Raw genomic sequence first — 49,099 nt, forward strand, 5'->3', positions numbered from 1 at the left:
CAAGCGACGCCAAACTGGCGCGCGGGGAGGCTGGACTACTGGAAGGCATTCCGCTCGGCGTAAAGGATCTTTTTGCGACCAAGGGCGTCCACACCCAGGCCGCCAGCCACATTCTCGATGGGTTCAAGCCCGAATACGAATCGAGCGTAACGGCCAATCTCTGGCGCGATGGCGCGGTGATGCTGGGCAAACTCAACATGGACGAATTCGCCATGGGGTCGTCCAACGAGACGAGCTACTACGGCCCGGTAGTCAATCCATTCCGCGCCGAAGGCAGCAATGCCAATCTTGTGCCGGGCGGCTCTTCGGGTGGTTCGGCGGCCGCTGTGGCGGCATGGCTCTGCGCCGGCGCGACGGCGACCGACACTGGCGGTTCGATCCGCCAGCCGGCAGCTTTTACAGGCACCGTCGGCATCAAGCCCACCTATGGCCGCTGCTCGCGGTGGGGTACCGTAGCTTTCGCGTCTTCGCTGGACCAAGCTGGTCCGATCGCCCGCACCGTGGAAGATGCGGCGCTGATGCTGCAGTCCATGTCCGGGTTCGATCCGAAGGATTCGACGAGCGTCGATCTCGCCGTGCCGGATTTCGCTGCCGCCGTCGAACGGGGCGTCAAGGGGCTGACCATCGGCGTGCCGCGCGAATATCGCATGGACGGGATGCCGGCAGAGATCGAGGCGCTCTGGAATCAGGGTCTCGAATGGCTCAAGGCAGAAGGCGCGACGGTGAAGGACATCTCGCTCCCGCACACGAAATATGCCCTCCCGGCCTATTATATCGTCGCACCGGCCGAGGCGTCGTCCAATCTCGCACGCTATGATGGCGTCAAATATGGGCTGCGCGTTTCGGGCAAGGACATTACGGACCTTTATGAGTTGACCCGCGCCGCTGGTTTCGGCCGCGAGGTGAAGCGCCGCATCATGATCGGCACCTATGTGCTCTCGGCCGGCTATTTCGATGCCTATTACGTCAAGGCGCAGAAGGTCCGGACGCTGATCAAGAAGGACTTCGAGGACGCCTTCAACGGTGGTGTCGATGCCGTGCTGACGCCCGCAACGCCTTCTGCGGCCTTCGGAATTGGCGATGAAGCGCTGGCGGCCGATCCAGTCGCAATGTATCTCAACGACGTCTTCACCGTAACCGTCAACATGGCGGGGCTGCCGGGCATTGCCGTGCCAGCGGGCAAGGATGGCAAGGGGCTGCCGTTGGGGCTGCAGCTGATCGGCAAGCCGTTCGACGAAGAGACATTGTTTGCAGCGGCGCGCGTGATCGAAAAGAGCACCGGCACCGATTTTGCCCCCAAGCAGTGGTGGTAAGCCACAAGGCTTCGGAGTCTGGCGGCGCTTGATTGCGCCGCCGTTCCGCACTATTTGCGCCCCATGCACAAGTTTAAACTGGTTGTGACGCGCCCGTCGGCTGCGTCCAGGCCAACAGGAATTTCGCCGATGGCCGATGATATTTTCACGACGCTCGACTGGTCCGAGCCACCCAAGGATATGAGCAAGCCGCTGCAGGCACTCTGGTGGCTGAAAAAAGGCGAGTTCCGCGTTGGGCCCGAATGGGAAAAAGCACATAACATCGTCCAGGCGATGGAAGGCGTGCAGCAGTTTGATTGGGTCCATGCGCTGATGCACTGGATCGAGGCCGACATGGGCAACGCCGATTATTGGTATCGCCGCGCCGGCAAACGCCGGGCGACCGCGAGCGTCAGCGCCGAATGGGAACACATCGCGGCGGCACTAAGCGAAGTGACCAAGCACTGAGCTTTGGATTTTTGGATTTTGGGCCGCAGGAGTGATCCTGCGGCCTTTTTTGTTTTGAGGCCATTTGGGGGACTGAAGATGGATTGCCCGGACAAGCCGGGCAATGACGCGGGAGGGAGAACTTGCTGTTCACCCCTAACCCCTCAACATCTCCAGTCCCTCTCTCGTGATGCGATAGGGACCGCTGCGTTTGGAGGCGATGACCTTCTTGGCACGAAGGCGTTTGAAGAGATCGAAGCTGCAGTCGCTCATCATCCAGCCTTCGCGGGTGTAGCATTCGACGTCGACGGTTCGACCCTCGTCATCGCGGACAGGGTCAATGCGGCCGCCAAGGGCCAGAACGCCGAGCACACGGCGTTCGATTCGGGAAATGTTCATTGAGGTCTGAGTGTCTAGGGCGGTGCGCTAAAGCGCTAGCCGCGAACAAACATGCCCCGCCGCTGGCATCACGCACAGAAGCCGGGTGGTTCATTCTGCCCCGTCGCGAGTCGACGGGGTCTCAGACAATCTCAAACTGACTAGACATAAGAAATTCTCTATCGCGGGTGGGCGCGCCAGTCCACATTCGGCCCGAAGCGCGGTTGAAAAAAACGCCATGCCGGTGCAAACCAGCAACAAGACCAGTCTAGGGGATCGACATTGACCGCTGCCGCAAAACTGCCTGCCGAATGTGAAAGCAAGGACGACGTCCGGTTTGAGATCGACCGGATCGACCAGGCTTTGCTGGCCCTGTTTGCCGAGCGTCACCGCTATGTTACGCGTATGGCGGAGATCAAGACCGATCCGCACGAGGCCTATGACCCGGCGCGCATCGAGGCAGTGGTCACCAAAGTGCGATCGCGCAGCCTCGATCTCGATCTCGATGAAGATCAGGCCGAACTGATCTGGCGGACGCTGATCGACTGGAACGTGAATTACGAAAAAGGCATCATCGCAGCCCGGCGCCGGGCGCGTTAGGGAGAGCCGGCTGGGCCGGCAACCATCAAGGAGCGGCCATGGCAGTTATCGATATTCGAAAAGCGGAAATCGGCGACGCTCCACGCATGGCTACCATCGCTTTCTCCGCCTGGGACACCGGCATCCGCCCGCTGCTCGACGAGAAGCCGGGACACCGGGAAAACGAGCGGCAACGGTTGTCGCAGGCGGCGGGGATGAATTGGCAGAACGCTATCGTCGCAACGCTCAACGGCGTCGTTGTCGGCTGGTGCTGCCGCTCCAGGCGGCGCAACTACATTCCCTTCCTCTTTGTGATGCCGGACATGCAAGGGCATGGCATCGGCGCGCGGCTACTCAACAGGATGGAAATGATCCTCGAGCTCGAGGGGGCTGATCGGGTCTTGCTGGAAACGCCGGCCGACAATGTCCGCGCTGTGCGATTCTACGAACGCCAAGGCTATCAAATCCTGGCGCTGCGGACAGAGGCGCGTTCCGCGCACGAACCATTCATGAGCGTGCATCTCGAAAAGGAGCTGCATCCGTTCGATGGCGATATCGGCGAGGATTGAGCGCCGGTAGCGGGCGGATTTCCGGCCATTGCGGTTGCATCGCCGTGCCAACCTCAGTAATCACATACTTACATTCTGCCTCGCCTTTCAGGACATTGAATTGACCCTCGTCGACACCCGCACCCCTGACAAGAAGCGCCTGATTTCCGGTTCGACCGGCGATTGGGAAGTGATCATCGGCATGGAAGTGCACGCGCAAGTCACGAGCGAGTCCAAGCTGTTTTCGGGGTCGTCGACGGCGTTCGGCAATCCGCCGAATGCCAATGTCAGCTTCGTTGATGCGGCCATGCCCGGCATGCTGCCTGTCATCAATGAGGAATGCGTGCGCCAGGCCGTGCGCACCGGGCTGGGCCTCAAGGCAAAGATCAACAAGCGCTCCGTGTTCGACCGGAAGAACTATTTCTATCCGGACTTGCCGCAGGGCTATCAGATTTCCCAGTTCAAGGACCCCATCGTCGGTGAGGGCAAGGTGTTGCTCGACGTCGATGGCGAAAAGATCGAAATCGGGATAGAGCGCCTGCACCTCGAGCAGGATGCCGGCAAGTCGATCCACGATCAGCATCCCAACATGAGCTTCGTCGATCTCAACCGGTCTGGCGTGGCGCTGATGGAAATCGTCTCCAAGCCCGACCTGCGCTCGGCCGAAGAAGCCAAGGCCTATCTATCCAAGCTGCGTACGATACTGCGCTATCTCGGCACCTGTGACGGCAATATGGAGCAGGGCTCCATGCGTGCCGACGTCAACGTGTCGGTGCGCCGTCCGGGCGGCGAGTTCGGTACGCGCTGCGAAATCAAGAACGTCAACTCGATCCGCTTCGCGGGTCAGGCGATCGAATACGAAGCACGGCGTCAGATCGACATTCTGGAAGACGGCGGCTCGATCGACCAGGAGACACGCCTCTTCGACCCCAAGAACGGGGAAACACGGTCCATGCGCTCCAAGGAAGAAGCGCATGACTATCGCTATTTTCCCGATCCAGACCTGCTGCCGCTCGAATTCGACGATGCCTTCGTCGCCAAGATGGCCGAGGGACTGCCGGAGCTGCCAGACGAGAAGCAGGCGCGGTTCATCCGCGACCATGGCGTAACGGCATATGACGCGATGGTGCTGACGCTCGATCGCGAAACCGCGGACTACTATGAGGCTTGCGTCGCCCATGGCGGCACCAAGCGGGATGGCAAGGCAGTCGCCAATATTCTCAATGGCGACGTAGCCGCCTTCGCCAATAGCCAGGGTCTGGCTGTATGGGAAACGCATTTGCAGCCGGCGCAGATTGCCGGGCTCGTCGACCTGATCGCCGGCGGCACGATTTCGTCCAAAGGTGGCAAGGACGTGTTGCAGATCCTGATCGGCGAGGAGCCGGAAGGCGATCCGGCCGAAATCGTCGAACGGCGTGGTCTCAAGCAGGTGACCGATCTCGGCGCGATCGAGAAGATCGTCGACGAGATCATCGCGGCTAACCCTGATCAGGTTGAAAAGGTCAAGGCCAAGCCAACGATGATCGGCTGGTTCGTCGGCCAGGCGATGAAGGCTTCGGGTGGCAAGGCCAATCCGCAGGCGTTGAACGAGCTGATGAAGCAGAAGCTCGGGATCGAATAAGGCTTCCAGCACCCTTATTGAAAAGCCCGGCGCCGTGCATCGCGGGGCCGGGCTTTCTAGTTCGGGCGATCAGATTTCCTGCGGACGCGGCGGATCACCGGGAACAGGCGGAATCTCCGGCTCGATGGATGGGCCGGGGTCCTCGACCGGCTGGTCGGGCATTGGAATTTCCTGCGGGCTCGAGGGAATGGGATCAGCCGGGACCGGTTGCGGCGGCTCGGGCTGGGGAACGACAGGTTCGTCGGGCTGCGGATCGATTTCGGGCGTGTTGGGCATGAGAACCTCCTGCCGGCCAACGACAGGCCGGGCGGGAGGTTCCAGGCTTACATCGTCGCGGCGCGGCGACTCCAGATATGGCGAATGCGGCCATCGATAAACAAGAGGCCGAAGAAAATGACGAACATGCCGAGAACCTGAATCGGCAAGATGGTTTCGCCGAGAACCGTAACGCCGATGATCAGCGCCGAGATCGGAGCGATGAAGGTCGTTGTGGCAAAGTTGGTCGCGCCGACGCGCGGCAGGATGCGGTACATGATCTGGAACGTGAAAGCGGTCGACAAGAGGCCGATGGCGAGGGCGGCGCCGAAGGTTTCCGGCCGCGTCATGACCGGAAGACCTTCGCCGATCAGAGCCACCGGTAGCGAGACCACCGCGGCGCCGGTCAGGGCGATCGCGGCGAAGGCGGTCGGCTCGATATGCTTGTAGCTGCGGGTGATGTTTAGCGAGATCGCGTAGCAGAGCGTGGCGCCGAGGCAGGCCGCAATGGCCCAAAGTTGAGACGAGCCACCGCCGGCGAGCGCCGGGGACACCAGGATGGCCGCGCCGACAAAGCCGATCCCAACGCCAGTGAGCTTGGTGGGCGTGGCCTTTTCGCCCCCGATCCAAAAATGGGAAATGAGCGCGGTGACCATGGGTGTCAGCGCATTGATGATGGCAGCGATGCCGCTCGCAAGGTGCGCCTGGGCGAGGGGAAAGAGCGCGAAGGGGATGGCATAGGCAATGATGCCCAGACCCCCCAGCTGCAGCCAGAGCTTTGGATCCCGCGGCACGGATTTCTTAAGCGCCAGCATGACCACCCAGCAGCCGAGCGCGCCGATGCCGACGCGGAGCGATGTCACCCAAAGCGGGCCGATCTCGCGGATGAGAATGGCGTTGAAGACGAAGGAACAGCCCCAGATGGCGCCAAGAAGGATAATCCAGAACCAATCGCGCAGACTCATCTTTAGGGGCCTTTCATCAAAGAGCGTGGACGCTACGCCTGCACGGAACGAAGGTCGAACCGATTTTGACGATGGGACCTATCAATGACGCTGATGAGTAGCGGCTGCTGACAGAGAGTGTCAGGAGGGCAGGGTTGTGCTTCAGAGACGGGGGATGCAATCGTGGACAAGCATTTGCGCTATGCGGGCTTGGGCCTGGCCCAGCAGCAACGCGTTCTAATCGAGATGATCGCTGACGATGCGGTGTTGATGGATCTGCTCAAGACTATGGAGGCTTCAGCGCTGCCCGATGCACTGCTGACCTCCGGGGCGATCTACAACATGGTCTGGAATGTGCTGACCGGCCGACCAAAACATTTCGGGGTCAGGGATGCTGATGTAGCCTATTTCGACGGCAGCGACCTGAGCTTTGCGGCCGAGGATCGAGTAATCCGGCATGTCGAGGCGCGGTTCGCCGGCAGCCCGATATCCGTGCAGCTCCGGAACCAGGCGCGGGTGCATCTCTGGTTTCCCCAGAAATTCGGCATCGATTATCCGCAGCTCCGGAGCAGCGCCGAAATGCTCCGCTATTTTACGACCAACGCCTATGCCGTCGGAGCGAGACTGAAGACGGGCAAGATCCAAATCCTGGCGCCGTTCGGGCTTGACGACCTTTTTTCATTTCGCCTGCGACCGAACACTGTCTTGCCGAACCGGCAAACTCACGACGAAAAGGGAAAGCGGGCGATGGCGTGCTGGCCGGAACTGCAATTCGAGCAATGGCCACTCTAGACGGCGCGCCTCGGCTGTCGACCTGAGCTAAAACGGACTGGCGGTGGCCCTCGCGTGCCGACGGTCAGCGGATCACTCGAGGCTGACGGAGCCGCTGGCGAGAAGGCGCAGGGCCTCGGGATAGATGCGGTGCTCTTCGACAAGCACGCGGGCCGAAAGGGTTTCGGGCGTGTCGCCCGGCAGTACGGGCACTTCCGCCTGGAGAATTGCTGGGCCTTCATCAAGGCCGGGCGTTACGAAATGCACGGTGCAGCCATGAACCGTGACGCCATCGGCGATGACGCGGGCGTGGGTGTCGAGGCCTTTATAGGCGGGGAGCAGGGAGGGATGAATGTTGATCATCCGGCCACGCCAGCGCTCGACGAAGTCTTCGCCCAGGATGCGCATGAAGCCGGCGAGGCAGACGATGTCGACTTCCCAACTTTCAAGGATCTGGGTCATCGTATCCTCGAACATGTCGCGGCTCGGGAACTTGCTCTGGGCCAGAGAGGCCGTGGCAATCCCATGCTGCTGCGCGATTTCAAGGCCCGGCGCGGCGGCGCGGTTGGAGAGGACCCCGACAATTTCGGCTGGAAAGTCAGGCGCTTTGGCCGCCTCGATCAGGACGGACATATTCGAGCCGCGGCCCGAGATCAGGACGCCGACCTTCTTGCGGCTCACAGGGCGAGCTTTCCGCGGAAGGTTACGGGTTCGCCCGCTCGCGCCGTCAACTGACCGACAATGGCAGCGATCTCGCCGGAAGCGGTGAGGCTCTCCACCAGCTTGTCGGCATCCTCCGTTGCAACGGCCACGAGCATGCCGACGCCGCAGTTGAAGGTGCGTAGCATTTCACGCTCGCTCATGCCGCCGACGCTGGAAAGCCAGCCGAAAACGGGCGGGACGGTCACGGCAGCAAGGTCGATGTCGGCTGCCAGATCATCGGGCAGCACGCGGGGAATATTGTCTACGAAGCCGCCACCGGTGATGTGGGCGAGGGCCTTGATGCCGATGCCATCCTTGAGCGCGGCGAGGATCGGCTTGACGTAGATGCGGGTCGGCTCGAGGAGTGCCTCGGCCAGCGTCTTGCCGGTTTCAAATGGGGCAGTCGCATTCCAGGCGAGGCCGGAAACCTCGACGATCTTGCGGACCAACGAATAGCCGTTGGAATGAACGCCCGAGGAGGCGATGGCAACCAGCGTATCGCCGGCAGCAATATCCTTGCGCGGCAGAAGATTTTCGCGCTCGGCAGCGCCCACGGCAAAGCCGGCAAGGTCATAGTCGTTACCATGATACATGCCCGGCATTTCGGCGGTTTCACCGCCGATCAGGGCGCAACCGGCGAGGCGGCAGCCATGGGCAATGCCTTCGACAATGGCTGTGCCCTGGGCAACATCGAGTTTGCCGGTTGCGAAATAATCAAGGAAAAACAGGGGCTCGGCGCCCTGCACGATGAGATCATTGACGCACATGGCGACAAGATCCTGCCCGATCGTGTCGTGCTTGCCCGTGTCGATGGCAATCTTGAGCTTGGTGCCGACGCCATCATTGGCCGCGACGAGGACGGGATCCTTAAAGCCAGCCGCCTTGAGATCGAAAAGGCCGCCAAAGCCGCCAATCTCGCCGTCGGCGCCGGGGCGGCGCGTCGAGCGCACCGCGGGCTTGATCGCTTCGACAAGAGCGTTGCCGGCATCGATGTCGACGCCCGCCTGCTTGTATGAAAGACCATTTGATGGCAGGTTTTCCACGTCGGACATGAGCCTATCGCCAATGCTGGGGATATCGGTAACGCTGAGGCGTCCGAGACCCCGTCTGGTTGAACTTCTCGGTGCTGGCCGCTAGAGCTTTCGTGCTTTCCCGCGGGAATCGCGCAATGCTCTAGGTCTTTGGTTTTTGTCGCGTTTTCGTTGTGCAAAGGTGATAGGCGCCGATGCCGGAACCGCTAGAAGGCCTGATAGCTTCTCGGATAGTCAGACGCAAGGGCCGCCCGGCACCATGAACCTTAGAAATCAAGTGCTGATCTGGATCGGCTTCTTTGTCTTCCTGATCCTCGCCTTATGGATTTTCCGCGGCATTTTACTGCCTTTCGTCGTCGGCGCCGCACTGGCCTATCTCCTCAACCCGCTGGTGGCGCAATTGCAAAGATGGCGGTTCAGCCGCGGCTGGGCCACGGCTGTCGTCTTGCTCAGCGTCGTGGCCATCATCATCAGCCTTTTCGTGATGCTGCTGCCGATGGTGGCGTCGCAGGTGTTGGGGCTCGTGCAGCGACTACCGGGCTATGCTGCCGATCTCGAGGCACTGGCGCGGCGCTGGGCGCCGGAATTGAACCAGTGGCTGGGGCCGGAGCGCGCGGCGCAGGTGGAACGCACCGTATCGGACATGATGGGCCAGCTCGTTGGCCTTGTCGGTATCCTAACCTCGGAAATCGTCAATTCGGGGATGACCCTGATCAGCGTGATCGGCTTCACGATCTTTACCCCCGTCGTCGCCTTCTACCTGTTGCTGGACTGGGACGGGATGGTGCGGGGCGTGCACGACCTGCTTCCGCGAAAGCATCGGGCGGAAATTCTCGGCATCCTGCGCGATATCGATAGCTCCATGGCCGGCGTGATCCGCGGGCAGGGCGGCGTGCTGCTGATCGACGCCGTTTTTTACGCTGCCGCGCTTTCGCTTGTCGGTCTCAATTTCGGCCTCGCCGTCGGCCTCATTGCAGGGCTCCTAAGCTTTATCCCCTATGTGGGCTTCGGGGTTGGCCTGGCTCTGTCGGTGGGGATCGCTATCGTACAATTCTGGCCGAACTGGTGGATGGTTGTCGTGGTCTTCGGCATCTTCATGGGCTGGCAGTTCATCGAAGGGAACGTGCTTTATCCCAAGCTTGTCAGCAGCTCGATCAACATCAATCCGGTCTGGCTGATGTTCGCACTGCTCGCTTTCGGCGCGCTCTTCGGATTCCTTGGCCTTTTGCTTGCAGTGCCGCTCGCGGCGATCGGGGGCGTGCTCGTGCGCTATGCCGTGCGGAAATATAAGGGCAGCACCCTCTATCTCGGCTCGAGCCACGGCGGACAGGGTGGCAATACCTCTGCGTGACGATAGGCTGCGGCAACTACCGCTGGAACTGGGGCACACGCCATCGCATGCCGAGGATGATTTCCTTGTCGGCGAGGGTAATGCCCTTGCCCATAGCCGTATCCTTGCCTGGCCGCATTGGCCCGATGCAGTGACGCTGCTGATCGGCCCGGCTGCGTCGGGAAAATCGCATCTCGCGCGGATTTTCGCTGATCGCAGCCATGCTGGCTTCGTCACGCCCGAAGCCATTGCCGATATTGCCGGCAGGAATGAGCGCGGCCCGTTGGTGGTCGAGGATGTCGATCGTCTCGGTTATGACGAGCCGAGCCTTTTTCACCTGCTCAACCAGGCCATGCGCGGCGAGCGCACGCTTTTGCTGACGGCGCGGAGCGAAGTGAGCGACTGGACTTTGGCCACCGACGACGTGCGTTCGCGCATTCGCCGGGCGCCGGCCTTCCGGCTCGAAGTCAGCGACGACATAGAACTGTCACAGATGTTCGCCAAACTTTTCGGCGATCGTCAGATCAAGGTCGACCCGAAAATCATCCTCTATCTCGTGGCCCGCATGGAGCGCAGCCCCGAGGAAGTGGCTGTGCTCGCAGACCACATGGATCGGCTTGCCCTAGCGAGGGGCACGGCCATCACGCGCACGATCGCTGCAGAGGCACTCTCGTTTCGTGAGGCCGAGCGCGGAGACGACGGGCAACAGGATGGGGACCTTACAACCGATGAATGAAATGAGCGAGTTCACTGAAGCCGAAGGCGTTGCCCCTGATATCGAGGCGCTGCGCCAGAGCCCGGCGCGGTTCGTCAACCGTGAGGTGAGCTGGCTGCAGTTCAACATGCGGGTGCTCGAAGAAGCCGGCAACCAGAGCCACCCGCTGCTTGAACGCCTGCGGTTCGTTTCCATTTCAGCCAACAATCTCGACGAATTTTACATGGTCCGCGTCGCCGGCCTCAAAGGCCAAATTCGCGCCGGGCTCGCCAAGCAAAGCGCCGACGGGTTGAGCCCGGCCGAGCAGCTAGAGGAAATCGCGACGCTGGCCCAGCATCTGCAGCGCGACCAGCAGGATCATTGGGAGGACCTGCGTGAAGAGCTTTTCGCGCAGAACGTTGTCATCCACGAATCGAACGATCTGACCGAGGAGCAGGTGTCGTACCTGCAAAAGCTTTTCCGCGAGGAAATCTTCCCGGTGCTGACCCCGATCGCAGTCGATCCAGCCCATCCGTTCCCGTTCATCCCTAACCTCGGCCTCGCTCTCGCCTTCGAATTGCGCCGGCCCGATAGCGACCAGCCATTAACCGCACTGGTGCGAATTCCGGGCAATCTCGACCGGTTCATCAACCTGCCAAACGAACTCGTTTCGGAGGGACGCACGGAAGTCGTGACCATCGACACGCTGGTCAAGCTCTTCTTCCACAAGATGTTCCCGGGGCACGAGGTCGTCGGCTCGGGCGCTTTCCGCATCATCCGCGACAGCGAAATCGAAATCGACGACGAAGCGGCCGACCTCGTGGTCGAGTTCGAATCGGCCCTGCGCCAGCGCCGGCGCGGTCAGGTGATCCGGCTTGAGATCGAGCGTTCTATGCCCCGGGCGCTGCAGCGCCAGATCGGCGAGCAGATGGGCATCAAGGATGCCGATGTATTCGAAGTGCAGGGCTTCCTCGGCCTCGCCGATGCGCGCAAGATTTGCGACGTCGACCGGCCGGACCTGAAATTCACCCCCTATATCGCGCGCTTTCCCGAGCGCATCCGCGACTATAACGGGGACAGCTTCGCCGCTATTCGCGCCAAGGACATTCTCGTTCATCATCCGTTCGAGAGTTTCGACGTCGTTGCCCAGTTCCTGATGCAAGCAGCGCGCGACCCCGATGTCGTCGCGATCAAGCAGACGCTCTATCGCACCTCCTCGGATAGCCCGATCGTCAAGGCGCTGGTAATGGCAGCGGAAGCGGGTAAGTCGGTGACGTGCCTTGTCGAACTCAAGGCGCGCTTTGACGAAGAAGCCAATATTCGCTGGGCGCGCGACCTCGAACGCGCCGGCGCGCAGGTGGTTTTCGGGTTCGTCGAACTCAAGACGCACGCCAAACTGAGCCAGGTGGTGCGGCGCGAAAAGGGCAAGCTGGTGAGCTACTGCCATATCGGCACGGGCAATTATCACCCCATCACCGCCAAGATTTATACCGACCTGAGCTACTTCACCATCGATCCGGCAATCACCCGCGACGTGGCGCGGGTCTTCAACTTCATTACCGGCTATGCGCGGCCCACTGAACTCGAAACTATCGCAGTATCGCCGGTCAACCTGCGCCAGACGCTGATCAACAATATTGCCCGCGAGATCGAACTGGCGCGCAGCGGCCAGCCTGCCTCGATCCTGCTCAAGATGAATGCGCTGGTCGATCCGCAGGTGATCGACGCGCTTTATGACGCGAGCCAGGCAGGCGTGAAGGTTGACCTGATCGTGCGCGGCATCTGTTGCCTGCGTCCAGGCATTCCCGGATTTTCTGACAACATCCGCGTCAAATCCGTGGTCGGACGGTTCCTCGAGCACAGCCGCATCTATTGCTTCGGCAACGGCGAAGCGATGCCATCCCAGCGGGCGCTCGTTTATATTTCCTCTGCGGACCTGATGGGGCGCAACCTCGATGGGCGCGTCGAGGTTATGGTACCGATCCTGAATAGAACCGTGCACAAGCAAATTCTTGACAGGACAATGGTTGCCTATTTGAAGGACAACCAGCAGAGTTGGGAAGTGCTGCCGGACGGCAGCTCGCACCGGCTGCGCGTGGCGGAAGGCGCCGATCCGTTCAACGCGCACAACTACTTTATGACCAATCCCTCGCTGTCCGGACGCGGCAGCGCCGGTATTGGAGACGGCGACGAGGGTTGAGTTTGACACAATTCTGGGGCGTCGACGCTGATCCAACGGCCCAAGGCCGCATCAAGGGGGCCCAGCCAGTTGCTGTCCTCGATATCGGTTCGAACTCGGTGCGTCTGGTTGTCTATGAGCGCCATGCGCGCTCGCTGACGCCACTCTACAACGAAAAATCCGCTTGTGCGCTCGGCCGGGGCATCGCCCAGACCGGGCGACTGGCCGATGCCAATGTTGCCAAGGCGCTCGACGCCATCAAGCGCTTTGCCCTTGTGGCGCGCATGATGCGGGTGGGCGCGGTGCATGTGCTCGCGACCTCAGCAGTACGCGACGCCGCCAATCGCCAGGAATTCGTGGCGGCAGTTGAAGCGATCATGGAATCGCCCGTGCGCGTCTTGTCTGGCGAGGAAGAAGCTCATTTTGCAGCGCTGGGCGTTGTTGCGGGCATCCCAGATTTCATTGGCGTCGTGGGCGATCTCGGCGGCGGGAGCCTCGAATTTTCGACTATTTCCGACACTGCCGACGGCAACGGGGAATCGTTCGAACTCGGCGTCATCCGCCTCCAGGACGATTCCGACGGCTCGCCCAAGAAAGCCGCGTCTATCGTGCGCGACCGGCTCAAGCGCTCATTGCTGCCGCAAATCGAGCCAGGTGGCCGCTTTGCCGCGATCGGCGGGACTTGGCGGTCGCTGGCAAAGCTGCATCTCGAATTGCGCGACTACCCGCTTCACATGGTCCAGGACTATGTCGTGAAGGCCGAGGAGATGATTGCGGTCTGCGACGAGATCGTCGCTGCCGAGTCGTTGAAAAACTATCCGGGTGCCGGCAGCGTCAGCAGTTCGCGCCGCGAACTGGTGCCGTTCGGGGCGGCAGTGATGGCCGAGGTGCTTCGCGCTGGCAAGTTCGACAGCGTGGTGTTTTCCGCGCTGGGTGTACGAGAAGGTTATCTCTTCGGTCTGCTGCCCGAGGAGGAGCAACTCGTCGATCCGCTGTTCCAAGGGGCGGAGGAGCTGTCGGTCCTGCGATCGCGTTCGCCAGCCCACGCGGCGGATCTCATCGAATTTACCGGACAGTATTTTGATGCGATCGGCACCAGCGAAACGCCCAACCAGTCGCGCCTGCGGCAGGTAGCTTGCCTTTTGGCCGATATCGGTTGGCGTGCGCATCCCGACTATCGCGGCCGGCAAAGCGTAGACCTCGTGGCTTACGGCTCGATGACCGGCGTCGACCATTGCGACCGTGCCGTACTCGCAACCACCATCGCGGTGCGCTATGACGGGCTCAAAAGCAAGGCCGCCAATCCGCTGGCGCCGCTTTCGACGCCTGATATGATCCGCTGGGCCAAGCTGATCGGCACTCTCTTGCGGGTCGCTTACCCCATGAGCGCGGCCATGCCAGGCGTCTTGCCGCGGATCAAGTTCAGGCTCGACGGGCAGACGCTAGTGCTGCAGCTTCCTGCCGACTACGCCTTCCTCAATGGCGAACATCTGCGCAACCGCCTCAGCCAAATGGCCAACTTCGCCGAGCACGCCGATTCGCGGGTCGAAGTCGGCTGAGCTATTCCGCGGCTTCGGCTGGGGTCACGGGGAATTCGATGACGCCCTTGCGGGTGGCAGCGAGCCCGATGCGGCCGTGCTTGATAGCGAGTGCCTTGTCGCCGAACAGTTTGCGGCGCCAGCCTTTGAGAGCAGGGACGTCCGCATCGTCGTCAAGCACCAGGGCGTCGATTTCGTCCGAGGTCGCGATGATGCGTGCTGCCACGCCGTGCTGTTCGGCAACTGATTTGAGCAGCACGCGAATGAGGTCGCCCACAGCGCCTTTGGGGGAGGGGCCGCGGTAGCGTTCCGGCAGAACGGGCAGCTCGGATTTTGGAATGGCTTCCACAGCCTTCAAGAGCTCGATGATCTCGGCAGCAGCGGCACTGCGGCCGAAGCCGCGCGGCACGGCGCGCAGCTTGTCGAAGGCGTCGGCGGATAGCGGACGCTGCATCGCGAGATCGTAAAGCGCATCATCCTTGAAGATGCGGCTGCGAGGTTGGTCGGTGAGCTGCGCCTTGCGCTCGCGCCACTCGGCCAGCACCTTGAGGGCAGCTAGGTCGCGGGGGCGGTTGATCTTCATCTTGAGCCGTTCCCAGGCCTCTTCGGGCTGGACGACATAGGTGTCGATGCTGCGTAGGGTCGCAAGTTCGTCCTCTACCCAATCCCAGCGGCGCGTCTGTTCGACCTGATGGCGCAGTTCGCGATAGATGTCGCGGAGATAGGTCACGTCGGCCAGAGCATAAAGCCGCTGCTTTTCCGACAGCGGACGGGCCGACCAATCGGTAAAGCGCGAGGACTTGTCGAGTTCGACCTTGCAGATGGCGCGGACGAGACTGTCATAGGACGCACTATCGCCGAACCCGCAGACGCTGGCGGCGATCTGCGTATCGAAGATGTTATGCGGCACCGAGCCCGTCAGCTTGACGAAAATTTCGATATCCTGCCGCGCTGCATGGAAAACCTTCGTGACCGAGGGATTGGCAAGAAGGGCGAAAAACGGCTTGAGATCGAAATCGGCAGTCAGCGGATCGATCAGAACCGCCTCGTCGTCAGTAGCGACTTGGATAAGGCAGAGGCGCGGCCAATAAGTGGTTTCGCGCAGGAATTCGGTATCCACGGTCACAAAGTCGAACCGGGCTGCGCGCTCGCAAAAAGCCGAGAGCGCGTCGGTGGAAACAATTAGGTCCATACGGGCTTACCGTCTCAAAATCGTCAATATCGTTCCTAGCAGGTGCAGACGGAATGCTCCACCTCGGATTTCCGTTCTGGTGCGTGGGTTAGGCGCATCCGGCCAAACGCTTGACAAGCGGGGTGCGCCATGCGCTTTTCCCGCCCGAGAATCCGGCCCTTTTTTGCTACATTCGGAACAGAAAATGACGACACATCGCTATCGCACGCACACCTGTGGCGCCCTCACGGCGGGTGATGCCGGCAATAATGTGCGTCTTTCCGGCTGGGTGCACCGCATCCGCGACCACGGCGGCCTGCTGTTTATCGATCTGCGCGACAACTACGGCATTACCCAATGCGTCATCGACCCTGATTCTGCCGCCTTCGCGCAGGCAGAAAAGGTGCGCTCGGAATGGGTGCTGCGCATCGATGGCGAAGTGAAGATGCGCGACGCATCGGCCGTGAACAACAACATCCCGACCGGCGCGATCGAAGTCTTCATCCGCGAGATCGAGGTCTTGTCGGTTGCCAAGGAACTGCCGATGCCGGTGTTCGGCGATGCCGAGTATCCCGAGGACATTCGCCTGCGCTATCGCTTCCTCGATCTGCGCCGCGAAAAGCTGCACGCCAATATCCTGAAGCGCACCAAAATCATCTCGGCCATGCGCGCCGGCATGGGCGGCGCCGGTTTCACCGAATTTTCGACGCCGATCCTGACGGCTTCGTCGCCGGAAGGGGCGCGCGACTTCCTGGTGCCGAGCCGCATCCATCCCGGAAAGTTCTTCGCACTGCCGCAGGCGCCGCAGCAATATAAGCAATTGCTGATGGTAGCGGGCTTTGACCGGTACTTCCAGGTCGCGCCGTGCTTCCGTGACGAAGATCCGCGCGCCGATCGCCTGCCGGGCGAATTCTATCAGCTCGACCTCGAAATGAGCTTCGTCACCCAGGAAGAAATCTGGGAAACGGTCGAGCCGGTGATGACGTCCGTGTTCGAGCAGTTTGCCGATGGCAAGCGCGTGACCAAGAACTGGCCGCGCATTCCCTATGATACCGCCATTCGCAAATACGGTTCGGATAAGCCGGATCTGCGCAACCCGATCGAAATCGAGGGCGTCACCGAGCATTTTGCCGGTTCCGGCTTCAAGGTTTTCGCCAACCAGATCGAAACCGATCCCAAGGTCGAAGTCTGGGCGATCCCGGCCAAGAACAAGGCTGGCGCCGAACCGATCGGCCGCGCATTCTGCGATCGCATGAATGCCTGGGCGCAGGGCGAAGGCCAGCCAGGGCTTGGCTATATCTTCTTCAAGGACGGAGCCGGTTCGGGCCCGATCGCCAAGAATATCGGCGAAGAGCGCACGGCTGCGATCAAGAGCCAGCTTGGCCTTGCAGATGGCGACGCCGTGTTCTTCGTCGCCGGCCGTCCAGAAAAGTTCTACAAGTTCGCCGGCGAAGCCCGGAACAAGGTCGGCAACGATCTCGGTGTCGTCGATACCGAGCAGTTTGCGCTGTGCTGGATCGTCGACTTCCCGTTCTATGAATGGAGCGAGGAGGAAAAGCGTATCGACTTCGCGCACAACCCCTTCTCGATGCCGCAGGGTGGGCTTGACGCGCTCAATTCGGCTGAGCCGCTCTCGCTCAAGGCCTACCAGTACGATGCTGTTTGCAACGGTTTCGAGATCGCTTCCGGTTCGATCCGTAACCAGGAGCCGGAAACAATGGTCAAGGCGTTCGAATTGACCGGCAAGTCGCGCGAGGAAGTCGAAGAACAGTTCGGCGGTCTCTACCGCGCGTTCCAATATGGCGCTCCGCCGCATGGTGGTGCGGCATTCGGCATCGACCGCATTGTCATGCTGCTCTGCGGGGTGGCGAACCTGCGCGAAATCACGGCCTTCCCGATGAACCAGCAAGCTGAAGACCTGCTGATGGGGGCGCCGAGCCCGGCCGACAACAAGCAACTGCGTGAACTCAGCATCCGGCTTAACGTCCAGAGCTGATTCTTCGCTTAGAAAAAATGCGCTGGGGCAGGTCTCAAGACCTGCCCTTTTTGTTTGCCCAGCAGCTTTTAAGGGCGGTTAACGCGCCTTTAATCTCGCAGCATTAACAATGGGATAAAGACCTCGTAGAAGTGGATTGGTCGGTGAAGGCGAAGTTCTCGCACGTTCTTATGTTGCTGGGTGCGCTGCTGGCTTTCGTTCCGATTCTCTCGGTCGACTATCTCCTCGACGCCTATGCACGGAACAAGGAGCTTTCGGCGCTGCAGGCGCGCGTCAACGAGATCAGCGCCCAGATCAACGACAGCACGGCCAGTGCCGTCACTGCGCTTCGCCAGGTGATCGCCGACAGCCCGTCCTTCTGTACGCCAACCTTTACCGACTTCGCCCAGCGCGCCATCGAGAACAGCCCCAACGTCAAGCAGATCCTCGTCGAGAACATGGACGGGGTGCAGTATTGCGACGCCTTCGGGCGCTCCGTGCAGCATTCCCCGCTTTCCGACTCTCTGCCCGTTCCGGGGCTCACCGAAACGATCGCCATTGCCAAGTTTGCCGAAATGGCTATTCCGGCCATCAAGGTGACGCAGGTTCTGGGCGGCGTTCGCCGCATCTCGGCATTCGTGCCGCTACTCGCCTCGTCTCAGGAGGGACTTGCCGATACGCTGCCAAAGGGCGCCATGCTCGATATTGCGCTGACAAGCGGCCTGCAGGTCTTGGCAGTCGGCGATGGGCTCGACTACGACCAGCTCGCTGGCAGCAATGAATATCTGGCAGTGCAGAGTTTTGCCGGCGAACTACCGGTCAAGGTCCGCTATCTCTTGCCGTTTGCTGATGCCCGAGCCGGCTACGCCGATCTCGACGTGCTCTTCACGACGCTTGCTTGCATGTTCAGCGCTTGCCTGCTGCTGATTGCCCTGCGCTATGCGCGCCGCTCGCGGGTGCCTTCGTTCGACCTCGAGCGAGCCATCGGCCGCAACGAGATCAAGCCGTACTATCAGCCGGTCATCAACCTCCGTACAGGCGGTCTTGTCGGGTGCGAAGTGCTCTGCCGCTGGGAGAAGCCCAATGGTCAGATCGTGCCACCAGGTGTGTTCATCGACTATGCCGAAGCCAGCGGCATGGCCATTCCGATGACGCTCTCGCTCATGCAGCAGGTTCGTTATGACCTGTCCGATCTGTCGCAGAAAATGCCCGGCATGAAGATCTCGATCAATCTATTCGAAGGTCACTTCCGCGATGTCGGTATCGTCGAGGACGTGCAAGCGATCTTTGGTAATTCGCCGATTTCATTCGATCAGCTGGTGTTTGAAATCACCGAAAGACGGCCGCTCGAAAACTCTCCGGCGGTCAACAGCGTCATTTCCGGGCTGCACGCCCTCGGCTCGCGCATTGCCATGGACGACGCGGGAACCGGGCATTCGAACCTGGCCTATATCGCGACGCTCGGCGTCGACGTGATCAAGATCGATCGCATCTTCGTCGATATGATCAAGCCGGGCACGACGCAGGTGCCGGTTCTGGACGGTCTTATCGCCATGGCCAAGGATCTCGGCTGCGAGATCGTGGCTGAGGGTGTCGAAACCGAGGCGCAGGCCATCTACCTGCGCTCGCGTGGTGTCATCCAAGCGCAGGGCTATATTTTCGCGCCGGCGCTCAAGGTCGGTGCCTTCAAGGAGCTGGCATTGGCGCTGCAGGCAACGCCTGTCGGATATTCCAACGTGGCCGATATCGATTCCGACGCGGCCTAACCTTCTTGGGTGTCGTGAGGCAGGCTAAGCCTTTAGTTCTATGCCTTCCGACATGGAACGCCTCTTTCCATTGCTTCGGATTGATGGCAGTACGACCGGGCATAGCCTGCCCGCCGGAGGAAAAGCGTGTCGACTGATCCCAATGAACAGCGCAAGATCTTGCGCGACGCTGCCCTGCATTTTCATGAATTTCCCAAGCCCGGCAAGCTAGAGATTCAACCCATCAAGCCGCTCGGCAACCAGCGCGACCTCGCGCTTGCCTATTCGCCAGGCGTTGCGGCGCCGTGCGAGGAAATCGCCCAGACGCCCGACGCGGTTGCGCGCTATACGTCGCGCCAGAACCTCGTGGCGGTGATTTCCAACGGCACGGCAGTGCTCGGCCTCGGCAATATTGGCGCGCTGGCGTCAAAGCCAGTGATGGAAGGCAAGGCCGTTCTTTTCAAGAAGTTCGCCGGTATCGACGTCTTCGACCTCGAAGTCGATGAGCTCGATCCGACCAAGTTTGTTGATGCCGTTGCACCGCTCTGGCCGACCTTCGGCGGCATCAACCTTGAAGATATCCGCGCGCCCGATTGCTTCGAGATCGAGGAAAAGCTGCGCGAGCGCATGCCGATCCCGGTATTCCATGACGACCAGCACGGCACGGCGATCATCGTCGGCGCAGCGGTGCTCAATGGGCTCGAGCTGACCGGCAAGAAGATCGAGGACGTCAAGATCTGCACCTCGGGGGCAGGGGCTGCGGCTATCGCCTGCCTCAACGTCCTCGTCGCACTCGGCGCCAAATACGAGAACATCTGGGTCGCGGACAAGGATGGTCTCGTTACCCACAAGCGCAACGACGTCAACGACAAGTGGCGCGGCCAATTCCGCCGCACGAGCGACGCGACGACGCTGGCCGAGGTCATCGATGGCGCCGATGTGTTTCTCGGGCTGTCAGCAGCTGGGGCCCTAAAACCGGAAATGCTGGAACGGATGGGACCGAAGCCGCTGATTCTGGCACTGGCCAATCCAAACCCCGAGATCATGCCCGAAGTGGCCAAGGCGACGCGGCCCGATGCCATGGTCTGCACGGGGCGCTCGGACTATCCGAACCAGGTCAACAACGTCCTCTGCTTTCCATTCATCTTCCGCGGTGCGCTTGACGTGCACGCGACGACGATCAACGAGGAAATGAAGCTGGCGGCGGTGCGCGCCATTGCCAAGCTCGCGCATGAGCCCGGGCTCGAGGTGTCACCCTCCGGGGCGCCGGCGGTGTTCGGGCCGGACCACATCATCCCCAATCCGTTCGACCAGCGGCTGATCCTCCGCATCGCGCCGGCCGTGGCGCGTGCGGCGATCGATTCTGGGGTTGCCAAGCGCCCGATCGCCGATTGGGATGCCTACCAGGACCAGCTCAACCGCTTCGTGTTCCGCTCCGGCCTCGTAATGAAACCGATCATCGATCGGGCACAGGGGCAGGGCAAGCGTATCGCGTTTGCAGATGGCGAAGACGAACGCGTGTTGCGCGCTACGCAGGTGCTCCTTGAAGAGAGGATCGCGCGGCCCATACTGATTGGTCGTCCCGCCGTTATCGAGGCGCGCATCGAGCGCTTCGGTCTGGGCATCCAGCCGGGTCGGGATTTCGAGGTCATCAACCCCGAAGACGATCCGCGCTACCGCGACTATGTCAGCCTCTTCCATTCGCTTGTCGGCCGCAATGGCGTGACGCCGGACACGGCCCGCACCATCGTGCGCACCAATACGACGGTGATCGGTGCGCTGGCTGTCAAGCGCGGCGAGGCGGACGGGCTGATCTGCGGCTTGCAGGGCCGCTACATCAAGCACGTGCGCGATATCCGCTCGATCATCGGGCTGCAGGCCGGCGTCAGCGACGTATCGGCGCTTTCGATGCTGATCATGCCGCGCGGCGCGTTCTTCCTCGCCGATACCTATGTTAACCAAAACCCGAGTGCCGACGAAATCGTGAGCATTGCGCTTCAGGCCCGCGATCACCTCAAGCGCTTCAACATCGAAGCCCGCGTAGCGCTTCTGAGCTACTCGAACTTCGGCTCGCGTGACGGCGACAGCGCCTTCAAGATGCGCGAGGTCTATGCCAAGCTCAAAGCCGTGGCGCCGGACCTGATCGTGGAAGGGGAAATGCAGGGCGATCTGGCGCTGAACCAGGAACTGCGCGAGCGCTACATCCCGGATACGGCGCTGCGCGGCGAAGCCAATCTCCTGATTTTCCCCGATCTCGACGCGGCCAACCTTTCGATGACGCTGCTCAAGGAAATGAACAATGCGCTGGCCGTCGGGCCGATCCTGATGGGCACGCAGGCGCCAGCGCATATCCTTGCGCCATCGGTGACGAGCCGCGGCATCGTCAACATGGCGGCCATTGCGGCCAATGAAGCGATCGGGGCGGAAGGATGATCCGCCACACGGTTGTCTTCACGCTCAAGCATGCCTCTGGCTCGGATGCCGAGACGGCATTTCTCAAGGATGCTCTCGTTCTCGAGGCCATCCCCGGCGTCGGAAAATTCGAACGGCTGCGCCAGGTGAGCCCGAAGGCCGATTATGCCTTCGGCTTCTCCATGGAATTTGCCGACCAGGCTGCCTATGACGCGTACAACGTGCATCCCGATCATGTGGGTTTCGTCCGTGACCGCTGGGTGCCTGAAGTCGAGCGGTTTCAAGAGATCGACTACGTTGCGCTCTGAGGCGGGGTAGGCTAGAGCTGGCGCAGAAATCCTGCCCAGCCAAGAGCCGAGGACGTCGCATGAACCAGATTGCTGTGTTCAGTGGAAGTGCGCATCCGGAGCTGGCGAGCGAGATATGCGCCGATCTCGGCGTGCCGCTGCAGCCCACGCAGGTCAAACGCTTCTCCAACGACTGTATCGAAGTGCAATTGCAGGCCAATTGCCGCGAGCAGGACGTGTTCCTGGTGCAGACGCTGAGCGCGCCGGTTCAGGAACATCTGATGGAACTGCTGCTGATGCTGGACGCCGCGCGCGGCGCTTCGTCCGCGCGCATCACGGCAGTCATTCCGCACTACTCCTACGCACGATCGGACAAGAAGGACGCGCCGCGTATCTCGATCGGCGGCCGTTTGGTTGCTGATCTTCTCAAGACCGCCGGCGCCGATCGCGTTCTAACCATGACGCTGCATTCGCCGCAGGTACATGGCTTTTTCAGCGTTCCGGTCGACCATTTGCATGCGCTGCACGAGCTAGCGGCGCATTTCAGGCGCTTCGATCTCAGCAACGCGGTTGTAGTTTCGCCCGACCTTGGCAACGCCAAGACGGCGGCCGCCTTTGCGCGTAGCCTTGGCACGCCGGTGGCAGCCGGCGCCAAGGAGCGTATCACCGATACCGAGGTTCGCATTTCCGCGATCATTGGCGAAGTGCGGGGCAAGGACGTCATCATCCTCGACGACGAAATCGCCAGCGGCGGATCGATCCTTGAGCTGCTCAAGCATTTGCGCGCCAATGGAGCGCGTTCGGCGCGGGTGGCTTGCACCCATGGGATTTTTGGGGGCGGCGCGGTTGCACGTCTTGCGGCAGAGCCAGATGTTACGGAAATCGTCTGCACCAACACCCTGCCGAACGCGCTGCGTCAGCCGCATCCGAAATTGACCGTTTTGTCGGTGGCGCCGGCGCTGGCCGAGGCCATGCGGCGTATCAACAATGGCGACTCAGTCAGTGCGCTGTTCGAGTCTGACAAGCAGCCCGAGCGCGTAGCGGCGGAATAGCTAAAGCCTTATACCGGCCATTAATCCCTACATGGGCATAGTGGCGGGATCATAGACCGGTCCGCACATGCCCACTAGACTCAAGCGCCCTCCATTCTGGCGTCCCCTGGCCCTAGCCGTGGCGCTGCTCGCCTTTCAGGGCTATCTCGGCTATTCGGCGATCAACGGCAATTTCGGTATCGAAAGCCGGGATGAAATCCTCGCCGATATCCAGGTGCTCAAGGATCAGTCGTCCGCGTTACAGGCCGAAATCGATAGCTTCAGCCATCGCAATACTCTACTCAATCCGCGCCACCTAGATCCCGATATCGTCACCGAACGCGCGCGGGCTTTGCTGAATATGGCGAACGCCGGCGACATACTCGTGATGGTCGATCCAAACACGGGTAAACCTATTTCCGGTAAATTCCAAGAATTAACCGACTCTCAGCTAATCGATATTATCAATTCAGATTCAATCCTCTAGCCAGGTTGCGGACCTGCTATATGAGCAATTTTATCTGCCAGAAGCTTGCGCTATAGTGCAAGAAGTGGCCTGATCGGCCAAGCGGCAAATTCCATTCTAGACGGGAGCCATCTCATGGCGCGCAAGGCGACGGCCACTTCGGCCAAGACGCAGCCCAATGCCCCTCAGTTCACCAACGAGCAGGACCTCGAAGCCTTCCGCGAAATGCTGCTGATCCGGCGCTTCGAAGAAAAGGCCGGTCAGATGTATGGCATGGGCCTCATCGGCGGGTTCTGCCACCTCTATATCGGCCAGGAAGCTGTCGTTACCGGCATCACCATGGCGAGCGAAAAGGGTAAGGACGCCCAGATCACCGGCTATCGCGACCATGGCCATATGCTGGTCATGGGCCTTGACCCCAAGGGCGTGATGGCTGAGCTCACTGGTCGCCAGGGTGGCTTGTCGAAGGGCAAGGGCGGCTCGATGCACATGTTCTCCAACGAACACCGCTTCTATGGCGGCAATGGCATCGTCGGCGCGCAGGTTTCGCTCGGCGCGGGTCTCGCCTTCGCTTCGAAATATACCGGCGACGGCTCGGTGAGCATTGCCTATTTCGGCGACGGCGCGGCCAATCAGGGCCAAGTCTACGAAACCTTCAACATGGCCAAGCTCTGGAAGCTGCCGGTCGTGTTCATTATCGAAAACAACAAATACGCCATGGGCACCTCGATCGAGCGCGCTGCCGCGACCACCGATTTCTCTATGCGCGGCGCCTCGTTCGACATTCCGGGCGAGCAGGTCGACGGCATGGATGTGCGCATGGTCTATGACGCTGCCAAGCGCGCCATCGAACATGCCCGTTCGGGCAATGGCCCGTACATTCTCGAAATGCTGACCTACCGCTATCGCGGCCACTCGATGTCCGACCCGGCAAAATATCGCTCCAAGGACGAGGTGACCAAGTATCGCCAGGAGCGCGATCCGATCGAGCAGGTGCGTGCGCGCCTCATCGAAGGTGGTGTTGTCACCGAAGAAGAGCTCAAGAAGATCGAGACCGACATTCGTGCGATCGTCACGGAAGCGGCCGACTTTGCGACCAACGATCCGGAACCCGATCCGTCGGAACTCTGGACCGACATCACCATCGAGGCCTAGGCGCAGATGGGCATCCTGCTCGGCGTCATCCTGCTGTTTGCTTTGCTGTCCGGCGCGCTTGCCGCCGGGCAGGCAATGGCCATCAGCCGGCTGGCATCTGCGAGCGGTCCCAGCTGGCGCGACTGGCTTTTCGGCTGGTGGCGCTTCGAACGGATTTCCGGCTGGGCCGGGCTCACTGGCGAAGTGCAGGCTGCCATTTATAGGCGCGCCGTCATTGCGTGCCTCGTCTTCATTATTTTCGGCCTGATCCTCAGCGGATGGGTCGTCAATCAACGTGGGGAGACGGCCGAGGTCGGTGCCGTCAGCCTCAACGATTGGCGCGTTTTGCCCGCCCATCTCGCCGAACACTCTGACATTCGCCGCGCGGCTGACGTGCCCGGCGCGCTCATTCTGGAGAGCTGATATGCCCCAAATCCTCATGCCCGCCCTGTCTCCCACCATGGAAGAGGGCAAGCTCGCCAAGTGGCTCGTCAAGGTCGGCGACACAGTCAAATCCGGCGACGTGCTTGCTGAAATCGAAACCGACAAGGCGACGATGGAAGTCGAGTCGGTCGACGAAGGCGTCGTCAAGGAAATCCTCGTCGAAGAGGGCACCGAGGGCGTGAAGGTCAACACGCCGATCGCGCTGGTGCTCGGCGAAGGCGAAGAAGTGGGCGAGGGCAATCGCCCGGCGGCTCAGGCGACGTCGTCGGATCCGGAAGGCCAGTCGGCCGTGCCGGAAGCAGCTGCTGCGCCGGCTCCCGCAGAGCCCAAGACTGGCGGCGAAGCGCCGAAGTTTGTGGCGCAAAACGATCCCGACCTGCCTGAAGGCGTCGAGATGGTCGAGCTGACCGTTCGCCAGGCACTCAACGAAGCCATGGCCGAAGAAATGCGCTCGGACGCCAATGTCTTCATCATGGGCGAGGAAGTGGCCGAATATCAGGGCGCCTATAAGGTGACCCAGGGTCTCCTTCAGGAATTTGGCCCGCAGCGCGTCATCGATACCCCGATTACCGAGCACGGCTTTGCCGGTCTCGCTGTCGGTGCGGCGTTTGCTGGTCTCAAGCCAATCGTTGAATTCATGACCTGGAACTTTGCCATGCAGGCAATCGACCAGATCATCAACTCCGCCGCTAAACAGCTCTATATGTCGGGCGGCCAGGTCAAGGCGCCGATGGTGTTCCGCGGCCCCAACGGCGCGGCTGCCCGCGTTGCCGCCCAGCACAGCCAGGACTATTCGGCCTGGTATAGCCACGTTCCGGGCCTCACGGTCATCGCGCCCTATAGCGCGGCTGACGCCAAGGGCCTTCTCAAGGCGGCCATCCGCTCGCCGAACCCCGTCGTCTTCCTCGAAAACGAAATTCTTTACGGCTCCACCGGCCTCGTGCCGAAGATGGACGACTTCGTGCTGCCGATCGGCAAGGCCCGCATCACCCGCAAGGGTGCGGACGTGACCATCGTCTCGTTCTCAATGGGCATGCGGTACGCGACCCAGGCGACTGAGAAGCTCGTTGCGGCCGGCGTCGATGTCGAACTGATCGACCTGCGCACGCTGCGCCCGATGGATAGCGACACCGTTATCGAGTCAGTCAAGAAGACCGGTCGCCTTGTGACCGTCGAAGAAGGCTGGCCGCAGGGCGGCATTGGTGCCGAACTCGCCGCCCGCGTCATGGAACAGGCCTTTGATTATCTCGATGCGCCCGTGCTGCGCGTGACCGGCAAGGACGTGCCGATGCCCTATGCAGCAAACCTCGAAAAGCTGGCTTTGCCCAATGTTGACGAAGTGATCGCGGCCGTGAATGCCGTGACCTATCGCTCGTAAGGAGATCCGGGATGCCAATCGATATCACCATGCCGGCGCTCTCTCCGACGATGGAAGAGGGCAAGCTTGCTAAATGGCACGTCAAGGAAGGCGACTCGGTCTCTTCCGGTGACGTGATCGCCGAGATCGAGACCGACAAGGCCACGATGGAAGTCGAGGCTGTCGACGAGGGCAAGATCGGCAAGATTCTCGTTGCAGAAGGCACGGACAATGTGAAGGTCAACGCCGTCATCGCCGTGCTGCTGCAGGAAGGCGAGGACGCCAGCGCCATCGGTTCGAGCGGCGCAAAGCCGGCTGAGGCACCAAAGGCCGAAGCCAAGACCGAAGCGCCGAAGGGCGATGCGGGCACGCTTCAATATGACAAGGGCACGTCGACGACCTCGACCGCGCCTGTCGCCAATTCCAATTCCGGCTCCAGCGCGCCTAAGGCTGCGGCTGCACCGGCTCCGGCAAAGTCGGAGGGCGGCCGCGTGTTCGCTTCGCCGCTGGCCAAGCGTCTTGCCAAGGAAGCCGGGATTGATCTCGCGTCGGTGGCCGGTTCTGGCCCCAAGGGTCGCGTGATCAAGGCTGACGTCGAAGCCGCTAAGTCGGGTAAGGGCGCTGCCAAGCCTGCTGCTGGTGCGCCGGCTGCTGCCGCTGCGCCGGCGACGGGCATGAGCAAGAACCAGGTCATGGCGCTTTACGAAGAAGGCACATACGAAGTCGTACCGAACGACGGCATGCGCAAGGTCGTTGCCGCGCGCCTGACTGAAAGCAAGCAGACCGTTCCCCACTTCTATCTCACGCTCGATTGTAAGATCGACGCGCTTATGGCCGCCCGCGAGCAGATCAATGGCGCGGCGCCCAAGGGCAAGGACGGCAAGCCGGGCTACAAGCTCTCGGTCAATGATTTCGTGATGAAGGCCTGGGCCATTGCGCTGCAGCGTGTACCGGCCGCCAATGCGACCTGGGCCGGGGACTCGATCCTCTACCACAAGCGTTCGGACGTCGCGGTTGCCGTATCTGTGCCGGGCGGTCTCTTCACGCCGGTGGTCAAATCCTGCGACACGAAAACCCTTCGCGAAATCTCGGAAGAGGTGAAGGATCTGGCGGGCCGCGCCAAGTCCAAGAAGCTGGCGCCGCATGAATATCAGGGCGGTTCGTCTTCGGTTAGCAATCTCGGAATGTTCGGGATCAAGCATTTTGCCGCCGTGATCAATCCGCCGCATGGCACGATCCTCGCGGTTGGTGCCGGCGAAGAGCGCGTCTATCCCGAGAATGGCCAGATCAAAATCGGCCAGTTCATGACGGTCACGCTCTCTTGCGATCACCGTGCGGTCGATGGTGCCCTCGGCGCCGAACTGCTCGGCGTCTTCAAGGGGCTGATCGAAAACCCGGTGATGATGCTGGCCTAGGGGCAGGGCGCATGAAGACCATTCTCGCCTATGGCGACAGCCTGACCTATGGGGCCAATCCGCAGCCGGGTGGCCCCCGCCATGCCTATGACGATCGCTGGCCGACGGTGCTCGAACGCGGTCTCGGTGGCGCAGCGCGGGTGATTGCCGAGGGTCTCGGCGGGCGCACGACGGTTTCGGACGACTGGTATGCGGCGGCAGATCGCAATGGCGGTCGCATTCTGCCGACGATTCTGGACAGCCACTCGCCGCTCGATCTCGTTATCATCATGCTCGGCACCAACGATCTCAAGCCCGCCATTTGCGGGTCGGCGACCGAAGCCTCGTTCGGCATGCGACGGCTGGTGCAGATCATCCGCGGCCATTATGCCGGCAAGGGCGAACAGGCACCGGAGATCATTCTCGTTGCGCCTCCGCTCGTTTGCGACAGCGACAACTCAGACATGATGGAGCATTTTGGCGGATATGAGCATGGCCTGAAAGAGTCACGTCAGTTCGCCACGCACTATGCCAAGCGCGCCAAGGAATGGAATACTGGCTTCTTCGATGCAGCAACCGTAGCCGTTGCATCGCCGCTCGATGGTATTCACCTCGATGCCGCTAACACCCGCGCCATTGGCGAGGGCCTCGTGCCGCTCGTCAAACAGGTCCTGGGTCTTTAGGCATGGTCTTGTCATTGCGACAGGCGCGAAAGTCCGATGCGGCGGAGATTGCGCTGCTGGTGAATATTGCCGTGCATGGCAATATGGCGCGGGGCTGGGCGCATGACGAAGAAGCGGAAGGCACGTATGACCCGCTCGAAGTCGGCCGGCTTGAGATGCTGAAAGACGACGTTTTCGGCTGGCGCAATGCGACCATGGCGGAAGATGATGGCGAGATCGCCGGCATGCTCCTTGGCTATCGCAAACCGGATGAGAAACAGGGTGTGCCTGTCGATATCTGGGCGCCGCTGAAGCCCATTCAGGAGCTGGAGGAAGAGGCCAATGGCCGGTTCTTCATTTCCATGCTCGGCGTGCACAAGCATTGGCGCGGCAAGGGCGCAGGCTCTCTGCTGCTCGATGATGCCGACAAGCGCGCTGCAAAAACACTGGCGAACGGCCAAGCGCTGATCGTCGAGGACGCCAATGAGGGCGCCCGCAAACTCTATGAGCGCCGGGGTTTCTCGGTAACGCAAAGCCGCCCCATGGTGCCGTTTCCCGGCGTATCGCCGCATGGCTCGGAGTGGCTCTTGATGGTGAAGGAATAAGACATGGCTGATCAATACGACCTTCTCGTCATCGGCGCCGGCCCCGGCGGTTATGTCGCTGCCATTCGTGGCGCGCAACTGGGCATGAAGGTGGCTATCGTCGAGCGCGAGCACATGGCGGGCATCTGCTCGAACTGGGGATGCATCCCGACCAAGGCTCTGCTGCGTTCAGCTGAGATTTATGGCCACATGGGTCACGCCAAGGACTACGGGCTGACCGCTGAAAAGTTCGGCTTCGACCTCGACGGCATCGTCAAGCGTTCGCGCGCCATTGCGGCGCAGATGAACAATGGCGTGCAGTTCCTGATGAAGAAGAACAAGATCGACATCATCTGGGGCGAAGCGACGATCACCAAACCCGGTGAAATCAAAGTTGCGCCGTCTAAGAAGCCAGTCGTACAGCCGCAGGGCCCCGTGCCGAAGAATGCGCTCGGCGAGGGAACTTACAAGGCCAAGAACATCATCATTGCCACTGGTGCGCGTCCGCGCGTGCTGCCAGGCATCGAGCCAGATGGCGACAAGATCTGGACCTATTTCGAAGCGCTGAAGCCGGCCGAAATGCCGAAGTCACTGGTCGTCATGGGCTCGGGCGCGATCGGCATCGAATTCGCGTCGTTCTACCGCTCTTTCGGCGCCGAAGTGACGGTCATCGAACTGCTGCCCAATATCCTGCCGGTGGAAGATGTCGAGATTTCTGGCCTTGCCCGCAAGCGCCTCGAAAAGCGCGGCATCAAGATCATCACCGAAGCCAAGGTCGCCAAGGTCGAAAAGACCGGTAACGGCGTCGTTGCCCATGTCGAAACCAAGGACGGCAAGACCCAGGAGATCGCTGGCGACAAGCTGATCTCGGCTGTCGGCGTCATGTGCAATATCGAGGGCCTTGGCCTTGAAACGGTCGGCGTCAAAACCGAGCGCGGCGCCATCGTCATCGACCATTATGGCAAAACCAATGTCGACGGCATCTGGGCCATCGGCGACGTTGCCGGCCCGCCGATGCTGGCGCATAAGGCCGAGCATGAAGCTGTCATCACGGTCGAAAAGATCGCCGGCCTCAAGGTCCACGGACTCGACAAGACCAAGGTGCCGGGCTGCACCTATTGCGAGCCGCAGGTGGCGAGCGTCGGCCTGACCGAAGCCAAGGCCAAGGAAGCCGGACGTGAAATCAAGGTCGGCCGCTTCCCATTCGTGGGCAATGGCAAGGCAATTGCGCTTGGTGAACCCGATGGCCTTGTTAAGACCATTTTCGACGCCAAAACCGGGGAACTTCTCGGCGCTCATATGATTGGTGCCGAGGTGACCGAGCTCATCCAGGGCTTCGTCGTCGCCATGAATCTCGAAACCACCGAAGAAGAACTCATCCACACCATCTTCCCCCATCCCACGCTGAGCGAAACGATGAAGGAAAGCGTGCTCGACGCTTACGGGCGCGCGCTCAACATCTGAATGCGCTCGGCTGACACGCTTTAGGTCAGCCCGTGGACTTGGTCTCAATCGTCACCGCCGGGTTTATTCCGGTGGTCCATGCGCAGGCAGGATGGGTTGCCGGGAAAAGCCTGGCAGTGACGATGAACGAAGTAGCGGCGAAGACCTCAAGAGTTTAAAACCACAGGAGTTATCCACATGGTCAAGGCAATTCAGATCGGCCTCGGACATTGGGGATTTAGCTGGTCCAAAGACGTTATCCCCAATGTTCCCAGTGTTGAAATGGTGGGATATGTAGACACGAGCCCTGAGGCGACGGCGCGTGTCCAGACCGAACTCGGCGTCGATCCCAAGCTGTGCTTTACCAGTCTTGAAGAGGCGGCGAAGCAGACCGATGCCTCGGTCGCCATCTGCACGCTGCGGACCGAAGCCCATTATCCCGTCGTCAAACGCTGCCTCGAGCTGGGCTTCAACGTCATCGTCGAAAAGCCCTTCACGACGACCATTGCGCAAGGCAAGGAACTGGTGGAGTTCGCCAAGGCCCAAGGCAAGGTGCTGATGGTCAGCCAGAACTATCGCCATCAGCCGGCGCCGATCGCCGCGGCGAAGCTTGTTGCCGAAGGCAAGTTCGGCGCCATGAACATGGTGTCGCTCGACTTCCGCCGCCACGGACCGAGCCAGGGCTATCGTTATTGGGATATGCCGGATCCGCTCCTTGCCGATATGTCGATCCACCACTTCGATCTGATGCGGTTCGTGCTGGGTGACGAGCCGGTGCGCCTTTCGTGCCGCACTTGGAATCCGCCGGGCAGTCCGTTCCATTTTCATCCGAGCGGCGTTGCGCTGATCGAATTTGCCAAGGGCACGATGATCTCCTACCGCGCTAGCTGGATGAATTCGGGCCCGGTTACGCCTTGGGCCGGCGAGTGGGTCATGGATGGGGCCGAGGGGCAGATCCTCTGGAGCTCGCGCGACCACTTCCGCGACAAGGCAGGGCCGGACGTTTTGACGCTACGCGCGCTCGACCATGCTCCTGAAGCGGTTGCGCTCGATCCCGTGCAGTTTCCGGATCGGCGCGGAACGCTCAATGCCATCGCCGAGGTCGTCGAAACCGGCGTCGTGCCGGTCGGCTTCAGCTCGGGCGAGGATAATCTCGGTTCCCTCGCGCTGGTGCAGGCCAGTATCATGTCTGCATCGCGCGGCGGCGATTGGGTCGAAATCAAAGAAGTGCTCGGCTGACGGGGATGTCAGCCTAGCAGAAAGGCCGGGTTGAACCGGCAGCTCAAGGGAGCGATATAACGGGCAAACGCCCAGTCAGGACTATCATGGTCACGCTCATCGATAATGCGGCCCGCCCGCGCCACCCGGAAAAGGCCAACCGGCCCGAAAGCATCGTGCTGCGCAAGCCGGACTGGATTCGCGTCAGGGCGCCGGGCTCGCCGGTCTATAAGGAAACCCAGCAGATCGTGCGCGAGAACAATCTCGTTACGGTCTGCGAGGAAGCCGGCTGCCCCAACATTGGCGAGTGCTGGAGCAAGAAGCACGCGACCATGATGATCATGGGCGAGATCTGCACCCGCGCCTGCGCCTTCTGCAACGTGCGGACGGGCCTGCCCACCGCGCTTGATCCGCATGAGCCGGAAAACGTCGCCAAGGCCGTGGCTAAGCTCGGCCTTGAGCATGTGGTGATCACGTCGGTCGACCGCGATGACCTCGCCGATGGCGGCGCGCAGCACTTTGCCGATGTGATCCGCGCCATACGTGCGGCCACGCCCAAGACCACGATCGAGATCCTGACGCCGGACTTCCTGCGCAAGGAAGGTGCTCTGGAGATCGTCGTCGCGGCCAAGCCTGACGTGTTCAACCACAATCTCGAAACCGTGCCGTCCAAGTATCTCAAGGTGCGTCCGGGCGCGCGCTACTTCCATTCAATCCGGCTGTTGCAGCGGGTCAAGGAACTCGATCCCACCATCTTCACCAAGTCCGGCATCATGGTCGGCCTCGGCGAAGAGCGGAACGAAGTTCTGCAGCTCATGGACGACCTGCGCTCGGCCGAGGTCGATTTCCTGACCATCGGCCAGTATCTGCAACCGACAAAGAAGCACTACCCGTTACAGCGCTTCGTGACACCGGAAGAGTTCAAGTCGTTCGCGACAATTGCGACGGCCAAGGGGTTTCTCCTGGTGTCGTCGAGCCCGCTGACCCGTTCCTCGCATCACGCGGGCGAAGACTTCGCGCAGCTCAAGGCGGCGCGGCTCGCCAAGCTGGGGCACTGATGAAGCGTTTCTTCGAGCGGCATGTGCCGCATCTACCCCAGTCGATGTATGAGATCGTTTCGGACCTTTCGAGCTATCCGCGTTTCATCCCCAATTGCAAAGCGATGGACGTGCGGCCCGATCCAGCCGCACGCGGCAGAGATGTGCGGTTGGCGCGGATGACGCTGCATTTCGGGCCCATCACGCAAGCCTATACAAGTCGCGTCACGCTCGATCCCAAAACCCTGACGATCGCCGCCAAGGCGGTCGACGGGCCTTTCGCCTATTTGGATAGCATCTGGAGTTTTGAGGCCGAAGGGCAGGGGACACGGGTGCGTTTTGAGATTGACTTCAAGATCTCGAACCCGCTCATCGCCGCCGTAGCCGAGCCGGCATTCGCGGCCAAGCAGGACGAGATCATCCGTGCCTTTGCCGAAGAGGCCGATCGCCGCTTCGGCGTTTAGGTCCCTCAGTCTTCGTCGCTGGTCATCACCTGCATGATGAGTTCGAGCGCTGCCGCGACGGTCGCCCTGCGCACGGCTTCGCGGCCGATATCGCCGAAGCGATGCTCGATGACGACGGTTGCAAGATCGGTCGATACCGCAAGGTAGACGAGGCCCACCGGCTTTTTGTCGGTGCCACCGTCCGGTCCGGCAATGCCGGTGGCCGAGACCGCGATGTCGACTCGCGCCGTATTGCGGGCGCCATCCGCCATGGCGCGAGCGACCTGATTGCTCACCGCACCATAATCATGGATCAGCCGGGCCGGGACATGGATCATCTTGGACTTGGCTAAATTTGAATAGGTGACGTATCCGCCGTGGACCGCTGCCGACGAACCGGGAACGTCAGTTAGCGCCGCCGCAATAAGGCCGCCGGTGCAGCTTTCCGCGGTGACGATCGTCTTGTTCGTGTCACGCAGCAGGTCGATGATGCTTTTGGCCAGGCTGGGTTCGGGAGAGGTTCCCATCACTCATCCCTCGGCACTTCTACGCTTGCGCTCGCCATTGCCACGATACCTTCCTCCCGCCCGGTAAACCCGAGCCTTTCACTTGTCGTCGCCTTGATCGCCACGCGATCAGGCTTGATCCCCAGCGTCTGGGAAATCACAGTGCACATCGCCGGAACGTGTTTGGCAATCCTTGGCGCTTCACAAACGATGGTGACATCGAGATTGACAATACGCCCACCGCGTTTGGCAACGAGATCGCCGGCGTGTTTGAGGAAGATCGTCGACGCGGCGCCTTTCCACTGCATGTCGCTTGGGGGGAAATGGATGCCGATATCGCCTTCGCCGATGGCGCCGAGGATGGCATCGGTCAGCGCGTGCAGGGCGACGTCGGAATCGGAATGACCGTTAAGCTTGGCGGTGTGCTCGATGCGGACCCCGCCGAGCCAGACGGCATCGCCCGGCTCGAAGGAGTGAACGTCAAAGCCGGTGCCGACGCGGGTTTCCATGGCGTGATCTCCGAGGAGGATGCGCTCGGCGCGCAAGAAGTCTTCAGGATGGGTGATCTTGATGTTGTCGCGGTCGCCCATGACCATGGCAACGCGGAGGCCTGCCCATTCGGCAATCTCGGCGTCGTCGGTAAATTCGCGACGAACAGACCCGGCGCGCATGTGCGCCGAAAAAATCTGTGCGAAGCGAAAGCCTTGCGGCGTTTGAGCAGCAGAGAGCTGACGGCGGTCTTCGGTGGCCACGACCTCGCGACCATCGAGCGAGCGCTTGATGGTGTCAGTCAAGGGCACGGTGGGCAGTGCGCCGTCATACTGAGCGAGCACGGCGATGACGTCGCCAATCACCTGCGGCGAAGAAAATGGGCGCGCTGCGTCCTGAATAAGCACGAGGTCTGGGCGGCTCGGTGCCACAGCCTTGAGGCCTTCGAGCACGGACGCCTGGCGCGTTGTGCTGCCGTGAACGGGCGGAAGAACGCGCGCGTCGTTGAACCTCAGACCGGCATAGTGGTCAGCGTGGTCAGGGTGGATGACTGGCAGGATTTGGGTAATTGTATCGAGCGCCAGAAAGGCATCGATGGTTCTAGCGAGGACGGCTCGACGGGCAATGGTGCGATACTGCTTGGGTGTTGGGTTATCACCGCCCTGTGCGCGCTCGCCTTTTCCTGCTGCAACGACGATGACGGCTATGGATTTGGGACGTGTGGACATATAGGCAAGCACTACTCAACCGTCATACATCTGACTGGTCTAGCCCCGAGGCCGCCATGCGGCAAGAGCACCGCTGGTTCCCATTTGCCGCACGCCGTTAGGGTGTTGCGCCACTTCCAAAAATGACTATTGTGCGGGCACCTAGCGCTAAATGGTCATTTCTGGGGCAGGCGATTGTCTGGTAGTGCCTTCACATTAAGCATTGGCGGCCACAGCCTTCGCAACCGCGCCCTCCTCGCGCCAATGGCGGGAATCACTGACAGACCCTTCCGCGAGATTGCCGAGCGCTTTGGCGCCGGCATGGTCGTTTCCGAGATGATCGCCAGCGCCGCGCTCGGCACAGGCCACCTCGACATGGTGCGCAAGCTGCACAAGGCCGGCGGCCTGCCGCATATGGTCCAGCTGGCGGGCTGCGAACCCGGCTGGATGGCGGAAGGCGCAAGGATCGCGGCCGATGCCGGAGCCGACATCATCGACATTAATTTCGGCTGTCCGGCAAAGCGCGTGACAAGCGGCTATGCCGGCTCGGCCCTGATGCGCGTGCCGGATCAGGCGCTGGCGATCGTCGAGGCCGTCGTCGGCGCTACCACCCGTCCGGTTACCGTAAAGATGCGGCTGGGTTGGGACGATGAAAGCCTCAATGCTCCGCAGATCGCGCGGATGGCTGTCGATGCGGGCGCGCAGATGATCACCGTGCATGGGCGAACGCGACAGCAATTCTATAAAGGCACGGCGCGCTGGAAACTGGTTCGTTCGGTCGTCGAGGCGGTCCCGGTACCGGTGGTCGTCAATGGCGATATCCTCGATGAGGAAACCGCACGCACAGCTCTGGAGCAGTCTGGCGCCGCAGCAGTTATGCTTGGCCGCGGTGCGCAGGGGCAGCCCTGGCGCGTAGGACAGATCGGCGCGGCTCTTGCCGGCGAAGCCATCCCCGAGGCGCCAACTGGTGCAGCGCTCATCGCGCTGATCGAAGAGCATTATCACGAGATGCTGGTCGAATATGGCACTGAAGTGGGCCTGCGCGCGGCGCGAAAGCATCTTGATTGGTATGCCGAGGCAGCCAATCTCAATCTCGACAAACCCACCCGCAAGGCGCTGCTCGACAATGACCAGCCGGCCGAAGTCATCAAATTGATCGGGCGGGTGTTTTCCAATGAATGGAGTGTGGCCGCATGAACGCTGCCATGTCTGCCCTCGAAGGTTTTCCGTCGCGCTCGGTGCTGCAGGCGCTGCCGCAGCCGATCATCGTCCTCGATGAATCGCGAAAGATCCAGTTCGTGAACTACGCGGCCGAAGCTTTTTTCGGCGCCTCGTTGAGTGTCCTTACGCGACAGAAGCTCGATGACCTCATTGCTTTCGGTTCGCCGATTATTTCGCTCGTCGAAACCGTCGTGCTGCGGCGCGCACCGATGACGGAATATCGCGTGCGCATTGGTTCCTCGCGTTTTGGCGACGAGCGGATTGCCGATGTTTTCGCGAGCCCGATTTCGGATGAGGATGGCCGGGTAGCCGTACTGATCCAGGAACGGACGATGGCCGACAAGATCGACCGCCAGATGGTGTCGCGCGGCGCTGCGCGTTCGGTGACCGGCCCCGCCGCGATGCTGGCCCATGAAATCAAGAACCCGCTCTCGGGCATTCGCGGCGCTGCCCAGCTTTTGGAGCAGACGGTCGCCGCGGACGAAATCCCCCTGGCGCGGCTGATCCGTGAAGAAACAGACCGGATCGTCGGACTGATCGACCGTGTAGAAGTCTTCGGCGACGAACGACCGATGGAGCGCGAGCCGATTAATATCCACGTCGTGCTCGACCGGGTAAAACTCCTGGCGCGCAATGGCGTCGCGCGTGGCATCACCTTCTTCGAAGAGTACGATCCATCGCTCCCGCCCGTGTTCGGCAATCGGGATCAGCTTATTCAGGTCTTCCTGAACTTGGTGAAGAACGCGGCTGAAGCCCTTGAACGGACACAGAAACCGGAGATCAGATTATCGACGGCGTTCCGTCCGGGCATCCGTATCAGTGTGGCCGGAGTTGCCGAGCGCATCTCGCTGCCGCTGGAGATCGTCATTGAGGACAATGGCCCCGGCGTGCCGCCAGATACGCTACCGTTCCTCTTCGATCCCTTCGTGACCACCAAGACCAACGGCTCCGGCCTCGGCCTTGCCCTCGTCGCCAAAATCGTGGGCGATCATGGCGGCGTCATCGACTGCGACAGCCGGCCTGGCCGCACCCGTTTCCGCATTCTTCTGCCCGTCGCGAGCGGCGCATTCCAACAAAGCCCTGAAGAGGTATCGACGAAATGAGCCATGTTGTCTTGCTCGCTGACGACGATGCCGCCATCCGCATGGTACTCAATCAGGCGCTAACGCGCGCCGGCTATGAAGTGCGCCCCACCGGCAATATTTCCACCATGTGGAACTGGGTCAGCCGCGGGGAAGGTGATGTGCTGATCACCGACGTCGCCATGCCTGATGGCAATGCCTTCGAGGTGATGCCGAAAATCAAGAAGCTGCGGCCCGATCTGCCGATGATCGTGATGTCGGCACAAAACACCTTCATGACGGCGATCCGCGCCTCGGAAGTCGGCGCCTACGAATATCTGCCAAAGCCCTTCGATATCACCGAAGTGCTTTCGGTAGTCTCTCGCGCCCTGGCCGATGCCAAGAAGCCGAGCAATGCGGAGCGCAAGGCGGAAGAGCAGGGTGATTCCATGCCCCTCGTCGGCCGTTCGGCCGCGATGCAGGACATTTACCGCGCGCTGGCCCGGTTGATGCAGACCGACCTCACGGTGATGATCACCGGTGAGAGTGGTACTGGCAAGGAATTGGTAGCGCGCGCGCTCCATGACTTCGGCAAGCGCCGCAATGGTCCCTTCGTCGCCATCAACATGGCCGCGATCCCGCGCGATCTCATCGAGGCCGAGCTTTTCGGCCACGAGAAGGGCGCCTTCACCGGCGCCAATACGCGCTCATCCGGCCGCTTCGAACAGGCCGAGGGCGGCACGCTGTTCCTCGACGAAATCGGCGACATGCCGATGGATGCACAAACGCGGCTTCTCCGCGTCTTGCAGGAGGGCGAATACACCATGGTTGGTGGCCGCAACGCCATCAAGACCAATGTTCGCATCGTTGCCGCCACGCACCGCGATCTCAGCCAGATGATCCGGCAAGGTCTGTTCCGCGAAGACCTTTATTATCGTCTCAATGTCGTGCCGATCCGCCTGCCGCCGCTGCGCGAACGCATCGACGATATTTCCGATCTCGTGCAGCATTTTCTCCGCGCCGCGGAACGGGATGGCGAGGCGCCCAAAACCGTTTCACCCGAAGCGATCCGGCTGATGCAGAACTATTCCTGGCCCGGAAACATCCGCGAGCTCGAAAACCTCGTCCGGCGCCTCTCGGCGCTTTATGCCGACGAAAGCATTTCGGCCGAAATCGTTCAGAACGAACTCAATATCGCTGATCGCCCTTCCGTTTCGAACGCGGGTGGGCCGGTCGATCTGTCGACGGCGGTCGAAAGCCACGTGGGTCAGCTGCTGCGCGAATATGAGCCCAACCTTCCGCCGGCTGGGCTTTATGAGAGGGTCATCGATCGTGTCGAAGCGCCGCTTATCGCCATGGCGCTCAATGCCTGCGGCGGCAACCAGATCAAGGCTGCCGACCTCCTGGGGCTCAATCGCAATACGCTGCGGAAGAAAATCCGCACGCACTCAATCGAGATCGTCAAGCACAGCCGACGCAGCTAGCGCCGCATCTGCTCGCGGCGGCTCCGGTGCTCGGTCCACGCCAGCATCATCCCCGCCGCGATAACGAGCGCTGCCCCGACATAGACATTACTCATCGGCACCTCGTTCCAGAAGAGGAAGCCGAAGACGAAGGCCCAGATCAGTGCGCCATATTCTACTGTGCCGAGAACACTGGCCGGCACGAGCTTGGCCGATTCAACGAGAATGAACTGCGCGAGCCCGCCGACGAGGCCCGCGGCAATGCAAAAGGCGATTTCGCCGATCCCCATTCCTTGCCAGAACGGCAGACTGACTGTGCCCATGGCGACCGCGTGGATCACGTTCTGCCCAAAGACCTGCACGATCGCGCTGTCCGACCTTGAAATGGTGCGCATGAAGATCATGGCGATAGACCAGCTCAGCGCGGCCAGCAGAACCAGCATGACGGGAAGGCTGAGCGTGAAGCCGGTTGGATCGGCAGCGACGACGACACCGAAAAAGCCGATAGAAGCCGCGCCAATCCTGGCCAGCGTCAATCGCTCCTTGAGGAAGATAACCGCCAGGACCGTCGTCAGAACCGGCGCGAAATAATAGAGGGTCGTCATCTCGGCGAGCTGCAGTTCGCGGCCTGCGCTATAATACATCACCCAAGCCGCAAGCGTGAGCAGCCCACGGCCGAGGATCATGCCGCGATTGGACGAAGCCCACAGCCGCGCGAACATGGTGCTCCGTCCGAAGATCATGCAGAGGCAGACAATAACGATGCTGCGCACGAATAGGATCTGCACCGCCGGCAGGACGTGGATGATGGTTTTGATGATCGCGTCGTGAACGGAGAAGAGCGTATAGGCAGAGATGCCGAGCGCCATGCCCCTGAGGCTGGCGGCTTCCGGCTTGGAAAGAACTTGCGTGGTCACGATGGGGCTCGAAGGCGATTTCGTCCCTCTTTGCGCTCCAGGTTAAATCTTGTCCATAGCGGGGGCGACATGGCCAAATACTGGCTTCTGAACAGAGAAGTGTCACATTTCGGCAACAATTATCTTGAAGGGTCCGCCGAATTGGGTCAGGCTCTTCCGCTTGAAGCAGTACTCGCGCCGATTTTGTATCAACCGGAGGCGTGGCTTGCTCGAAAACCAGAAGCTGGATGTACTGAGTAATGCATGACTGAGGCGGTCAGCAGCGACATCAACGCACTCAATCCGCCCTCGGCGGCGGTGAAAGCGCAGCGTTCCCTGTTCTCCGCCGAGGGGAACGGGCCTTTGCGTGTGCTCGGGTTCCTCGTTGTTTTTGCCTCCGTGCTCATGTCCTCGGTGTCGTTCCTGATCCTGTCGGGCACGACGAATATAGAGCCGTCGGCGACCGTCTGGACGGTCATCTGGGTCGTCACCGGTCTCCTCGTTCTCCTTGTGCTGGCGCTGGTCGTCACCGAGGCCGTGCTGCTGGTGCAGGCGCGTATGCGGCGCGTGCCAGGCTCGGCGCTGCAGGTACGGATGGTCGGCATGTTTGCCCTCGTCGCAGGCGTTCCGGCGGTGATCGTGGCGATCGTCGCGACCATTGCCCTCAACCAGGGGCTCGACCAGTGGTTTTCTGACCGTACGCGAGCCATGGTTGAAAGCTCCCGCCTCGTCGCCCGATCCTACATGCTTGAACATGCTCAGGTGCTGCGCGACGACATCATCTGGGTGGCGACCGAGCTCGAACAATCGCACGCCACCTATGTGGAAGACGGACCGCGTTTCGAACGCATCCTGACAGCACTGGCCGTGACGCGATCCTTGCCGTTCACGTCGATTATCGACAGCAATGGCAATACCTTGATGCGCGCGCAGATCAACGCAGCGGGCGGCTATCCGCGCTTGCCGGAGGGCATTACGCAGGGAGTGGTCGAAGGCATTCCCACCGCCATTGCACCGGGCAGCACCAACCTCGTCGGCTCGGTCATCAAGCTGCGCGGCTATGACGACGCATTCCTCTTCGTGGCGCGTCCCGTGGATGCGGAAGTACTTCAATATATGCGGCTAACCGACGACAATATCACGGAATATCGTGAATATGCGTCGAACCGCCTCGTTTTCCAGATTACCTTTACCATCATGTATGTCGGTCTTGCAGTGGTGCTGCTCCTGGCCGCCCTGTGGATCGGCATTGCACTTGCCAATCGCTTCGTGGATCCGATCAAGAACCTGATGATTGCGTCCCGCCGCGTCAGTGGCGGCGACCTTGATGTCCGCGTTCCAGTGCAGGAGGGCAGGGGAGATCTGCGCGATCTCTCCAATGGTTTCAATCGGATGACCGAGCAGCTCAAAAGCCAACGTGAGGCGCTACTGACGGCCAACGAGGTCAACGAAAAGCGACGCCAGTTCACCGAGGCCGTGGTGGAAGGCGTGTCGGCCGGCATCATCGGGCTCGACCCATTCGGCGCCGTGACGCTGGTCAACGCGCGTGCCTGCGAAATGCTCGGCAAGACGGAAATCGAAATGATGGGCGAGCGGATGGAAGACATCCTGCCCGAGATCGCGCCGACGATCGAAAAGGCGCGCTCCGCCCGGCGTGGCCAGGTGCGCGACCAGATCCAACTCGGCAACGAAACTGACCGCCGAATCTATCAGATCCAGCTCACTCGCGAAGGCTCGATCACTGAATCCAAGGGCTATGTCCTCACCTTCGATGACATCACCGAACTCGAATCCGCCCAACGCACCAGCGCCTGGGCCGACGTCGCGCGGCGCATCGCCCATGAAATCAAAAATCCGCTGACCCCGATCCAACTGTCCGCCGAGCGGCTGCGCCGGCGCTATGGCAACCGGCTCGAGGACGATCGCGATGTGTTCGATAAGTGCATCAACACCATCGTTCGGCAGGTCGGCGATATTGGGCGCATGGTCGACGAATTCTCCGCCTTCGCGCGGATGCCAGAGGCCGCACCGGAGCGCGCCGATCTGACGGATACGATCCGGCAGGCTGTTTTCCTCGAAAGCGTGCGTCTTCCCGAAGTCAACATCACCACCGAACTTCCGGACGAAACCATCTACGCCTGGTTCGACACGCGCCTTGTGTCGCAGACGCTGACGAACCTGATCAAGAATGCCGTCGAAGCCTTCGAAGGGCTCGACATGACGTCGGGTTGGCAGCCGACGATCAAGGTAGAGGCGCATTATGAGGGCAATCATGCCCGCATTTCCGTCTCCGACAACGGCAAGGGCTGGCCGAAGGAAAACCGCCAGCGTTTGCTCGAGCCCTATATGACCACGCGGGAGAAGGGCACCGGCCTGGGCCTCGCAATCGTTGCAAGGATCATCGAACAGCATGGCGGTATCGTTGAGCTGGTCGATGCCGAACCCGACGAGCAGGGCAGGGTGGGGGCGTGCGTCACGTTCACCCTGCCCTTACGTTCCGCACACAAAATCAATGAAGAGGTCAGTTCCGCTCCCCTCGAGCCCGAACCGCCCCAAGAGGAGGAACCGCTGTTGCCAGCGGTTGTCCATAAGTAAATGGCTCTCGATATTCTCATCATCGACGACGAAGACGACATCCGCGACCTCATTGCCGGCATTCTGGACGATGAGGGCTATGAAACGCGGCAGGCGCATGACGCCGATAGCGGCCTGAACGAAATCGCCCGCCGGCGTCCCAGTCTCGTATTTCTGGATATCTGGATGCAGGGCTCGCGCCTTGACGGTTTGCAGCTCCTTGACGTGTTCCAGAGCCAGCACCCGGATATGCCGGTGGTGATGATTTCCGGCCACGGCAATGTCGAGACGGCCGTATCCGCCATTCGCCGCGGCGCTTACGACTATATCGAAAAGCCCTTCAAGATCGACCGGCTCCTGCATGTGACGCAGCGCGCGATGGAAGCAACCCGGCTGCGCAGCGAAGTCGCCGAACTCAAGGAACGGTCGGCGGCCAAGAATGCCGATATGGTCGGCAGCTCGCCATCGCTTCAGCAGGTGCGCGGCATCATCGAAAAATCGGCGCCGACCAACTCGCGCATTTTCGTCGCCGGCCCCTCCGGCGCCGGCAAGGGGCTCGTCGCCCGCCTGATTCACCAGCGCAGCCCCCGCGCCAATGCGCCCTTCGTCGAGATCAACGCCTCGCTCTATGCTCCTGACGAAGTGCCGGTGGTGTTGTTCGGGCGCGAGACCCGCGACAAGTCGGGTCTATTGCAGGTTGAGGTTGGCGCACTCGAGCGAGCCCATGGCGGCACGCTATATCTTTCGGAAGTGACCACGCTGCCCGCACCGGTGCAAAACGCGCTGTTGCGAACGCTTGTCGAGAATCGCTTTAATCGTGTTGGTGGCGCTCAGGCGGTGCCTATCGACGTGCGCATCATTTCGTCGAGCTCTCAAAACGTCTCGAGCCTGACGGAGAGCGGCGAATTTCGCTCCGATCTGTTCCATCGCCTTGCCATCGTGCCATTGCAACTCAGCCCTCTCAAGGAGCGGCGCGAGGATATTCCACCGCTTGTCAGCGTGTTCATCGAGCAGGTTTGCCGGATGCACAACTTGCAGCGGATGAGCATTGGCGATGACGCGATTGCGGTCTTGCAGGCCCAGGATTGGCCGGGCAATGCGCGTCAATTGCGCAACTCGATCGAGCGGCTTCTTATTCTGATGAAGGATCAGCAGCCTGAAAATGGCGTCATTACCGCCAGTATGCTGCCGTCCGATATCGGCGAGGTTCTTCCCACCGTCGGCGATACGGATGCCTCCGCGCATCTCATGAGCCTGCCGCTGCGCGACGCCCGTGAAGTCTTCGAGCGGCAATATCTTCTCGCCCAGATCGAACGGTTTGGCGGCAATATTTCAAAAACCGCCGAGTTCGTCGGCATGGAGCGCAGCGCACTTCACCGCAAGATCAAGTCGCTGGGGCTTTGAGAACATTACGAAAATGGCTTCGTGCCATGCGTTTGCCGCGGGTAGGCAGCAAAGGTGATGTGTGGCATAGTGCTTACGATATGATAATTCCCGGCAACCAAGACTGGGCGGCAGCCTTGGGGAGTGGGACGCACACAGTTGCGACAACGACAGCGACAATAAATGCCGCGGCAAGAGGCCTAAATGCCCAGCGAGAAGCAGCAAAACCTGCAGGACTCCTTTCTCAATCACGTTCGCAAGCAAAAAGTCCCGGTCACGATTTTCCTCGTGAATGGTGTCAAGCTTCAGGGCGTCATCACCTGGTTCGATAATTTCTGTTTGCTTCTGCGTCGTGACGCGCAGTCGCAACTGGTGTATAAGCACGCGATCTCGACGATCATGCCTGGTGCACCGATCCAGTTGTTCGATCCCGAGCAGAACAACGATCACGACTGACGAGCTTTATGGACGATTTTGACGACGAAGATGGTGGTCGCCACGCAGGCGGCCCTAAGGCGTTTATCGATCGGCAGGAACAGCCGACCCGCGTGGGGCTGATCTGTCCCGACGTCCGAGGCAAGTCGTCCTATCACAGCATTGAAGCGCGACAGGCCGAGTTCGAGGGCCTCGCCGAGGCCATCCGGCTCGACGTGCGCTTTTCCGACGTGGTCAAGGTGCGCGAAATCCGTCCGGCGACCTATATCGGTGGCGGCCAAGTCGAAGCGATCGCCGAAAAGGTCAAGGCGGAAGAGATCGAGCTGCTGCTCGTCGATACCGCGCTCTCTCCGATCCAGCAGCGCAATCTCGAGCGCGAAACGGGCACCAAGGTGCTCGATCGTACCGCCCTGATTCTCGAAATTTTTGGCGAGCGCGCCGCAACGCGCGAAGGCGTGCTTCAGGTCGAGCTCGCCCATCTCAACTATCAGAAGGGGCGTCTCGTGCGCTCCTGGACCCACCTTGAGCGTCAGCGCGGCAGCGGCGGCATGGGCTTCATGGGCGGTCCTGGTGAAACCCAGATCGAAAGCGACCGCCGGCAGATCACCGACCGGATCGTCCTGCTCGAAGAGCGGCTGGATAAGGTCAAGAAGACCCGTGCGCAACAGCGCGCGCAGCGCACGCGCGCCGCAATACCGGTTGTGGCGCTTGTGGGCTACACGAACGCTGGCAAGTCAAGCCTCTTCAATCGTTTGACAGGGGCAGGGGTGTTTGCCGAGGACCTGCTCTTCGCGACGCTCGACACCACCGTGCGCAAGATCGAGCTGCCGCATGGCCGCGAAGTCATGCTCAGCGATACAGTCGGCTTCGTTGCCGATCTCCCGCACGATCTTGTTGCCGCTTTCCGCGCGACCCTCGAAGAAGTCGTCGACGCCGACATCATTCTTCATGTCCGCGATATCGCCAATCCCGATAACGCCGCCCAGGCGCAGGACGTGTTGGAGGTGCTCGACGAACTCGGCGTGTCCTCCGAAACCACGCCCGTGATCGAGGTGTGGAACAAGGTCGACCTCCTCGGCGAACCAGGCTTTGCGCTAGCTGGGGCATCACCCGCGGGCAAGGTGCTTGCCACCATGCCCGTCTCTGCCCATACGGGGCAGGGAGTTGAAGAACTCAGGGCGCTGATCGAAAAATCGCTCGGCGAACAAAGCCGCACCTATCATGTGCACGTGCCGCACAGCGCCGGCGCCGACATCGGCTGGCTCCACAGCAATGCCGAGGTAATTTCGCGCGACGAGCCGACAGAAAAAGGCCAGGACTACGTTGTCCGGGTCGATCCGCGGCACAAGAGCGCGTTTCTCGAGCGTTTCAACGGCCGCATCGCACTGTCCGACCTCTAGGGACTAGCGGATCTTGTCCGCTGCCCTGATCTCGTTCCAGTAGCCGTCTAAGCGCGCGAGCCCGGCCTTGGCCGGTTCAACCCCGTCTTCGCGGCAGCGTGCTTCCACATGATGGAAGCGGCGCGTGAACTTGGCATTGGCGTCGCGCAGCGCAGCCTCTGCATCGATCCCTGCATGGCGCGCGAGGTTGGCTACGGCGAACAGCAGATCGCCGATTTCCTCATGGGTCGCTTCCTCGTCTCCGCTTCTCTGCGCTTCGGTGACCTCGACGATTTCCTCGGTGACCTTGGCCAGCACCGAGTCGAAATCGGGCCAATCGAAACCGACCTTTGCGGCCTTCTTGGTCAGTTTCTCGGCGCGGGCTAGGGCAGGGAGCACCTGCGGAACATCGTCGAGAACCGAGCTTACCGCATCGCCACGCCGCGCAGCCTTCGCGGCCCGTTCCTGGGTCTTTATCGCCTCCCAATTGACCTGAGCCCCAGCTGCATCATCGGCACTGACATCGCCGAAGACGTGCGGGTGGCGCCGGATGAGCTTTTCCGTGATGGCATAGACGACATCGCCAATATCGAAATGCCCAGCCTCCTTGGCCATCTGGGCATGGAAAACCGGCTGCAACAGCAGATCGCCGAGCTCTTCGCGAAGATCGGCAAAATCCTGGCGCTCGATCGCGTCAGCCACTTCATATGCTTCCTCGATCGTATAGTGCCGGATCGTCGAAAAATCCTGTTCAAGATCCCAGGGGCAGCCACTGACGGGGTCGCGCAGGGCGGCCATGATTTCGATGAGGCGGGAAACGTCGCGAGAGGGCTGCATGGCAAAGATCCGGAGAATCGTTTTACCTGCATCATAGTGCGCTGCGCCTACAGCACCCAACCAAACGAGACCACATGTCCCAGCCCACAGCGCCGGTCGTCCTCATCGCCGAATTTACCGCGCGGCCGGGCAATGGCGACGAGGTCGCGGCGCTGCCGGCCGGGCTCGCCGAAAATGTGCGGCGCGAGGAGGGCAACATGACCTTCGACTGCTATCGCAAGGCCGACGACGAAGATAAGTTCGTCGTCTACGAGATCTATCGCGACCAAGCGGCATTCGAGGCCCATATCGGTGCCGATTATGGAGCGGTCTTCAATCAGCGGCTGCAGCAGCTCATCGTCGAACCGCATTCATTCCTGACGTTTCTGAGGCCGTTGTCTGGCTGAGCGTCATTTCGCTTTGAATTATCGGCAAGGCCGGCCACACTTTGCCAATGAGAGAAGAAGAACCAAGCGAGGAAATCAGTCTGGTCGGCGGTCGATCGACCGTTTCGACGCGCGGAGGCGTCGTCTATCGCAACGCCAGACCCTGGTCCCAAACCGTCATAGCCTTGCTCCGTCATCTCGAAGAGCAAGGCTATGAGCACGCGCCACGGGCCGTTGGTTCGGGGTTCGACGACCAGGGACGGGAGATGCTCACGTTTGTCGAGGGCGAGAGCGTCCATCCATACGCATGGCGCGACGATGCCATGCCCGCCATCGGAGCGATGCTGCGCAAGCTGCATTGCGCTACAGCGTCATTCGTGCCGCCGCCAAACGAAGAATGGCGTCCATGGTTCGGTCGCAGCATCGGCACACCGTCTGTCATTGGACACTGCGACACCGGCGCGTGGAACATCATCGCGCAAAACGGCCTACCGATAGCGCTGATCGACTGGGAGGAGGCGGGACCAGTGGATCCTATGGTCGAACTGGCCCAGGCTTGCTGGCTCAACGCCTTGCTCTTTGATGACGACCTGGCGGAGACGCTGAGCCTTGGCCCCGTCGAACAACGCGCCAAGCAAGTTCGCTCGCTGCTTGGCGGCTACGAATTGCCACACGCCCAACGGATCGGCTTCGTCGACCGCATGATCGAGTTCTCGATCCTGAGTGCAGCAAACGAAGCCATCGACGCGAAAGTCACACCCGAGACGACCGACCCATCATCGCTATGGGCCATAACCTGGCGAACCCGAAGCGCAGCCTGGCTCGTCAGGCACCGGGCAGAGCTCAACCGGATCATCACGGCCTATTAGAGATCGGCGAAGGGAAGGCAGCTGGAATGACCAGCCAAACCTGTTTCGCTCCGGCAAAATCGTCAAATGAATGATTCGCATAATATATATTATGGAACTTCTGCATGTGAGTTTCTGGTGAAGTCGTCGTTTTTTCCGCTCTCAGCCGAATTGTGCTCTACGTCATAAGTTGTCCTTTTACGTACAAAGTTGTCCGAGCTCTGGCTAGGAATGTTGTCCGTTTTGGGAGAGTAAACTGTCGCATCTTGCTGCTTGGGCCTATCCGATAGAAAGGATTGTTCATTCTCGCTAATCCATTGTCGATTGACGTGATTCAAGGATTTCGAGATGCTGTTAGACCGTTGGCGCGAGGCTGTAGCCCTTGGGGAAATCAAAGCCAAATCCCACGCCATAGACCTTCTGCAAGCGTGGTCTGAAGAACAAAACGTCGATCCTGCAAGGATTACCCAGGACGATTACGACGCTTTCCTTCTGTCGTTGCGCCAGAAGGATTACGCCCAGAACACGATTCATTCTGTAGATGCGCACATCCGGATTTTGTTACGGTGGTCGGTGCGTGTAAAGCTACTCTCGGAAATGCCCGTGGCGAACCGGGCGTACTCCAAGATGGAACGGAAGGCATCCGGCCTTGCGCGCGATGACATTGAATTTGTGATCGACGAGCTCATTGCTCTTGCAAATGACGAAACCCGAACGCCGAAAACGCGATTGTTGGATGCGAGACGGGCGGCCGTCGCGGCTTTGCACTTCTATTGGGGCCTGCAGCCCTCCCAGGTTGTCGCGTTGCCTTGGAGCCTTCTCCATCTCGTAGTGGCAGATGCGGCTGAGCTCGGTATAGACCTTAACGCGGAAACCTCCCCGGGCGCGAACCGGTTCATCGAATCCATATCCGTCTATAGAGGTCTGGTTGGGTTCAGAAATCCCGAAAACCGATCTCAGTTCGCATTCTTTAGCCGCAGAGACCGCCAACTGGCATTGAGGGCCATGGACCTCAGCCAAGACGTGCGGAAAGGTGCCCTGGAGGTCGGATTCGCATTGTATGAGCAGTTCACCAGTCAAGAATTGATACGGGCCTACAATGACGTTTTCCGTGCCAGTTCAGACCTGACAACGAAGCCCCTCGGCAAAGCGATGCGGCACGATAGAGTGCCGGATACCGTCGCTGCGGAACTCATCATTGAGCTGGCAACTCTCCATCCCCGAAATCGGGCGATCCGGAAGTGAACTGTTTCATGGCCCGCAAATCCTTCAAATCCATGGCATATGCCACGATCCGAATGTCGGCCCCGTTCGATATGAGATGATTGGCAAAAGCCCAGCGGAGCGTACTGGCGTTCAACTGGTCCTTCTCGAAAACGTCGGTGTCATTGCCAAAATCACGAATGGCGCGGGTGATATCTTTCAAGAGGAGTTGGCTGGGAGACTTCAAGGACGGGAACAGCCAATCGGACGTGTCTATTCCCGCGCCTTCTGCAACCTGTCTCCATGTCGTGACGGCTTCGAGCGCTCGCGTCGTGATCGGCACGAGGCGCACCCCATCAGCGTTTCGCAGAGCAAAGTAGCCCGAGGCGACGGAGGCGCTCTCGAGGTCGGAACTCTTCAGGTCGACCAGATCGCGGGAAGACAATCCGCTGCCATAAATCATCTCGGCAATGGCCAGGCGGCGATAGTAACCAAGACGCGCTACGGAATGGGTGATGCGGTCCGCAGCCTGGTACGCCATATCGAAGTGTCGTCCCAGATTTTCCACTGAGACAGGCGTCGCTCGGGATATTGCCGGTTGCTGCCCCCCACCCTGCCCG

The 49,099-nt window shown here is 60.8% G+C and carries 47 protein-coding genes (1 of these 47 cut by a window edge); 36 read left to right on the forward strand and 11 right to left on the reverse strand.

Features of this window, described 5'->3' with window-relative positions; translation table 11 throughout:
* Together gatA and VW35_RS13370 are read left to right on the forward strand one after the other, a co-directional pair.
* On the forward strand, nucleotides 1-1,313 hold the 3' portion of the coding sequence (gatA, locus tag VW35_RS13365) for an Asp-tRNA(Asn)/Glu-tRNA(Gln) amidotransferase subunit GatA (protein ID WP_046143543.1). It extends 172 nt beyond the left edge of the window; the window shows 1,313 of its 1,485 coding nt (coding positions 173-1,485); its start codon lies off the left edge, out of view; it ends in the stop codon at nucleotides 1,311-1,313.
* Nucleotides 1,314-1,442: 129 nt separating this feature from the next.
* Nucleotides 1,443-1,760, forward strand: a complete 318-nt coding sequence (locus VW35_RS13370; RefSeq protein ID WP_046143544.1) for a hypothetical protein — start codon at nucleotides 1,443-1,445, stop codon at nucleotides 1,758-1,760.
* Between the two features lie 135 nt (nucleotides 1,761-1,895).
* On the opposite strand, the gene VW35_RS13375 is transcribed toward VW35_RS13370, so the two are convergent.
* On the reverse strand, nucleotides 1,896-2,138 hold the full coding sequence (locus tag VW35_RS13375; RefSeq protein ID WP_046143545.1) for a YjhX family toxin: 243 nt from the start codon (nucleotides 2,136-2,138) through the stop codon (nucleotides 1,896-1,898).
* A gap of 261 nt (nucleotides 2,139-2,399) precedes the next feature.
* Here VW35_RS13375 and VW35_RS13380 point away from each other — a divergent pair, with 261 nt between their 5' ends.
* The 3 genes from VW35_RS13380 to gatB all read left to right on the forward strand — a co-directional run bounded on the left by VW35_RS13380 (nucleotide 2,400) and on the right by gatB (nucleotide 4,865).
* Nucleotides 2,400-2,717: a chorismate mutase gene (locus VW35_RS13380; RefSeq protein WP_046143546.1), complete on the forward strand. Its 318-nt coding sequence runs from the start codon at nucleotides 2,400-2,402 to the stop codon at nucleotides 2,715-2,717.
* 38 nt (nucleotides 2,718-2,755) lie between these two features.
* Nucleotides 2,756-3,265 carry a GNAT family N-acetyltransferase gene (locus VW35_RS13385; RefSeq protein WP_052951714.1) on the forward strand — a complete coding sequence of 170 codons (510 nt, stop codon included), beginning with the start codon at nucleotides 2,756-2,758 and terminating at the stop codon, nucleotides 3,263-3,265.
* Nucleotides 3,266-3,365: 100 nt separating this feature from the next.
* Complete coding sequence (gene gatB, locus VW35_RS13390) at nucleotides 3,366-4,865, forward strand: Asp-tRNA(Asn)/Glu-tRNA(Gln) amidotransferase subunit GatB (protein WP_046143626.1); 1,500 nt, start codon at nucleotides 3,366-3,368, stop codon at nucleotides 4,863-4,865.
* Between the two features lie 69 nt (nucleotides 4,866-4,934).
* On the opposite strand, the gene VW35_RS13395 is transcribed toward gatB, so the two are convergent.
* Complete coding sequence (locus tag VW35_RS13395; RefSeq protein ID WP_046143547.1) at nucleotides 4,935-5,141, reverse strand: hypothetical protein; 207 nt, start codon at nucleotides 5,139-5,141, stop codon at nucleotides 4,935-4,937.
* Nucleotides 5,142-5,188: 47 nt separating this feature from the next.
* Nucleotides 5,189-6,085: a DMT family transporter gene (locus tag VW35_RS13400; protein WP_046143548.1), complete on the reverse strand. Its 897-nt coding sequence runs from the start codon at nucleotides 6,083-6,085 to the stop codon at nucleotides 5,189-5,191.
* A gap of 189 nt (nucleotides 6,086-6,274) precedes the next feature.
* Between VW35_RS13400 and VW35_RS13405 the strand changes: the two genes are divergently transcribed.
* A complete protein-coding gene (locus tag VW35_RS13405) occupies nucleotides 6,275-6,856 on the forward strand; it encodes a nucleotidyltransferase family protein (protein WP_244465904.1) in 582 nt (193 codons plus the stop codon).
* A gap of 72 nt (nucleotides 6,857-6,928) precedes the next feature.
* Here the strand turns inward: VW35_RS13405 and purN are convergent, their stop codons facing one another.
* Together purN and purM are read right to left on the reverse strand one after the other, a co-directional pair.
* A complete protein-coding gene (purN, locus tag VW35_RS13410) occupies nucleotides 6,929-7,468 on the reverse strand; it encodes a phosphoribosylglycinamide formyltransferase (protein ID WP_425283776.1) in 540 nt (179 codons plus the stop codon).
* A gap of 44 nt (nucleotides 7,469-7,512) precedes the next feature.
* Nucleotides 7,513-8,589: a phosphoribosylformylglycinamidine cyclo-ligase gene (purM, locus tag VW35_RS13415; protein WP_046143550.1), complete on the reverse strand. Its 1,077-nt coding sequence runs from the start codon at nucleotides 8,587-8,589 to the stop codon at nucleotides 7,513-7,515.
* Nucleotides 8,590-8,827: 238 nt separating this feature from the next.
* Between purM and VW35_RS13420 the strand changes: the two genes are divergently transcribed.
* From VW35_RS13420 to VW35_RS13435, 4 genes are read left to right on the forward strand one after another with little or no spacing between them, the layout of a single operon-like run.
* A complete protein-coding gene (locus VW35_RS13420) occupies nucleotides 8,828-9,919 on the forward strand; it encodes an AI-2E family transporter (protein WP_046143551.1) in 1,092 nt (363 codons plus the stop codon).
* A complete protein-coding gene (locus VW35_RS13425) occupies nucleotides 9,900-10,634 on the forward strand; it encodes a P-loop NTPase family protein (RefSeq protein ID WP_046143552.1) in 735 nt (244 codons plus the stop codon). The genes VW35_RS13420 and VW35_RS13425 overlap by 20 nt, the downstream gene beginning before the upstream one ends.
* Complete coding sequence (locus tag VW35_RS13430; protein ID WP_046143553.1) at nucleotides 10,627-12,792, forward strand: RNA degradosome polyphosphate kinase; 2,166 nt, start codon at nucleotides 10,627-10,629, stop codon at nucleotides 12,790-12,792. Before VW35_RS13425 ends, VW35_RS13430 begins: the two co-directional genes overlap by 8 nt.
* Nucleotides 12,793-12,794: 2 nt before the next feature.
* Nucleotides 12,795-14,330 (forward strand): Ppx/GppA family phosphatase, encoded by a 1,536-nt coding sequence (locus tag VW35_RS13435; RefSeq protein ID WP_046143554.1) that lies wholly within the window; start codon nucleotides 12,795-12,797, stop codon nucleotides 14,328-14,330.
* A 1-nt stretch (nucleotide 14,331) separates the two neighbouring features.
* Here VW35_RS13435 and rnd read toward each other — a convergent pair whose 3' ends face one another.
* Nucleotides 14,332-15,501, reverse strand: coding sequence for a ribonuclease D (gene rnd, locus VW35_RS13440; protein WP_046143555.1), 1,170 nt, complete (start codon nucleotides 15,499-15,501; stop codon nucleotides 14,332-14,334).
* A 184-nt stretch (nucleotides 15,502-15,685) separates the two neighbouring features.
* On the opposite strand from rnd, the gene aspS reads away from it, so the two are divergent.
* The 16 genes from aspS to VW35_RS13520 all read left to right on the forward strand — a co-directional run bounded on the left by aspS (nucleotide 15,686) and on the right by VW35_RS13520 (nucleotide 33,133).
* Nucleotides 15,686-17,476 (forward strand): aspartate--tRNA ligase, encoded by a 1,791-nt coding sequence (gene aspS, locus VW35_RS13445; protein ID WP_046143556.1) that lies wholly within the window; start codon nucleotides 15,686-15,688, stop codon nucleotides 17,474-17,476.
* A gap of 143 nt (nucleotides 17,477-17,619) precedes the next feature.
* On the forward strand, nucleotides 17,620-19,221 hold the full coding sequence (locus VW35_RS20675; protein WP_152662586.1) for an EAL domain-containing protein: 1,602 nt from the start codon (nucleotides 17,620-17,622) through the stop codon (nucleotides 19,219-19,221).
* 126 nt (nucleotides 19,222-19,347) lie between these two features.
* The gene (locus tag VW35_RS13455) at nucleotides 19,348-21,633 is read left to right on the forward strand and encodes an NADP-dependent malic enzyme (protein WP_046143557.1); all 2,286 of its coding nucleotides are present in this window, start codon (nucleotides 19,348-19,350) and stop codon (nucleotides 21,631-21,633) included.
* Nucleotides 21,630-21,920, forward strand: coding sequence for a Dabb family protein (locus tag VW35_RS13460; protein WP_046143558.1), 291 nt, complete (start codon nucleotides 21,630-21,632; stop codon nucleotides 21,918-21,920). Before VW35_RS13455 ends, VW35_RS13460 begins: the two co-directional genes overlap by 4 nt.
* Nucleotides 21,921-21,979: 59 nt before the next feature.
* Entirely contained in the window at nucleotides 21,980-22,951 is a 972-nt protein-coding gene (locus VW35_RS13465; protein WP_046143559.1) for a ribose-phosphate diphosphokinase, read from the forward strand.
* 118 nt (nucleotides 22,952-23,069) lie between these two features.
* Nucleotides 23,070-23,417, forward strand: coding sequence for an FtsB family cell division protein (locus tag VW35_RS13470; protein ID WP_052951718.1), 348 nt, complete (start codon nucleotides 23,070-23,072; stop codon nucleotides 23,415-23,417).
* Nucleotides 23,418-23,531: 114 nt separating this feature from the next.
* Nucleotides 23,532-24,551, forward strand: coding sequence for a pyruvate dehydrogenase (acetyl-transferring) E1 component subunit alpha (gene pdhA, locus VW35_RS13475; protein WP_046143560.1), 1,020 nt, complete (start codon nucleotides 23,532-23,534; stop codon nucleotides 24,549-24,551).
* Between the two features lie 6 nt (nucleotides 24,552-24,557).
* On the forward strand, nucleotides 24,558-24,953 hold the full coding sequence (locus VW35_RS13480) for a hypothetical protein (RefSeq protein WP_046143561.1): 396 nt from the start codon (nucleotides 24,558-24,560) through the stop codon (nucleotides 24,951-24,953).
* A 1-nt stretch (nucleotide 24,954) separates the two neighbouring features.
* Entirely contained in the window at nucleotides 24,955-26,352 is a 1,398-nt protein-coding gene (locus VW35_RS13485; RefSeq protein WP_046143562.1) for a pyruvate dehydrogenase complex E1 component subunit beta, read from the forward strand.
* Nucleotides 26,353-26,363: 11 nt separating this feature from the next.
* Complete coding sequence (locus tag VW35_RS13490) at nucleotides 26,364-27,746, forward strand: pyruvate dehydrogenase complex dihydrolipoamide acetyltransferase (protein WP_046143563.1); 1,383 nt, start codon at nucleotides 26,364-26,366, stop codon at nucleotides 27,744-27,746.
* Between the two features lie 11 nt (nucleotides 27,747-27,757).
* Complete coding sequence (locus VW35_RS13495; protein ID WP_046143564.1) at nucleotides 27,758-28,408, forward strand: SGNH/GDSL hydrolase family protein; 651 nt, start codon at nucleotides 27,758-27,760, stop codon at nucleotides 28,406-28,408.
* Nucleotides 28,409-28,410: 2 nt separating this feature from the next.
* Nucleotides 28,411-28,992, forward strand: coding sequence for a GNAT family N-acetyltransferase (locus VW35_RS13500; protein ID WP_046143565.1), 582 nt, complete (start codon nucleotides 28,411-28,413; stop codon nucleotides 28,990-28,992).
* A 3-nt stretch (nucleotides 28,993-28,995) separates the two neighbouring features.
* Nucleotides 28,996-30,435 carry a dihydrolipoyl dehydrogenase gene (lpdA, locus tag VW35_RS13505; protein WP_046143566.1) on the forward strand — a complete coding sequence of 480 codons (1,440 nt, stop codon included), beginning with the start codon at nucleotides 28,996-28,998 and terminating at the stop codon, nucleotides 30,433-30,435.
* Between the two features lie 177 nt (nucleotides 30,436-30,612).
* Nucleotides 30,613-31,653 carry a Gfo/Idh/MocA family protein gene (locus tag VW35_RS13510; RefSeq protein WP_046143567.1) on the forward strand — a complete coding sequence of 347 codons (1,041 nt, stop codon included), beginning with the start codon at nucleotides 30,613-30,615 and terminating at the stop codon, nucleotides 31,651-31,653.
* A gap of 86 nt (nucleotides 31,654-31,739) precedes the next feature.
* Nucleotides 31,740-32,690, forward strand: coding sequence for a lipoyl synthase (gene lipA / locus VW35_RS13515; RefSeq protein WP_046143568.1), 951 nt, complete (start codon nucleotides 31,740-31,742; stop codon nucleotides 32,688-32,690).
* Nucleotides 32,690-33,133, forward strand: a complete 444-nt coding sequence (locus VW35_RS13520) for a type II toxin-antitoxin system RatA family toxin (protein ID WP_083982772.1) — start codon at nucleotides 32,690-32,692, stop codon at nucleotides 33,131-33,133. Before lipA ends, VW35_RS13520 begins: the two co-directional genes overlap by 1 nt.
* 5 nt (nucleotides 33,134-33,138) lie before the next feature.
* On the opposite strand, the gene VW35_RS13525 is transcribed toward VW35_RS13520, so the two are convergent.
* Together VW35_RS13525 and VW35_RS13530 are read right to left on the reverse strand one after the other, a co-directional pair.
* A complete protein-coding gene (locus VW35_RS13525) occupies nucleotides 33,139-33,639 on the reverse strand; it encodes a CinA family protein (protein WP_046143569.1) in 501 nt (166 codons plus the stop codon).
* Nucleotides 33,639-34,835: a bifunctional 2-C-methyl-D-erythritol 4-phosphate cytidylyltransferase/2-C-methyl-D-erythritol 2,4-cyclodiphosphate synthase gene (locus VW35_RS13530; RefSeq protein ID WP_046143631.1), complete on the reverse strand. Its 1,197-nt coding sequence runs from the start codon at nucleotides 34,833-34,835 to the stop codon at nucleotides 33,639-33,641. The genes VW35_RS13525 and VW35_RS13530 overlap by 1 nt, the downstream gene beginning before the upstream one ends.
* Before the next feature lie 174 nt (nucleotides 34,836-35,009).
* Here VW35_RS13530 and dusB point away from each other — a divergent pair, with 174 nt between their 5' ends.
* The 3 genes from dusB to ntrC are packed head-to-tail and all read left to right on the forward strand — an operon-like array spanning nucleotide 35,010 to nucleotide 38,580.
* On the forward strand, nucleotides 35,010-36,011 hold the full coding sequence (gene dusB, locus VW35_RS13535) for a tRNA dihydrouridine synthase DusB (protein ID WP_083982774.1): 1,002 nt from the start codon (nucleotides 35,010-35,012) through the stop codon (nucleotides 36,009-36,011).
* A complete protein-coding gene (locus tag VW35_RS13540) occupies nucleotides 36,008-37,138 on the forward strand; it encodes a two-component system sensor histidine kinase NtrB (RefSeq protein WP_046143571.1) in 1,131 nt (376 codons plus the stop codon). Before dusB ends, VW35_RS13540 begins: the two co-directional genes overlap by 4 nt.
* Nucleotides 37,135-38,580 carry a nitrogen regulation protein NR(I) gene (ntrC, locus tag VW35_RS13545; protein ID WP_046143572.1) on the forward strand — a complete coding sequence of 482 codons (1,446 nt, stop codon included), beginning with the start codon at nucleotides 37,135-37,137 and terminating at the stop codon, nucleotides 38,578-38,580. Before VW35_RS13540 ends, ntrC begins: the two co-directional genes overlap by 4 nt.
* Here the strand turns inward: ntrC and VW35_RS13550 are convergent.
* Entirely contained in the window at nucleotides 38,577-39,476 is a 900-nt protein-coding gene (locus VW35_RS13550) for a DMT family transporter (RefSeq protein ID WP_052951720.1), read from the reverse strand. The genes ntrC and VW35_RS13550 overlap by 4 nt on opposite strands.
* Before the next feature lie 243 nt (nucleotides 39,477-39,719).
* On the opposite strand from VW35_RS13550, the gene VW35_RS13555 reads away from it, so the two are divergent.
* The 4 genes from VW35_RS13555 to hflX all read left to right on the forward strand — a co-directional run bounded on the left by VW35_RS13555 (nucleotide 39,720) and on the right by hflX (nucleotide 45,247).
* Nucleotides 39,720-42,050: a sensor histidine kinase NtrY-like gene (locus VW35_RS13555; protein ID WP_052951721.1), complete on the forward strand. Its 2,331-nt coding sequence runs from the start codon at nucleotides 39,720-39,722 to the stop codon at nucleotides 42,048-42,050.
* Nucleotides 42,051-43,433 carry a nitrogen assimilation response regulator NtrX gene (gene ntrX / locus VW35_RS13560; RefSeq protein ID WP_046143573.1) on the forward strand — a complete coding sequence of 461 codons (1,383 nt, stop codon included), beginning with the start codon at nucleotides 42,051-42,053 and terminating at the stop codon, nucleotides 43,431-43,433. It begins immediately after the preceding gene.
* Between the two features lie 183 nt (nucleotides 43,434-43,616).
* Nucleotides 43,617-43,868: an RNA chaperone Hfq gene (hfq, locus tag VW35_RS13565; protein ID WP_035078721.1), complete on the forward strand. Its 252-nt coding sequence runs from the start codon at nucleotides 43,617-43,619 to the stop codon at nucleotides 43,866-43,868.
* Nucleotides 43,869-43,876: 8 nt separating this feature from the next.
* Nucleotides 43,877-45,247, forward strand: coding sequence for a GTPase HflX (gene hflX, locus VW35_RS13570; protein WP_052951722.1), 1,371 nt, complete (start codon nucleotides 43,877-43,879; stop codon nucleotides 45,245-45,247).
* A gap of 3 nt (nucleotides 45,248-45,250) precedes the next feature.
* Here the strand turns inward: hflX and mazG are convergent, their stop codons facing one another.
* Entirely contained in the window at nucleotides 45,251-46,063 is an 813-nt protein-coding gene (gene mazG / locus VW35_RS13575; RefSeq protein WP_046143574.1) for a nucleoside triphosphate pyrophosphohydrolase, read from the reverse strand.
* 74 nt (nucleotides 46,064-46,137) lie between these two features.
* On the opposite strand from mazG, the gene VW35_RS13580 reads away from it, so the two are divergent.
* From VW35_RS13580 to VW35_RS13590, 3 genes are all read left to right on the forward strand, one after another.
* On the forward strand, nucleotides 46,138-46,449 hold the full coding sequence (locus tag VW35_RS13580) for a putative quinol monooxygenase (protein WP_046143575.1): 312 nt from the start codon (nucleotides 46,138-46,140) through the stop codon (nucleotides 46,447-46,449).
* Between the two features lie 47 nt (nucleotides 46,450-46,496).
* Nucleotides 46,497-47,297, forward strand: coding sequence for an aminoglycoside phosphotransferase family protein (locus tag VW35_RS13585; protein WP_046143576.1), 801 nt, complete (start codon nucleotides 46,497-46,499; stop codon nucleotides 47,295-47,297).
* Nucleotides 47,298-47,624: 327 nt separating this feature from the next.
* Nucleotides 47,625-48,521 carry a hypothetical protein gene (locus VW35_RS13590; protein ID WP_046143577.1) on the forward strand — a complete coding sequence of 299 codons (897 nt, stop codon included), beginning with the start codon at nucleotides 47,625-47,627 and terminating at the stop codon, nucleotides 48,519-48,521.
* Here the strand turns inward: VW35_RS13590 and VW35_RS21020 are convergent.
* Nucleotides 48,472-49,047, reverse strand: a complete 576-nt coding sequence (locus VW35_RS21020) for a tyrosine-type recombinase/integrase (protein WP_210165914.1) — start codon at nucleotides 49,045-49,047, stop codon at nucleotides 48,472-48,474. The two genes, VW35_RS13590 and VW35_RS21020, sit on opposite strands and share 50 nt — an antisense overlap.
* Nucleotides 49,048-49,099: the final 52 nt, after the last annotated feature.

Source organism: Devosia soli, from assembly GCF_000970455.1.
Lineage (GTDB): Bacteria > Pseudomonadota > Alphaproteobacteria > Rhizobiales > Devosiaceae > Devosia > Devosia soli.

Excerpts from the sequence above, each read along its gene's own strand:
- VW35_RS13370 (WP_046143544.1), top strand. The coding sequence starts at position 1,443 with ATGGCCGATGATATTTTCACGACGCTCGACTGGTCCGAGCCACCCAAG.
- VW35_RS13375 (WP_046143545.1), bottom strand. The coding sequence starts at position 2,138 with ATGAACATTTCCCGAATCGAACGCCGTGTGCTCGGCGTTCTGGCCCTT.
- VW35_RS13385 (WP_052951714.1), top strand. The coding sequence starts at position 2,756 with ATGGCAGTTATCGATATTCGAAAAGCGGAAATCGGCGACGCTCCACGC.
- VW35_RS13395 (WP_046143547.1), bottom strand. The coding sequence starts at position 5,141 with ATGCCCAACACGCCCGAAATCGATCCGCAGCCCGACGAACCTGTCGTT.
- VW35_RS13400 (WP_046143548.1), bottom strand. The coding sequence starts at position 6,085 with ATGAGTCTGCGCGATTGGTTCTGGATTATCCTTCTTGGCGCCATCTGG.
- purN (WP_425283776.1), bottom strand. The coding sequence starts at position 7,468 with ATGTCCGTCCTGATCGAGGCGGCCAAAGCGCCTGACTTTCCAGCCGAA.
- purM (WP_046143550.1), bottom strand. The coding sequence starts at position 8,589 with ATGTCCGACGTGGAAAACCTGCCATCAAATGGTCTTTCATACAAGCAG.
- VW35_RS13420 (WP_046143551.1), top strand. The coding sequence starts at position 8,828 with ATGAACCTTAGAAATCAAGTGCTGATCTGGATCGGCTTCTTTGTCTTC.
- VW35_RS13430 (WP_046143553.1), top strand. The coding sequence starts at position 10,627 with ATGAATGAAATGAGCGAGTTCACTGAAGCCGAAGGCGTTGCCCCTGAT.
- rnd (WP_046143555.1), bottom strand. The coding sequence starts at position 15,501 with ATGGACCTAATTGTTTCCACCGACGCGCTCTCGGCTTTTTGCGAGCGC.
- aspS (WP_046143556.1), top strand. The coding sequence starts at position 15,686 with ATGACGACACATCGCTATCGCACGCACACCTGTGGCGCCCTCACGGCG.
- VW35_RS13460 (WP_046143558.1), top strand. The coding sequence starts at position 21,630 with ATGATCCGCCACACGGTTGTCTTCACGCTCAAGCATGCCTCTGGCTCG.
- VW35_RS13465 (WP_046143559.1), top strand. The coding sequence starts at position 21,980 with ATGAACCAGATTGCTGTGTTCAGTGGAAGTGCGCATCCGGAGCTGGCG.
- pdhA (WP_046143560.1), top strand. The coding sequence starts at position 23,532 with ATGGCGCGCAAGGCGACGGCCACTTCGGCCAAGACGCAGCCCAATGCC.
- VW35_RS13480 (WP_046143561.1), top strand. The coding sequence starts at position 24,558 with ATGGGCATCCTGCTCGGCGTCATCCTGCTGTTTGCTTTGCTGTCCGGC.
- VW35_RS13485 (WP_046143562.1), top strand. The coding sequence starts at position 24,955 with ATGCCCCAAATCCTCATGCCCGCCCTGTCTCCCACCATGGAAGAGGGC.
- VW35_RS13490 (WP_046143563.1), top strand. The coding sequence starts at position 26,364 with ATGCCAATCGATATCACCATGCCGGCGCTCTCTCCGACGATGGAAGAG.
- VW35_RS13495 (WP_046143564.1), top strand. The coding sequence starts at position 27,758 with ATGAAGACCATTCTCGCCTATGGCGACAGCCTGACCTATGGGGCCAAT.
- VW35_RS13500 (WP_046143565.1), top strand. The coding sequence starts at position 28,411 with ATGGTCTTGTCATTGCGACAGGCGCGAAAGTCCGATGCGGCGGAGATT.
- lpdA (WP_046143566.1), top strand. The coding sequence starts at position 28,996 with ATGGCTGATCAATACGACCTTCTCGTCATCGGCGCCGGCCCCGGCGGT.
- VW35_RS13510 (WP_046143567.1), top strand. The coding sequence starts at position 30,613 with ATGGTCAAGGCAATTCAGATCGGCCTCGGACATTGGGGATTTAGCTGG.
- lipA (WP_046143568.1), top strand. The coding sequence starts at position 31,740 with ATGGTCACGCTCATCGATAATGCGGCCCGCCCGCGCCACCCGGAAAAG.
- VW35_RS13520 (WP_083982772.1), top strand. The coding sequence starts at position 32,690 with ATGAAGCGTTTCTTCGAGCGGCATGTGCCGCATCTACCCCAGTCGATG.
- VW35_RS13525 (WP_046143569.1), bottom strand. The coding sequence starts at position 33,639 with ATGGGAACCTCTCCCGAACCCAGCCTGGCCAAAAGCATCATCGACCTG.
- VW35_RS13530 (WP_046143631.1), bottom strand. The coding sequence starts at position 34,835 with ATGTCCACACGTCCCAAATCCATAGCCGTCATCGTCGTTGCAGCAGGA.
- VW35_RS13540 (WP_046143571.1), top strand. The coding sequence starts at position 36,008 with ATGAACGCTGCCATGTCTGCCCTCGAAGGTTTTCCGTCGCGCTCGGTG.
- ntrC (WP_046143572.1), top strand. The coding sequence starts at position 37,135 with ATGAGCCATGTTGTCTTGCTCGCTGACGACGATGCCGCCATCCGCATG.
- VW35_RS13555 (WP_052951721.1), top strand. The coding sequence starts at position 39,720 with ATGACTGAGGCGGTCAGCAGCGACATCAACGCACTCAATCCGCCCTCG.
- ntrX (WP_046143573.1), top strand. The coding sequence starts at position 42,051 with ATGGCTCTCGATATTCTCATCATCGACGACGAAGACGACATCCGCGAC.
- hfq (WP_035078721.1), top strand. The coding sequence starts at position 43,617 with ATGCCCAGCGAGAAGCAGCAAAACCTGCAGGACTCCTTTCTCAATCAC.
- hflX (WP_052951722.1), top strand. The coding sequence starts at position 43,877 with ATGGACGATTTTGACGACGAAGATGGTGGTCGCCACGCAGGCGGCCCT.
- mazG (WP_046143574.1), bottom strand. The coding sequence starts at position 46,063 with ATGCAGCCCTCTCGCGACGTTTCCCGCCTCATCGAAATCATGGCCGCC.
- VW35_RS13580 (WP_046143575.1), top strand. The coding sequence starts at position 46,138 with ATGTCCCAGCCCACAGCGCCGGTCGTCCTCATCGCCGAATTTACCGCG.
- VW35_RS13585 (WP_046143576.1), top strand. The coding sequence starts at position 46,497 with ATGAGAGAAGAAGAACCAAGCGAGGAAATCAGTCTGGTCGGCGGTCGA.
- VW35_RS13590 (WP_046143577.1), top strand. The coding sequence starts at position 47,625 with ATGCTGTTAGACCGTTGGCGCGAGGCTGTAGCCCTTGGGGAAATCAAA.